Here is a 56,099-nt window from a genome sequence, read left to right on the forward strand (position 1 = left end):
CCTGAGATTTACCATCCCAACTTGCGGACTACTAACTCTGTCGAACGTTTGAACCGTGAAATCAGACGACGAGATAAGGTCATTGGCGTCTACCCTAATGTCGCTTCTGCTGAGCGACTGATTGGCGCCATCCTCATTGATTTAAACGATGCTTGGCAGGCTAACGCACGCCCCTTCCTTGTCAACTTCACCAAACGCAAATAAGCTATAGGACAGCCTACAGATTTTTACACAGGATTTTGGACTTGACTTAAACCGGGTCAAAAGCTAGGAGCCAGTGGTCCACTCGGCAGAGTGGACCACTAGCTCGGGTCGGAATCCCGGAAAAAGGCGCAAATCAGGTCAAAAGTCGTGAGCCAGTGGCCCACTCCGTCGAGTGGACCACTAGCTCGTTGAGAAGGCCTGGAAAAAGGCGCCAACCGGACCACTAGCTCGGGGCAGAAACCCAGAATAGGGCACAAACCGAGTCAAAAGCCAGCAACCAAGCAGCAACCACACAAAAAAGCGAGGCAGCACTGGGCTGGCTCGCTTTTACTTTGTCTACTATGAGATTATTCAGCTTCAGCGTCTGAGGCTGGAATAATAGAGGTTGGGATTTCGTCGATGGTGCCGAAGTACCAATCAACAGAGTCGCCGGCTTTGAGGACTTGAGTTTTAGCCCCGTGATCAGCCACTTGGCCGTTTAAGAGGTAAACCCAGGTGTTTTCGCCGTCGTTAACGTTGTCGAAGAAGTTGTCGATGACTTGTTCTTCTTCATTGTATTTGAAGCGGATTTCCTTGTTGGATTCCATTGCTTCGAAGACGGTCTTACCAGCGGCATTTGGTACATCAAAGCTACCGATAACTTCGCCATGTACATAGAACTTGAAGGTAACGGTGGTAGATTTTTCTTCGCCAGAAGTTTTGGATTCGCTACTTTGGCTTTCGCTAGAAGTGCTAGCAGAAGAGCTGCTAGAAGAAGAAGAATGTGATTCTGAAGAAGAGACAACTTGGGCAATGTTAGAGCCGGATACTTGAGGACTTGGTTGGTTGCCCTTCAATACCCCTGATAAAATAGCCCACAAGGCAATAATAATCGCAATTAAGAAGACAATCGCCGCAAGTACAAGTGCTAATCGTTTGTTTTTCATACGATCCCTCCTGATTAAGTGTAGTTACCTATACGTTACCAAGAATCAGGCGGAAAGTCAAATCTTTCGCAATTGTAACCGGATTAGCTAGCATATTATTTCCGTCTTGACGGGCTTTTGGTTATAATATAATGAAGGAAATATATCATGTCAAAAGGAGTGCCGTCATGAGAGTAGAGACCCATTCAGCCCAAGACACCCAAGCCTTGGCAGCCAGCCTGGCTCCCGTCTTACCTGCAGGAACCTGGATTCGCTTGGAAGGGGATCTGGGGGCTGGCAAGACCACCTTTACCCAAGGACTGGGCAAGGCGCTAGGGATTGCGCGGGCGATTAAGAGTCCCACCTATACCATTGTGAAAGAATATGACTTGGAAGGCCAGGCGGCGCCTCGTCTCATTCATATTGACGCCTACCGCCTGGAAGAAGGGGGCGCCGATACGGTGGACTTGGCTTCCTATCGCCAACAGGGCGACTTGGTCCTAGTGGAGTGGGCTCAATTTATCGAAACGGAACTCCCGACGGCCTATCTTGACCTGGCACTCTCATACGGTCAAGAGGTCGACGACCGGGTCTTGACCATCCAATGGGTGGGGGGCCAGGAGCCAGAATGGTTGAGCCAATGGAGCAAGGAGGTAAGCGACCATGCCAGATAAGCAGGATGTAGAAGTCATTATTCGCCAGGCAGAAGTCGGCGATGCTCGTGCTATTTTGGGTATGTTGAGCCAGATTCGCCAGGAATCACCCTATGTGGTCCTAGCCGATAATGCCGATGATGTGGAGGCGCAAGTGACCATCATCGAGCAATATGACCAGCATCCCCATGCCCTTATGTTAGTCAGCGAAGTGGATGGTCAGCTGGTAGGCTTTGCGACGGTTCAGCCCCAAAATCTGCCGGCGCTCGCTCATGTGGCCGAAATCGGGGTCTGCCTGATTGCCGAGTATTGGGGCTATGGCATTGGCTCCCTCTTGATGGAGACCATGTTGGATTTTGCCCAGGAAGTGGGACTGCGCGTCCTGCATCTGGAAGTCATTGCGGACAACCTGCCAGCTATCGGCCTCTATAAGAAGTTCGACTTCCAGGAGCGAGGTCGACTGACGCAACGCGTGGCTCGTGGCGGCCGCTATTACGATACCATCCTGATGGAACATGTCCTGCGGGATGCAGACCAGTAAAATATGTGAAAAGAGGTTAATTTATGGTGGATTTAGCCAAATTACAAGATGTCTTAGGGACTTTGACCATCAAAGCCAATGAACCCTTATCCAATTATACCTACACCAAGACCGGGGGGCCGGCAGATCTCTTAGTCTTCCCGCGTTCGGTGGAGGAAGTCCAAAGGGTCCTAGCTGCAGTCAAGCAAGAGAACCTGCCTCTAACCGTTCTGGGCAATGCCAGCAACCTCATCGTCAAAGATGGCGGTATTCGAGGCCTGGTCATGATTCTAACGGACATGCAGGAACTGGTCCTAGAAGGTAATCAGTTGAAGGCAGCCAGTGGGGCGGCCTTGATTGAGGCTAGCCGTCAGGCGGCGGCGGCCGGGCTGACTGGCTTGGAATTTGCCTGCGGCATTCCGGGTTCCATTGGTGGGGCCATCTATATGAATGCCGGCGCCTATGGGGGCGAGGTCAAGGATGTCATTAGCCAGGTGCAAACCATGACGCGTGACGGCCAGCTCAAGACCTACGCGGGAGCAGATTGCGACTTCAGCTATCGCCACAGTCGTTTCCAAGAAGGGGACGAGGTCATTTTAGGCGTCACCTTCGATTTAGCGCCAGGAGATCAGAGCACCATTGATAGCAAGGTGGCCGAGTTGACTCACCTGCGTCAAAGCAAGCAACCGCTAGAGTATCCCTCTTGCGGCTCAGTCTTCAAGCGGCCTGAGGGTTACTTTGCCGGCAAGCTCATTCAAGATGCTGGCCTGCAGGGCTATCAAGTGGGCGGAGCGCAAGTCTCAACCAAGCACGCGGGCTTCATTGTCAATGTAGACCATGCGACAGCTACCGACTACTTGGAAGTCATTGAACATATTCGTCTGGTGGTCTGGGCCCGGACTGGGGTCTTCATGGAGCCAGAAGTACGAATTATTGGCGAAGATTAAGAATTTGGGACAGGTTATTCGACCTGTCCTTTTTGCTTGGCGTTATGCAAACTTAATCTAAAAAATTCGCAAATATCGTTGACTATTGGGCGGAGATGGTTCACACTAGAACAGTGAGATGAATTTATGGACAAAGGAGTGGGAGACTATGACCTGCAGCGTCATCAAACTGGCCGTGTTTGCCCCCCCATTAAGTGGGCATCTCTATCCCGTTCTGGGCTTGATGCAACCCTTATTAGATAACCCTAACTATGATATTACCGTCTATACAGGCCTGACCAAGGTGCCGGTAGTCCAGGCTTTGGGCTTTAAGTGCCAGGCCCTCCTGCCTGATCAACCAGATGTCTTCGACAACATTGCCTCGACCGATACCAAACTCAATGCCTCCACCCTCTACGGGCAGATTCAGGCTGCTATCACCATGTGTCAGGACCTCATGACCCAGGTGGAAGCCATTCTGAGAGAGACTCAACCAGATGTGGCGACCGTAGACTTTGTCTTCGCGCCCCTCGGCATGGTCTGTGATAAGCTAGGCCTGCCATGGTTGACTACCAACCCGACACCTTTTTCAATCGAAAGTAAGACTGACGCACCAGCCTTCTTAGGGGGGCTTAAGCCACCTCTTAACTGGCGCCAAGCTTTGCGCAACCGTCTAGGGCGGGGCGCCGTCCATGGCTTCAAGCGCCTAGTCTATGGTCTCTTCGTTAAGAAGGCCCTTAAGCGCTTCGACCCTGTCATCTATCAGCAGTTTAAGCTCTATCGTGAAAATGGCGAAGAGGGCTTCTATTCGCCTTACTGTATTCTGGCTCTAGGTATGGAAGAATTGGAGTTCCGCAAGGATTTTCCAGCTCATCTGACTTGGTTAGGTCCGACCTATCCTAAGAAGCCAGTAGCCGACTTCCACTTACCAACCGACCTGCCAACGGTCTTGGTGACCAATGGGACTCTGCTACCTTGGGGCAAGGAATCCCTGCTGACCATCGTCAAGCGTCTGGCTCAGGCTCATCCGGATATTTGCTTTTTGGTGACGGCCGGCAGTGAAGCCCGCCAAGATCAGCCAGTAGAAGCCATTATGGACAATGTCTACCGCTATCAGTACATTGATTACGAGGCGGTTCTACCTCATGTCGATTACGTCATCCACCACGGTGGGGCCGGCATCCTCTATGCCAGCATCCGCCATGGCAAGCCGGCCTTGGTCATTCCCCATGACTATGACCAGTTTGACTATGCGGCGCGATTAGAATGGGCTGATGCCGCCTTGGTAGCTAGCCTCAAGCGGCCAGACTCCATTGAAGCTGGCTTTAAGCAGCTGCTAAGCCGGACAGACTGGACTGCTATGAAGACCTTGCAAGGCCAGCTCCTGGCCTATCCGACCCAGGACCGCTTAGAAGCGGCCATTGCCTGCGTCCTCAAATAAATTAGACTCAAAAGGTTGAAGCAGTAAAAGCTTCAACCTTTTTGATTTTGCCTACAAAAAAAAGCCTGGGCTAAAGCCCAGACTTGGTTTGCATGATTAAACTTGCTCTTGGTAGTTGGTCTTGGTTTGGTTAAGCCAAGTGTAGACAACCCCAATTAAGAGGCCACCACCTACTAGGTTACCAAGGTAAGAAACACCCCAGTGGCGTAGGACATTGACTAATTCAAAACCTTTAGCTCCTTTGAAAGGTGAGAAGAGCAAGATAGACATAGAAGCGAAGTTAGCTACCACGTGCTCGTTGGTCATGTAGACAAACATGAAGATTGCAGACAGCACTAAGCTTAATCGTGCTGCTTGATCCTTAACTAAGACGAAGCAGAGAATGGCAATGTTAACTAAGACGTTAGCCACAATCCCTTCAAGGAAGACTTGGCCGTTGCCACGCGCCAGTTTCGTTTGGATAATGCCGACAATGGCTGAGTTCTCATTGAGGTTAGCGAAGGCTGCGGTGTTACCTAAGAGGTAGCCAGCGAACAAGGTCCCAACTAAGTTGAAGATGGAACAGATTAAGAGAACTTTGAGTGCTTTTTTCCAATCAATGGCCTTGCTGAAGGTCCCTGCTGTGAGGAACATCATGTTGGAAGTAGCTAGTTCCCCGTTGAGGAAGACAACGTAAGCCAAACCAAAGGCGAAGATGAAGGCGAAGAAGAAGCGGCCCAAGCTTGGGTGTAGGGTGTTGATTTGATCAGCAGCAACAGCCCCAGCTGCGGTTGACAAGGTCAAGAAGGCGCCGGCATAGATAGAGCGTGCTGCATAGCGACCTAGGCTTTCTTCCAGAAGCGCCGCTTTTTTGGTACAGGCTTTCTTAATAAAATCTACGAATGGTGATAATGACATATCTGACATGGTTTTCCCTCCAATAAAAGATAGTTTCATTATAGCGCATTTTTGGGGGCTTGATAAGTAGCTGAGGCAATAAAATAACAAATTTTCGACAGCCTTTTCATTTGGCTGAGCTTGTGCTAGAATAGGCCAGTAAATAAATTAAGCAAAGGAGTCTCTTATCTTGAGCCAACGCCGTCTCATCCTACCTAGCCTCATTGTCCTAACAGAGCTTGTAGGCCTCACCTTCAATCTCTATCCTAATAAATGGCACCAGTTAACCTACTATACCTTGTTATCCAATATTTTGGTCTTAGCCTTCTTCGCTTGGCTAGTGCTGGCTCGCCCGACGCCATCTGCTAGCCTGACCCGTATCAAGGGGGCGGTGACAACGGCCATTCTCCTGACCTTCTTCGTCTACCTGGTCTTGTTGATGCCGACGGCGACACACGAGCAGTTCTGGCGGGTCCAGAACTTTGCCCTGCATTTTATTGCGCCTATTCTGGTCATCCTGGACTGGCTCCTCTATGATGCCAAGGGCCACTATCGTTGGTTTGAGCCCCTGACCTGGACGGTGCTGCCTCTTATTTATATGACCTTCGCCCTGATACGGGGTGCTGTCTTCCATCTACCCATTCCTAACGAGAAGGCCTCGCCTTATCCATACTTCTTCCTCAATATTGACCGCATTGGCTGGTGGGGCCTCAGTAAATATTTTGTCGCCATTTTGGCGGTCTTCCTCTTGCTGGCCTATGGTATGCTAGCCCTGAAACGAGCGCCAAAAGTAGGGCGTTTTCATGAAAAACACTAGTACAGATTAATTCTCATATAAAACAGACTAAAGGCGGAATCTAAAAGATTTGCGCCTTTTTTGTTTTTTTTAGACTGAACACTTTTTTTTTAGGCCTAAAGGGTGTAAACTAGGAGGTAGAGTTTTATCACTAGAAAAAGGAAGTGGCCAAATTTTATGGTAATGTTCAAACGCTTAGCTAACAACATCAAGGGTAAACACCTCAAGATTGTTTTCCCAGAAGCTAACGACAAACGTGTATTAGGGGCAGCTGTTCGTCTACGTGTAGATGACTTAGTAGAGCCAATCCTCTTGGGGAATGTAGAAGAAGTCAAGGCCTTGGCAGCACAAAACAGCTGGAATATCGACGCCTTTACCATTATCGATCCAGAAACTTATGCAGAATACGATGCCATGGTAGCAGCTTTCGTAGAACGCCGTAAGGGCAAAGCGACTGAAGAACAAGCGCGCGAATTGCTCAAGGACGTGTCCTACTTCGGGACTATGTTGGTCTACATGGGCTTAGCGGATGGTTTAGTCAGCGGGGCTGTTCACTCAACTGGTGACACCGTTCGTCCAGCCTTACAAATCATCAAGACCAAGCCAGGCATTAGCCGTACATCTGGGGCCTTCATCATGGTGCCAGCTGAGAGCGACGGTCAAAAATTAGTCTTCGCCGACTGCGCGATCAACATCAACCCTTCAGCGCAAGAATTAGCTGAAATCGCAGTAGAATCTGCGCACACTGCTAAAATCTTCGACATCGAACCACGCGTAGCTATGCTCAGCTTCTCAACCAAGGGCTCAGCTAAGGCACCCGAAGTGGACAAGGTGGTAGAAGCAACTAAGTTGGCGCAAGAATTAGCGCCAGAAGTGCTCATCGATGGGGAACTCCAATTTGACGCTTCTTACTCGGAAATCGTGGCTGACCAAAAGGCACCTGGTTCTGAAGTAGCCGGTCATGCAACGGTCTACATCTTCCCTGACCTCCAATCTGGTAACATCGGCTACAAGATTGCCCAACGTTTGGGTCGCTATGAAGCCGTAGGTCCAATCTTACAAGGTTTGAACGCGCCAATCTCTGACTTATCTCGTGGTTGCGTGGAAGAAGATGTCTACAAGGTAGCCATTATCACCGCTAACCAAGCTTTAGCAAACTAAGCCATGAAGAAGAGGCTGGGCAACCAGTCTCTTTTTCTTAGCCATGAGCCTGCAAGACTCGTCGGATAGGCCTTCATGTGCTATAATAAATCATGTGCTAAGAGCACCTAGTCCCCGTACCTCAGTAGGATAGAGGATTCGCCTCCTAAGCGGAATGCCGCAGGTTCAATTCCTGCCGGGGACGTCATTATGTAAGAGAGTCTGACCATTCGCCCGAGCGAGTGGTCAGGCTTATTTTTGTGGGCAAAATTACTTGGCCTGCTAGCAAGATAGTGTTAGCTTGTCGCCGGCTTGGCCCTAGCTATTGGTAGGGCTTCATTTGGCTAGAGAATAGGACTTTAATGACCTCTTGAGGAGGGCTAGATTTCTAATTTATGAATTTATGATGAAGATTATTGATTTAATCTAGACTTCTTATTGACATGGCCCACAGGGTCGATTGAATGTGGTAATATATGGGTAAAGGAGGCGAGAGTATGAATCGCTTAAGAAAAATTGGCGCTGCCCTTGCAGTTGCCGGAATGTTAGCGACCTATGTACCTTCTGGACTGGTCCTAGCGCAAGTGAATCCTAACTCACCGATTGAAGTATCGGTGGATATTCTGTTACAAGTTGATGCCAATCCGCCAAAACGTCAGGAAAATGCGACCTACGAAATTGTGGACGAGGCAGGTAATGTGGTTTATCGTCATGAATCTGACGCCCAAGCGAGCGAAGTACCTAAGTTAACCGCTGGTAAGTATCGTTTACGCTTGTATGATGGCCAAGGCTTCAAACGTGCGGACAAGGTTCTCAAGGCACAAAAAGTTGAAACCTCTATTCCTAAGCGGTCAGAACAAGATATCGCCGCCAACAAGCAATTACAGGAACAGTCTGACAAGGGCAGTCTCAAGACAGACGACCAAGGTCAGGCATACTATGAAGTGGCCTTCGAAGTCAAGGCAGGTCCTGACTTAGAAAGTGCTGACCATCAGAAAATGGTCTCTAAATTAGCCGTTACCCTATCTGACCAAGAGGGGGCAGGCAGTGCGCCACAAGCACCAGCCCAATCCTCTAGCCAGGCGCCAGAGGTGAAGCGCAACTTGACGGTCAAGGTCTTAGACCAAGCGCAAGAAATTGTGCCGGGTGCCACGGTTACGGTGGAAGGTCAAACAGCTGTGACGGATGAAAACGGGGATGCCCACTTCAAGGGCTTGACGCCAGGGACGGTTCACTATGCTGTGACTCAGTTGCCAGAAGGCTATGAAGGGACACCAAGCGGTGAAGCCCAACTCCCAAGCGACACCGACCATTCCATTACCTTGCAGGTAGCCAAGAAGGCTGAGCCTCAAGTGACTAAGCGCGATTTAACCGTTAAGGTTCTGGACCAAGAACAAAAGACAGTAGCCGGCGTAACGGTAACAGTAGAAGACCAAAGTGCCGTAACGGATGAAAATGGGGATGCCCACTTCAAGGGCTTGACGCCAGGGACGGTTCATTATGCGGTGACTCAATTGCCAGAAGGCTATGAGGGGACACCAAGTGGCGAAGCCCAACTGCCAAGTGACACTGATCATTCCATTACTTTACAAGTAGCCAAGAAGGCTGAGCCTCAAGTGACTAAGCGCGACCTAACCGTTAAAGTTCTAGACCAAGAACAAAAGACGGTAGCCGGCGTAACGGTCACTGTGGCAGACCAAACAGCCGTGACGGATGAAAATGGGGATGCCCACTTCAAAGGCTTAACGCCAGGCAAAGTGCACTATGCGGTGACTCAATTGCCAGAAGGCTATGAAGGCACGCCAAATGGGGATGCCGAACTGCCAGTTGACACTGATCACTCCATTACCTTGCAGGTAGCTAAGAAGGCTGAATCTTCTAGCCAAGCGCCAGCAACTAAACGCGACTTGACCGTTAAAGTCCTAGACCAAGAACAAAAGATTGTGTCCGGCGTAACGGTCACTGTAGAAGGCCAAAGTGCTGAGACGGATGAAAATGGGGATGCCCACTTCAAGGGTCTAACGCCAGGGACGGTTCACTATGCCGTAACGGATTTACCAGACGGCTACGAAGGCACACCAAGTGGTGACGCTGAATTACCAAGCGACACCGATCATTCCATTACCTTACAAGTGACTAAGAAGCCAGCGCAACCAGCGGTTGAAGCTGTCAAACGCGACTTGACCATCAAGATTTTAGACCAAGATCAGAAGATTGTAGCCGGCGTAACCGTGACGGTTGGCGACCAAACGGCTGTTACCGACGAAAATGGGGATGCTCACTTCAAGGGCTTAACGCCTGGTAAGATTCACTATGCGGTAACCCAATTGCCAGAAGGCTATGAAGGCACGCCTAGTGGTGACGCTGAATTGCCAAGTGACACCGACCACTCTATTACCTTACAAGTAAGCCGCAAGGACCAAGCGTCTTCTTCAAGCTCATCCTCTTCATCTCAAGCTGAGAAGCGTGACTTGACCGTCAAAGTCTTGGATAATGCCGGCAAGGAAGTACCAGGCGTTAGTGTCAAGATTGGCGACCAAGTACAAGTCACCAATGAATACGGCCAAGCTGTCTTCAAAGGCTTGACCCCAGGGACCTTCCACTATGAGATTGTCAACTTGCCAGAGAATTACACCGGCGCCCAAGCAGGAGACGCTGAATTACCTTCTGACACTGACCACTCCATCACTTTTACCGTTCAACGTCAACAAGCAGTTGCTAATGTGACGGTGAAAGTCATGGATGACAATAACCAAAGTGTCCCAGGTGTGACAGTTTACTTAGGTGAATTGGAAGGCCAAACGGACGACCAAGGTAATATCCGCTTCGAAGCCTTGGAAGCAGGTAAGTACACTTACGGCATTAAGGAAGTGCCAGAAGCTTATCAAGCTGCAACAGGTGCTCAAACCTTAGATGTGGCCCCAGGTGCCGACTTGCATCCAATCCTCAAGGTCAGCCGTAAAGCCCAAGTAGCCAGCTTGGAACTCAACGTGGTCAACGTTGCCGGCCAAGCAGTGGCAGACGTAACCCTAGCCGTAGGCAACCAACAATTGAAGACGGATGCCCAAGGGAAAGTCACCTTTACCGATCTTAAGGCAGGGGACTACGACTACTATGTAGTGGCCGCTCCAGAACCTTACCAATTGGATCAAACTAAGATTAAATTAACGCTAGCCAACGGGCAGACGGCTAAGCGAACCATTCAATTAGCTGAGAAACCAGCGGCTTCCTCAAGTTCGAGTGCTTCATCTGACAAGGTGACAGCGACTAAGACTTCTGGTGTAGAACGCAAGGACGGCAATTTGCCATCAACCGGTGAACAAGTCATGGCTTGGTTAACACCACTGGCGCTTGCTCTCCTAGCTCTCGGCGGCGCTATTCTCTTCTTCCGTCGTCGCAAGAATCAAGCGTCTACTGATGCCTCACAAGATGAGGATCATGAAGCATAATCAAGACTAGCTGGTCACCTCGCTTTAGAAAGTATTCTAGGCGAGGTGACTTTTTTGCTAGTTTAGAAAAAATAATGGCTCCCAGGCTAATAAAGTGTCGCATTTTTTTGGACAGTGGAGTATAATAGGATTGTAGTCAAGGATATAAATATAGCGAGGGCGATAGCATGCGGTCAAAGGACAAGAAGAATCTACTTTATAATAGCTTATTGGCACTTATTTTGTGCCTGGTCTGTATTGTCTGCATCTTATCCGTCATGCTCTTCCTACAGACCCTTGAAGGGCAGGACTCTTCCCAGCAGACTAGCTCGAGTCAGCTAGCCTTAACAGGGCAGTCTCAATCTTCAGCCAGTCAAGAGTCCAGTAAGAAGGAAGCAGAAAGCAAGCCCCAAGAACTGGTCAAGGGTTCTAACCATAACCAGGCGGCCAGCGCCTATGCCTATAAGGCTCAGGATGTGCGCAAGCTCCTCTACGATCCTAAAGCCTCAGATAAAAAAATAGTATTTTTAACCTTCGATGACGGGGTTAACTTTGAAGTGACGCCTAAGATCTTAGATGTTCTCAAGGCCAAGCAGGTGCCAGCCACCTTCTTCGTGATTGGCAAGACAGTGGGAGACAAGACCCGGCCCTTGTTAGAACGGCAAATTCGCGAGGGGCACGCCATCGGGATTCACTCCTACAGTCATGATTACAACCGTCTCTTTCCAGGCGGGGTAGTCGATGTCAATCAAGTAGTCAAGGAAGTCAAGGAAACCCAAGCTTCTATGCAGGAAGTGCTAGGTCGGGATTTCCATACGGCTGTCTGGCGTTACCCAGGTGGCCATATGTCCTGGAAGGGGACCGAAGAACTGGATGCCTCCCTTAAGAAACTAGATGTTGACTGGATGGACTGGAATGGTATGTCCGGCGATGCGGAAACACCGTCTGCCCGGCCAACCACGCCGAGTGACATGCTAGCCTATATGGAAAAATCCTTCTATGTGGCGCCTGACGCCAAGGTGCGGGTCATCCTCATGCACGATGCTTCCGATAAGCAATTGACCATTGAGGCCCTGCCTCACATTATTGATTACTTCAAGTCTCAAGGCTATGAATTTGGGGTGTTAACATGAGTTCACTTACTTGGTTAGGCCTAGGTTTGGGCATGACTGCCTATGCCTTGGCCACCTTTTGGGGCTGGCACTTAGGCCCTAGGTTACAGCAACGGCCTTGGGTTCGCAGCCAACTACTCTTGTTGACCTGTGGCATCTGGCTAGAATTAGTCTTCTTCGATTTATTGCCTTCTACCCAGCCCACTCTTATGGGGATTTTGGGTTTCCGCATGGCGACTCTGTTTAGCCTCATTCTCTTCTTTACCCCGGTCATCCTCATGTCAGGCCTGCATTCCTTTGTTGGCTGGGCACCGAGCGGGCGCTTGCGCCTAGGGGCCTTCACCCTCCAAAATATGTTGGAAGGGGTGCTGATTTATAGTCTCTGCCGGGTTAACCCCTGGTTGGGGACAGCCTATCTCTTCCTGACAGCGCCGCACGCCTTAGTAGAGGCCATGACTATTCGGGAATTAAGCCGTCCTGCCAAAGCAGGTACCTGGCTCTGGTTGGTGTTTGGTAACTTGGCCGGGCTAGGCCTAGGCTTTGTCCTAATCGAGGGCATGGGATCTCTAATCAGCCTAGCCGTCTTCAATCAACTCATGGCCGGCTATCTCTTCTATGTGGCCTTTGTGGACCTCTATCAGGAGGTGGTCCGCCAGGCTAAGCGCCCAATCATTCCCTATGCCGTCTTCCTAGGTATGGGCCTCATGGGTCTCTTGAATGTGCTGGTTTAATTGAATATAAAAATAACGAGCTAGGATCTTTCCTAGCTCGTTTTTCTTATCCTAATAAATGTAAGCCCATCATATAGACGGCAGTCCCTAGCGCGATGCTAAGGAGGAAGTTGCGTTTCCACAGGTGGCAGACAGCCGTAGTAAGGGCCGCGCCAAGCATGAGCAGACTGTCTTGGGGCAGACTAGGGCTGAGATGGCGGAAGGCATAGACGACTAGGAGTCCCATGACGGCAGTGGGTAGCATTTGGCCTAAGTAGCTAACGAAGGCTGGTGGCCGCTTGTGAGCTGGGAAGATCCAGAAGGCTAGAAAACGTGTCAGCACCGTTCCTAAGACGACGAGGGCGATGGTAATGGCTTGCTGCCAAGGGGTCATGCGCTCACCTCCTGGTCTGGCTGCTGCTTCTGCTGCCAGTAGCGGTAGCCAAAGAGGACTAGCATGAGAATCATGGCCGGAATCATAAAGTTTTCTGGGCCAAAGAGGACCAAACAGAGGACGGATGAGCCTAAACCGATAAAGGCAGCAGAGTGTTGACGGTGGGAACGCCATTGTTCAATCAGCAAGACAATGAAGAGGGCATTGAGGACGAAGTCCATGCCCTTGACATTAATGGGCAGGTAGGGACCAATAAAAGCCCCCATGGCCGTCGCACAGACCCAGTAGAACTGGTTGAGCCAGGTCACATGGAAGTAGGCCCAGCCTCGGTCAAGGTCTTGCGGTAGGTCTAGCGTCACATTAATAGAGAAGGACTCATCGCACATGCCGAAGATCAGATAGGGTTGCTGCCAGCCCAGATGGTGGTATTTGTCCAACATGGCTAGGCCATAGAAGAGATGGCGGGCATTGACCATGAGGGTCAAGAGCAGGGCCTGGAGCGGGTTGAAGGCAGCAAGCAAGAGCTGCAAGGTCACAAACTCCATGGAACCAGCGAAAATAAAGAGGGACATTAAGACCGGCAAGTAGGGGGGAAATCCCTTGCTGACGGCTAACATGCCTAGGGAGAATCCTAGGAAGAGAAAGCCCGTCATAATAGGAATGGTCTTAGGGAAGACATGGGAGAGAGCACGTTTCATTGATTCACCTCGACGTCGTTAATAGTCCCATTCTAATTGCCTTCCTTGGCCCTGTCAAGTCCACCTGACTTATGGTATAATGTCCAAGTGAAGATTTAAAGTGAAAAGAGGGAAGTCACCATGACCTTATATTACCAAAGTACTCGTAACCCAGAAAACCGTGTCACCGCTTCTCAAGCCATCCTCAAGGGCATTGCGGAAGACGGAGGCCTCTATGTGCCGGAGGCCCATCCTAAGTTGCCAGTCCCTCTGGCTGACCTAGTGGGTAAGTCCTATCAGGAGGTTGCCTTTACCGTCATGAAGGCTTATTTTGATGACTTCAGCCAGGAAGAATTACAGGCCTGCATTGATGGAGCCTATAACAGCGACAAGTTCGACACGCCAGAATTGACCCCAGTTAAGAAGGTAGGGGATGCCTACTATCTGGAGCTCTTCCATGGCCAGACCATCGCCTTCAAGGATATGGCCCTGTCCATCCTGCCTTATCTCATGACCACTTCGGCTAAGAAACAAGGGTCTGACAAGGAAATCGTCATCCTGACTGCCACCTCTGGCGATACCGGTAAGGCGGCCATGGCCGGCTTTGCGGATGTGCCCGGCACTAAGATTGTGGTCTTCTATCCTAAGGGCGGTGTCAGCCATATCCAAGAACTGCAAATGTTGACTCAGAAGGGTGACAACACCTATGTAGTAGGCATTACCAGCAACTTCGATGATGCCCAAAGCCAAGTCAAGGCCCTCTTTGGGGACCAAGCTCTCAACGAGCAAATTGACGCGGCTGGCTACCAATTTTCAAGTGCCAACTCTATTAACATTGGGCGTCTCATTCCCCAAGTGGCTTACTATGTCTTTGCCTATTTGCAACTGGTGAGTCAAGGTATCATTGCTTTAGGCGATGCCATCAATGTGGATGTGCCAACCGGTAACTTCGGTAACATTTTGGCGGCCTACTATGCTCGTCAAATGGGTTTGCCAATCAAGACCTTCATCTGTGCCTCTAACAAGAACAATGTCTTAACTGACTTCTTCAAGACCGGCGTCTACGACCGCCAACGTCCTTTCTATGTGACTAATTCGCCATCCATGGATATCCTCATCTCTAGCAACCTAGAGCGTTTAATTTACCATGCGACTGGGAATGATGCGGCTCAAACGGCTGCTTATATGAAACAATTAGTAGACCAAGGTCACTACCAAGTGACGCCTCAAATGCAGGCAACTTATGCTGATTTCTATGGGGGTTACGCTGATGAGGCTCAAATCGAAGACAGCATTAAGGCCGTCTATGAAGCGACCGGCTATGTCTTAGACCCTCATACGGCAGTAGCCACTTCGGTTTACTGCGACTACCGTCAGGAGACAGGCGACACCACGCCTACCTTAATCGCTTCGACCGCCAGCCCTTACAAGTTCCCACGCTCTGTCATGCAGTCCTTCCAGGACTTAGATCCTGAAGTGGATGACCTGACCCTGGTGGACCAATTGGAAGCTATCTCTGGCGTGCCACAACCTGCGGCCGTTCTCGAAGTCAAAGAAGCCCAAATCCGTCATAATGAAGTGGTAGATGTGGCCGGCATGAAGGCCAGCATCTTGGCTAAGTTGGGGCTCTAATCGTCAAATTCCTAAGAAAGAGGGTGCTCAAGATGATTGAATATTGTCATGATAAGGAGATTTCTGATGCTCAGTTGCGGACGCTCTATCAGGCAGTCGGTTGGACAGCCTACCTAGACCAGGTATCTGACCTGGGTCAGATGCTGGCGGCTTCTCAAGATGTCATCAGCGCCTGGGACCAAGACCAGCTAGTGGGGCTGGTGCGTACAGTGGGAGATGGCCACTATGTGGCCTTGATCCAAGACATCTTAGTTCTGCCAGCCTATCAGAAGCAGGGCATAGGCCGACAATTGCTGAATCGAATTCAGGAAGCTAGCCAGACCTATCGTCAGGTCTTCCTGGTGACGGACACCACGCCTTGGAACCAGTCTGTCCGGGAATGGTATGACCGCCGCGGCCTAGTGGGCTTTGCCCAGGCGGAGCTAACTGGATTTTTAGCCAATCAAGGAGATTAGGACGCTGTCCTAGTCTCTTTTTATTTGCTATGGCTAGGCAAATAATTCGTACTGGGGACCTTAACGTGGTAGACTAAAGTCATCATAGTAGAAAGGAGGGGACTGAGATGTTGGAAGATAAACTCGACCAAGCTGCTGGCAAAGCCAAGGAAGTGGCAGGTAAAGTAACTGGCGACAAAGGCCTTGAAACTGAAGGCGTCGTAGAAGGCGTAGTTAGTAAAGCCAAAGAAGTGGCTCATGACGTGGCTGAAGCTGCCAAAGGTGCAGTGGAAGGCATCAAAAATTCCTTGGGCAAATAATCCAAGTAAAACAAGCTTAGCATCACCAGTACCCCTCATAACTAGGGGTGCTTTTTTGTGCTTGGATGAAGAGAGGCTAGGTTAATAAATGACTTGCATTCCCCGCCAAGTAAGCGTATACTAAAGGTAATTCACCAAGGAGGTACTTGTGCCGATGAAAGTTAACTAAAATTGTCAATTACTAAATAAAGGATCAAGATGGCTTTATTTAGTGCGGTCAATTTTAGTGAAGAGGTACAAGCAGTTAGGGCAGGCGCAGCTTATATGAGGGCGCAGACTCTTTCTTTGGCTTATTCCATTTGCTTCCAACAGGGACCGACGCTAGATAGGGCATCGGTCCCTTTTTATATAGGAGGTAGCAGATGTTACACGTTGAAAATTTTACCATGACCCATCAACAAGACCTCAAGGTCTTAATTCCTTCCCTGTCCTTTGACTTGAAGCCAGGCGACAAGCTAGCCCTGATTGGCGAGGAAGGCTGCGGCAAGTCCTCGCTCTTGAACTGGCTCAGGCAGCCGGATGCGCCCCTGCCTTATGTCGAGGTGACCGGCACTTGTTCTAATTCCTTTGGCCGGACGGTCTGGATTGGCCAGACTTTCCCAGCCCAGGATGAAGGTTTGACCATCGAGGCTTATTGCTTTGATCCGGTCTTGGCTGAGCAAATAGACTATGGTTACTTCTATCAGCTAGTCAGCCAATTAGGCTTTGACCCCGATCGGCTCACCAGCCAGCAGCTCATGGGGACTCTGTCAGGGGGAGAGAAGCTCAAGTTGCAGTTGGCCCGGACCCTGGCCTTGGAGCCGGACTGTCTGCTCTTGGATGAGCCTTCCAATGACTTGGACTTGGCCACACTGGACTGGCTCAGTCGGACCCTGGCTAGTTTGCCGGTAGCGGTCCTCTTTATTTCCCATGATGAGGCCTTCCTGTCTCAAGTGGCCAATCGCATTCTGCATATTGAGACGATCAATAATCACAAGGCCAGCCGGGTTCATCTGGTCAATCTGGACTATGAGACCTATCGCAATCAACGAGATGCCCAGTTCCAGCGTCAGGGTCAGCTGGCCCGCAAGCAGCAGGAGGAGCAGGCCAAGCAGGAAGCCCGACATCGGCAAATGCATGACAAGGTCCAGCATCAATTGCGTCAGGCCCATGATTCTAGCCTGGGTCGTCTCTTGGCTAAAAAAATGCGCAACGTTAAGTCTGTTGGCCGGCGCTTGGAGCGTCAGGCTGAGGACATGCTGGAGATTCCCATTCAAGAGGATGCCATCCTGGTCAAATTGCCTTGTCCCCATCCCTTGCCCGCCAGCAAATGGCTGATTAACCAGCCGGACTATGTGGTCCGCCTAGAAGGGCGCGCCCTGACTCAACCCCTGACCCTGGAGTGGCGAGGCCAGGAGAAAATTGGACTGGTGGGCCCCAATGGGGTGGGTAAATCTACCCTACTCAAGCAAGTCCGTGACTGGCTGACAGACCGGCCAGGCCTTCGTCTGGGCTATATGCCCCAAGATTATCGCCAGGTTCTGCCTCAGGATCAGACGCCCTTGGACTTTCTTCAGGAGTCCGGCAGTCAGGAGGAGAAGACTAAGCTTATGACCTATCTGGGCAGTCTACGCTTCGACCCTGAAGAGATGCGTCATCCCATTAGCCAACTGTCTGGGGGCCAGCAGGCCAAGTTGCTCCTGCTTAAGTTGAATCTAATGGAAGTCAATGTCTTGTTACTGGATGAGCCTAGCCGCAATTTCTCGCCCTTGTCTCAAGCTGAAGTAAGGCAAATTTTTCGCGACTTCCCCGGGGCTATTCTGGCAGTTTCCCATGACCAACTCTTCCTGGACCAAGTCTGCGACCGGCGTCTAATTTTAGAACCGACTGAGAATCAATAGCGGGCTTGCCTTGTTGAGGGTTAGGTCTTTGTGATAGAATGAATAGGCATTGAACTTGAGAGGAGTAAAGCAATGAAAGAGCCTAAAGGAATCCTGCTAGCCATTTGGATTGGCTTACTCAGTAGCCTGGCGGGGGCGGTCAACGTGACGACGCTGTGGCTGGTGGCTACGCCATCGACCCATATGACGGGCAATCTGACCCAACTTGTACTGGCCTTAGCACGGGGGGATGGGGAAGCGACCAGCCGTCTGGCCTTGACCTTGCTGGCCTTTATAGCTGGGAGCATTTTAAGCGGCCTCTTATTCTCTGATAAAGCCTTCCGCCTAGGCAACCGTTACGGTGTTTTGTTGATTAGCTTTGGCCTCTTATTGGGTTTAAGCTATGCCCTCAACTGGCAGGCTAGCTGGCTCTATCTCTTGGCCTTCGGTATGGGGACCCAAAATGGTATGTTTATCTACTATCGTGGCATGATTGTCCGCAGTTCGCATTTTACGGGTTACCTGACTGATACGGGCTTTGCGCTAGGACGTTACTTGCGGGGCTATAAGGAAGACGGCCACAAGATCATCTTCTACATGGCAAGCATTGCCTGCTTCCTAGTAGGAGGGCTCCTAACCTATATCTGGCTTAATCATTCTGCTATCAGCATGATTTTGGTCTTGGCTCTGGCCTATCTGGTGACGGGGACCTATTACTTTATCCTCCGCCACTGTCATCAAGCAGCCTAAGCAAAATCCCCTTATAGTATATAGGCTGTAAGGGGATTTTAGTTTGGTAAAAAAGAAGCTGAGACTTAGTCTCAGCTTTTTGCTTCTAGTTGAACTTTTTTCTGTGCCTTGGCCTTGACTAGGTAGATTAGGATTAGAATGGCCAGAACTTCGATGATCAGACAGTAGAGACCACCTTCTAGTCCAAAGTCGCCACCAGTCCAGAGCTTAGGGCTTTCTAGGCGGGTGCGCCAGATAGGAAAAGGCAGGCTCATGCCTGATACTTGGATACCCAGAACAGGCCCTTGCACAAAGTTCCAAGCTGAATGGGCCGCCCCCACAAACCAGATATTTTCCGTATAGGCGAAGAGGAGGGAGAAGGTCAGGCCGGCCAGGGTCAGGTTGACCAGAGCCAGGGATGAGACATTGGGATTACCCAAATGCATTGCGGCAAAAATCAGGGAGTTGGCCAGGACCGCTAGCCAGGTTGGAAAGCGTAGGGCCAGGCCATTCATGAGATAGCCCCGGCAGATGACTTCTTCGCTCAGCCCCTGAACCAGGAAGCCGGCTAGATAGAGTAGGGTCACTAAGACGGGCGTCTGACTAATGCGCTCTAGCGATAAGTGGCCTAGCAAGGCGGGGATGATGAGGCAGGCCAGCAGTTGTAGCCCACCCAGGATAAAGCCCAATAGATAGGGGCCAATCAAGGGACGCTTGAAGCCCATAGACTCCCAGGACCGTCTGCCCAGGGTCCAACCGTAGAGGGCGAATCCCAAGAGGGGAATCAAGGTCGAAAAGAGGGCCAAGACGTTTAAGAGTGGGGCCACCAAGTCGGGGTGGGTCCAATTGAGGATTTGGAAGCGGGGGTGTGTGATGCCCCATAGGGTGGCCTTGGTCTGCCAGTCCTGAAGGTAGTGAAACAAGAGGGGGAAGGCCAGCATGGAAAGCATCCAGCCCCAACCGGATGCTTGGCTTGATTTAGCTTTGATAAATGGCATTAAGCCACCTCCTTTTCTTCTAGTATAAGGCTCTTGGCAGGTCAAGGCAAATGTAAAAAATCAGCCAATCTCGGAATCAGTTCCATACTTTTCTTGATTTTTCGCCCATTTCCTAGGCTTAGGAAATAACTTTAGCGATTAGATGGCACATAAAATGTTATAATAGAATTGAGAGAAAGCGATGTCACAGCCTAGGAGGAGGGCGCTTATGCAGACACGACAGGAACAGCTCATGGTCATCCTGGCCCAGTCACAAGGCTGGCTCAAGGGACGGGACCTGGCGGCTTTGTTGGGCGTCTCCGACCGGACCATTCGCTCTGATATGAACAAGTTAAAGCAAGACTATCCCGGGGCCATCCAGACCCATCACCACAAGGGTTATCGGCTAGTGGCCCAAGCCCTGGAAGATTCCAATCAGCCCAGTCCTCTGGGCCTGCCACAGAGTCAGGAAGAAAGGCTACATTATATACTCAAACTCCTATTGGCTGACAGTCAGCCTCAGACCCTCAAGGATCTGAGCCAAGACCTCTATGTCAGTCCCCAAACCCTAACCATGGACTTGCATCAAGTCGGTCAGTTGGTGGGGGCCTACCCGGATTTAGACCTAGAACATGATGTCAAGGGCTGGCAGCTTAAGGGCCCTGAATTCCAGAAACGTCGACTCTATCGGGAGCTCTTGACCTCGGAACTTCAGGGTGATTTCTTGAATCTGGATAAGGTCTTAGCCATATACGAAGAGTTTGACATGGTCTGGGTGGCCCACTATTTCCAAGGCCTACTCAAGCAGGCAGACTATCAGCTTCGGCCTGCCAGTTTACCCATCTTACTCCTGCACGTCGGGATTGCGGTTCAGCGTATGTTGGCCGGGCAATTTCTCTATCATCGTCAGGACCTACCGCCTCTGGTGCCTAAGGAAGAAGCCCTAGCTCGCAAGTTTTTGCAGGGGGTGGGTAAGCAATATAAGTGTCGGATTCCAGCCTCTGAAGCCTATAGTATTGGCCGTCTGCTGGAAGCTTATCAGGCCATGCATGATCTGGCCTCACAGGTCATCTATCAGGGCCGGCCCCTGGATTTGACCCGTTTGGTCCAAGACTTGGGCCAGCACCTACAAGACTTGGTGGGCTTGGATTTTCTTAGTGATGCCGACTTTAAGGATCGCTTCCATCTCCACCTTCAAGGGCTAATCGAACGCCTCCATTATCAGGTGGAGCTGCCCAATCTCTTCCTACAAGATATGAAACGCCAGTATCCCCTGGTCTTCGACCTGGCGGTAACGGTCAGTACCTGGTTGGGTGCCCGTCTAGGCGTGGTCTTATCCGAAGCCGAAATCGGGCTGATTGCCGTCCATATTGGTAGCTCCTATTCTCGCCTGGAGCGACCATGGAAGGCGCGAGCTATTTTGTTGGCGCCCCAACACTATCCCCTTATGCAATCTTCAATCGACCGGCTCAAGGCTAGCTTCGGCCACCGGCTGGAAATTCTAGCCCAATATGATTATGTCAGTGAAGCCCAGCTCCTGCATCAGCCGGTTGACTTAGTCATTAGTTTTATGCCGCTAGCTCAGAGTTTTGGGCTCCCGACCTTGCAGGTCTCTACCTTCTTCAATGAGGAAGATGAGCTAGCCTTGGTCAGTTTGCTTAACCAAGTAGAACAGCGTCAGATAGCCATCCAGCTGGCCCTACAATTGGGGGACTTTCTGGAGTCACGCTTCTTCTATCAAGACCTGCAGGCCAGCAGTCCCGAGCAAGTCCTGACCCTCATGGCCCAGGATTTGGCCCAAGCCGGTTATGTGACGCCGGACTTTCTGCCTTCGGTCTTGGAGCGCGAAGCCCTATCGTCGACGGACTTTGACTATGCCTTGGCCATCCCCCATCCCTTGCAAGCTCACAGTCACCAGTCTGTGTTAGCCATTGCCAACCTAGCCAGTCCCATTGAGTGGGGCCGCTACCCTGTTAAACTAGTCATTTTATTGGCGCTTAAGGACAGTGACTGGGCCTTCACCCAGGTCTTCTTCAAATGGCTAGGCCAGTGCCTAGCCCATCCGCGTCAGCTCAAGTCCCTCTTAGCCGCTAGCAGTCGCGACGACTTCTTGGCCGCTATCGTGGGCGAATTTCCCCATCCATCTCGTTAGCAAGTTTATTTTATAGGAAAGGAGGTAATGGTATGGATGACTTAGAGTTGGTATTCTTCAAGATGATTTCTTCCTTGGGATCCGCCCGATCTTCCTTCATGGAAGCCATGGCGCTAGCCCGGACAGGCGACTTCGCCCAAGCCCAGGCGGCCATTGAACAAGGGGAGAGCCAACGGATTGCCGGTCATGATCAGCATTTCGACCTCTTGCAGGCGGATGCGGCAGGGGACCATCCACCTTTCTCGCTCTTGTTAGTTCATGCCGAAGATCAACTCATGAGTGCTGAACTGCTCAAGGTGACAGCCGAAGAAGTTCTGGCCCTCTATCAACGTTTGGACCAGCTCACCACCTAGATTAGGAGGAAATACCATGAAACGTGTCTATTTATTCTGTAGTGCCGGCATGTCGACCAGCCTGGTTGCCAGCCGTATGCAGGCCGTGGCAGACGACCACAACCTGCCCATTGAAGTCAAGGCCTTCTCAGATTCTAAGCTAGATATCATCGTGGAACAATATCATCCCGATGTTATCCTGTTAGGGCCTCAAGTCAAATACAAATTCAATGCCACCCGGGACAAATACGAGCCTCAAGGCATTCCCGTTGAAGTTATGAACCTAGACGATTATGGTAACGTCAATGGCGAACGCATTCTCAAGCGCGCCATTCAATTACTCAAGCAGAACAAGCAAGGCTAAGTACAGATCTCATTATAAGAAAAGAGGTAAGTCACATGTTTGCAAATCTTGAAAAAGTCATGGGCGGAACAGCCGAGAAACTCAGCAATAATAAGGTATTAATTGCCATTCGTGATGGTTTCTTGGTGACCACGCCACTCATTATTGTCGCTTCCTTCTTCATTTTAGCTGGTAACTTCCCAATTGAAGGGTATACCGATTTTATGGCCCAATTCTTCGGCCAAGGTTGGGAAAACCACATGGATGCTGTGATTGATTCCACCTTCAGTGTCATCGCCCTCTTAGGTTCTATCGGGATTGGTTATGCCTATGCCCGTCAGCTGGAATCTGACCCTATTGCAGGGGCAGCCATTTCCGTTGTCTGCTTCTTGATTCTGACACCTAAATCCCATCCTGCCTTCACTAACGAAGCCGGCAAGGTCTTCAATGGCTTGGCTAACACTAATATGGGGTCCGCCGGCATGTTCGTAGCTATGATTACGGCCATTATCTCGGTCCGCATCTTTGTAGCCATTGAGCGTAAGGGTTGGGTCATCAAGATGCCTGACGGGGTGCCACCAGCAGTTTCTCAATCCTTCGCGGCTTTGATTCCTTCGCTCTTTGCCATGTTAACCTTCTTCTTGGTTTACCTGGGCTTCTCACTCACAGATTATCACTATGCCCACACCTTTATCTATACCAACCTGCAAGCACCACTCTTAGGGATTGGACGCAGCGTCTTCCTAGAACCACTGACCCAGTTCCTGTCCACCTTCTTCTGGTTCTTCGGGATTAATGGGCCAGCCGTTACCAATACGGTCTTCGCGCCAATTGGTCTGGCCTTGACGACTGAAAACTTGGAAGCCTTCAAGAATGGCTTGCCATTGCCTAACATCTTCACCAACGGTTTCAGTAACTTCTTCACTAACTTCGGGGGTGGGGGTTCTACCTTGGCTTTGGTCTTCCTCATGGTGGGGATTGCCAAGTCCAAACGTATGAAGACCTTGGGTCGTTTGGCCATTGTACCTGGGATTTTCGGGATTAACGAAATGATTATCTTCGGGCTACCAGTCGTACTCAACCCAATTATGTTGGTGCCATTCCTTGCAACACCACTGGTTAACACCATTTTATCCATTATCGCAACAGTTATCGGTATTCTGCCACGAACTACCGGGGTCAGCATCCCATGGACAACCCCATTCTTCTTCTCTGGTTGGTTGGCTACTGGGCACCTGATTGCCGGCTTCTGGCAAATTATCTTAATTGTCATCGACTGCCTGATCTACTATCCATTCTTCAAGGTAATGGACCGTCAATTCTTGGCTGAAGAAGAGAAACCAGTTCAAGACCTTAAAGACGATTTAGATGATATTTCCTTGGACGACTTGTCCTTCGATGATTTATAGACAACTGAAGAGTTCAGCCCTATCCTGCTGAACTCTTTTTGCTGAGGAGGGAATAAGGATGAAAGTAATCCTATTATTCGACCAAATTCAGGCCGGTTATGGGGGCAAGGAACGCCCCAACACGCCACTGGGATTGGAAAAGGGCGGGATTGGTTCTTATCTCATGTTTAAGGACGTCTTCGCGGCTCACGATCTCAAGGTCCTGGCGACCGTCTACTGCGGGCCTGATTATTTTCAGGCTAATAAGGAAGAAGTCTTACACAAGATTGCCAATCTCATGAAAAAGGCGCAACCTGATGTCCTCTTGTGTGGCCCTTGCTTCAACTACGACACCTACGCCCAGATGGCGGCCGAAGTCGCGGCCTATATTCAAGACCAGACGCCGGTCCGCACCTATGTGGCCTGCTCCGCCGAAAATGAGGCCGTGGTCGACCGCTACAAGGACCAGGTTAAAATAATCCAGATGCCTAAGAAGGGCGGGGTAGGGCTGACGGATGCCCTGCACCATATTGCTGAAATTCTCAGTGGCCCAGCAGAGGCCGATTGGCCTCACTTCTTCCACTAGGAGGTGCCTTATGGATTGGACAGCCTTCTATGATTTACCCGCCTTGTCGGGAGATGAATTCGACCTGCATCAAGCCCTGGCCCAAGCCCTGACCGACCAAGGGCTCAGTCTCTATCGGGATCAACTGGGCTCCGTCTTGGGCCTCAAGCCAAGGGAGCAGGCGCCCTTTCGGGTCATGCTGACCACTAACCTGGATGAAAATGGCGGTCTGATTCAAGCCATTCGTCCGGATGGCCTCTTGGACTTTGTGGCCCTAGGCCGCTATCAGAAGACCGATTATGTCAACCAAGTGGTCCGCCTCTTAACCCGGGACCATGTGCCTCATCTGGGCTATGGGGTCCTGGTAGAGGGACAGCCCTATCTAGCGCTAGGTGCGGCCTCAGCCCAGCAAGTGGCTGACTTGGGCATCCAAGTAGGGGACAGCTTTGTCTTAGACTTTTCCCGCCGGCAAATAGCTGGGGGCGCCTGGCTAGGTCGTAACTTGGCCAATCGGGCCAGCCTAGAGCTGATACTGGATATGAGTCGCCAACTTCAAGACAAGATTGCCTATGAGTTGGCTGTGGGTGGCATTAGCCAGTCCCTAGTGGGGACTCGGGGGGCCATTACCGCCACCAATCTTATTCAACCAGACTTGGCCCTGGTGCTAGATGCTAGTCCGGTTCCTGCTTCTGACTATGACCCTAAGTGTCTCTATTTGCGTTATTTTGATAAGACCCTCTTACCTAACACGGCCTTGTTGGAAGCCATTCGCAAAGTGGCCCAGGAGCTGGGTTACCAAGTCAAGGGCCAGGTTCAAGAGGCCGGGACCGATGGGGCCTTTATCCATAAGACAGGGGTGGGGGCACCGACCTTGGTTATTGCCTTGCCGCTCCTCCAGTCGCCAGGCCTTTATCAGTGTCTGGATCCAGCTAGTTTCGAGCCCGTGCGAGACACCCTGGTGGCCTTCTTGAGCCAACTGACCCCAGCCCAAGTCCAAGACTTTGGCTTTGGCAGTCGGGGAGGTGGCCCTCATGACCACTAAAGCTCAAGGTCAGGTGGACTGGCAAGTCCTGTCGGATTTATGTTGCTTACCCGGAGTGTCAGGCCATGAGGCAGGCATTCGGGCCTACCTGGACCGGCAGCTGACCATGTGCCAGCAAGGCACCGACCCCTTGGGGTCTGGCCTCTACAGTCTAGCAGGTCAGTCCCGGTCACCCTTGTCCTTGCTCTTTTCCACCCACATGGATGAAATCGGTTGGGTGGTGCGGGCCATTGATGAGGCCGGCTATGTCTTCATTCAGGAAGTGGGGCGCTCCTGGTCCCATACCCTCTTGCAACAAGAAGCCCAGGTCTTCACCCAAGATGGCCGAGTCTACACGGGGATTCTGGCCGGCCCGCAAGTGCACAGTCTCAGCCCTGAACAGCGCCAGCAAGTGGTGCCCATGGACCGGGTCTATTTGGATCTGGGGGTGCACAACCGCGACCAGGTCCGAGCTCTGGGTATTGAGGTGGGGGACTGGGTTTGCCCGGTGACCACTTTCCAGGCTTTGGCCAATCCTGACTATCTGGCTGCCAAGGCCTTCGATAATCGGGTCAGTGTGGCTTTGGGAGTCTGGACCATGCAGGACCTGGCTCAGGGTTCTTGTCCCAACAAGGTGACCCTGGGGGCAACCGTTCAAGAAGAAGTGGGCTTGCGGGGGGCGCGGACCGTGGCCCAAGCCGTCAAGCCCCACATTGCCCTGGCCGTCGATACCTGCTTGGCAGGCGATACGCCAGCCGACCACAATCCTATTAAGCTAGGCAAAGGCGTCTCCCTGACGGTGGCCGATAATATGACCGTAACCCACCGGGGCCTCTTGCGTTATCTAGAGGGAATCTGCCAGCGAGAGGGCATTCCTTATCAATTAGGTTGCTTCCTAGATGGGGGGACGGATGCGGGTAATATCCATAAGTCCCAGACCGGGATTCTGGCGACGACCCTGTCCCTTCCCATGCGCTATATGCATACCCATCGGGGCATTTTGCATCGGGCTGATGTCCTAGCGGCCTATCGCCTCATGGTGGCCGTGGCGCGGGACTTGACGCCGGCTATCTACCAGCAGCTGCTGGACCAAAATTATCATTATCAAGTATAGAATCAATGACAGAAAGAAGGTGATAGCCATGTGGGGAATCATTGCAACCTGGCGGATGGCCCTAGAAGGAGTCCAGGAAACCCTGCCTAGTCTGGCAGTCGGTGGCTCTGCGGGTGACGCCATTGAGCAAGCCATCAAGGCCGTCGAAGACTTTCCTTATTATAAATCCGTCGGTTATGGCGGTCTGCCTAATCGCCAAGGCCAGGTAGAATTAGATGCCGCCTATATGGACGGCAGTCGCCTGGACTTTGGGGCTGTTTGCGGGCTTCAGGATATTGCTAATCCCATTGGGGTGGCGCGCCGCCTCAGCCAGGAGCCGGTCAATAATGTCTTGGTCGCCCAAGGTGCCCGCCAATATGCCCTAGACCATGGCTTTGAAGCCAAAGAAATGCTGACAGACCGGGCTCAAATTCACTATCACAATCGCCAGGTGGAGTTGGCTCAAGAACAAGGCCTAGCTGCCTACGACGGCCATGACACGGTGGGCATGGTGGCCCTGGATGGCCATGATCACATGGTAGCGGGTACTTCGACTAGTGGCCTCTTCATGAAGCATCCCGGCCGGGTAGGCGACTCGCCTATGATTGGCTCGGGTCTCTATGTGGACTCCCAGATTGGAGGAGCCACCGCTACTGGCCTAGGGGAAGATTTGATGAAAGGGGTCCTGTCCTACGCCATCGTTCAGCTGATGGCTGCGGGCTACCCTCCCCAAGAGGCCTGCGAAAAGGCCGTTTATGACTTAGACAGACGTCTGAGAGCACAACGCGGCCAAGCCGGCGATTTGTCGGTGGTGGCCATGAACGCCAAGGGTCAGTGGGGGTCTGCGACCAATATTGACAACTTCTCCTTCGTGGTGGCCAGCAAGACCACGCCTTTGACCGTCTACCGCCTGCATCCGCTGGCTTCTGGCCAGATGGAATTGGAGCGGGCGAGTCAGGAATGGCTAGACGACTATGTGCGTCAACGCATGCGGCCCCTGGAGGTGAAGTAGGCATGACCCTCAAGCAAATTCAAGCACTCTATGACTTGTTGGAAGACTTGCTGCCCCAATACTGGCAGGACCTAGCCCAACTGGTAGCCATTCCCAGTGTGCAGGGACCGGCGGAGCCAGACGCTCCCTATGGTCCTGGACCTAAGGCTGCCCTGGACTGGGTGCTAGACCGGGCCAAAGCCATGGGCTTTGAGACGGTCAATTTAGACCATAAGGTTGGCTATGCCCAGTGGTCGCCTGACCCTAACCAGGCGACCTCAGGTGCTGGCTATTATGGTATTTTCGGGCATGTGGATGTGGTGCCGGCCGGCCAAGGCTGGCGGCAGGATCCCTGGACCCTAAGAAAGAATCAAGCACAAGGTCGCTACGAGGGGCGTGGTGTCCTAGATAATAAGGGGCCGATTCTGGCTAATCTCTATGCCCTTTATGCCCTCAAATGCCTAGGCTATCACTTCCGCCATCCCATTCGAGTGGTTTTTGGGACCAATGAGGAGACTGGTTTTGGCTGCATCCAGCATTATCTGGCCCAGGAAGCAGCGCCACTCTTCGGTTGGACGCCAGATTGCAAATGGCCGGTCGTCTATGGTGAGCGAGGGCGTTTGCGGCTAGCCCTTAGCGTGGATTCGGATCAAGTGGCCAGCCTCTTTGACTTTGTCAATGCCTATCTGCTGACCGGCACCAAGGATGGTCGGGAGCTGGGCATCGCCTATGAAGACCAGGACTTTGGCCGCATGATGCTAAGGGGCTACCAGCTGGGCCTGACGCAGGGACGGCCTTGGGTGGCCTGGTCCATGGCCTATCCGGGGGCCTGCAGTCAGGAAGAGATTCTGGCCCAAATCAGGACGCATCTACCTGAGGGGGCCCTGCTAGAAGTCCTCAGCCATTGGGCGCCCGTCCTCAAGGACAAGCAGTCGCCTTATATTGAAGCTTTGCAGCAGGTCTACAATCAGGTGACCGGCCAAGCCCTTGAGCCCGTCACAACCACAGGGGGCACCTATGCCAAGTTTGTACCTAACATCGTGGCCTATGGGCCTTCCTTCCCGGGCCAACGGGACATTGCCCATTTGCCACATGAGTGGCTAGGCATTGAGGATTTAGAGACTGATTTAAAAATTTATAGCCAGGCCTTACTGGCCTTGTGGCAGCTAGAACAAGAAGTGGAGGAGGCAAGTCCATGACCCTAATCGAGTTGTGTGCCGGCAGTGTCAGAGATTGTCTGATTGCTCAAGAAGCTGGCCTGGACCGGATTGAGCTCAACAGCGCCCTGGCCCTGGGAGGGCTGACGCCAACGGTGGCCTGTCTGGAATTAGCCAAGGCCAATGGCGTGACCCTGCCAATCATCTGCATGGTCCGCCCACGTGGCGGTGGCTTCGCCTATGATAAGCTGGAAATCAGGCAAATGCTAGCAGAAGGCCAAGCCTTGTTGAGAGCCGGTGCTCGTGGCCTAGCCTTTGGCTGTCTAACTGAGACGGGTCAGCTTAATTGGGATGCCAACCAAGCCCTGATTGAGCTCTGTCAGACCCATGGCGCCCAGTCGGTCTTCCACCGGGCCATTGATGTGGTGGCCCAGCCTGACCAAGCCATTGAAGGCTTGATTAAGCTAGGTTGCCAGCGAATTTTGACCAGTGGTGGAGCGCGAAGCATTGAGGAAGGGCGAGACCGACTGGCCCATTATCAAGCCCAATATGGCGCTGACATTGAATTTGTCATGGGAGCCGGCCTGAATTTGGCTAATGCGGCGGACTTGGTGGCCTATACGGGCATTCAACAAGTCCACGGTAGCTTCAAGACCTGGTACCAAGACCCTACGACCCAGCAAGGCTCCGTTTCATTTGCCTACGATTCTCGAGGCGCCTATGAAGGGGCAGACCCGGACCTAGCCCGTGCGCTAGGCCAAGCACTAGGAAAGAAGGAGTAATATGGTAAGACGTGTATTAGAATGCCTACCCAGCGACTATGCTGGCTACAGTGCAGAAGAACTCAAGCAAGCCATCTGGGCCGCTGAAGGCCGAACCGTTTGTTGTGAAATGGTGGCGCCAGTGCCTGCCTATATCAGCAACTTGACCAATGCGGAAATCGCTAAAGCCTTCGGGGCAGACCTCATGCTCTTGAATGGCCTAGATGTCCTTAATCCTGTCATTTGTGGCCTGGATCAGGGGGCAGAAGATCCCATTCGCCGACTCAAAGCACTGTCGGGTCGCCCTATTGGGGCCAACCTAGAGCCAGTCGATGCCGACGCCATTATGGTGGAGGCGCGTAATGTTCTGCCTAAAGGCCGGACCTGCTCAGTTGAGACCCTAGAAGCGGCCGACCGCCTAGGTTTAGACTTCATTTGCCTGACGGGTAACCCTGGAACGGGGGTAACTAATAAGGAGATTGCCCACTATGTCAAGGTGGCCAAGCAACATTTCTCAGGTCTGGTCATTGCCGGGAAAATGCATGGGGCAGGGTCCAAGGAGCCAGTGGCCAGCATTGAAACGGCTAAGGACTTCATCGAGGCCGGGACCGACATTCTGCTGGTGCCGGCCGTGGGAACAGTGCCGGGCTTTACCGATGATGAGCTGGTGGCTATCGTCAAATACGCCCACGCTCACGATGTCCTAGTCCTATCCGCTATCGGGACCAGCCAGGAATCTAGCAGCCCGCGGGTGGTGGAAGACATTGCCATTCGCAATAAGGTGGCTGGCGTGGATATTCAACATATTGGCGACGCAGGCTTTGGCGGCTTGGCCAATGTGGAAAATATCTTCGCCTTATCAGTGGCCATAAGGGGCATGCGGCATACGGTGAGCCGTGTGGCCGGCTCCGCCATTCGTTAAGAAAGCAAAAGTAAACAAAGAAAGCCAGGTAGTTGAGCTACCTGGCTTGTTTTAGTCTGGGCTGACCACTGATTGGATAATGGTAAGGACCACTTGGCTGGCCTTTTCCATGCTTTCTAAGCTGACAAATTCATACTGGCCATGAAGGTTTTCAGCGCCCGTGAAGAGGTTGGGCGTCGGGATGCCCTTATAGGTGATGATGCAGCCGTCTGTCCCACCCCGGAAAGGCTTGATAAGAGGCTCAATGCCACAGGCCTTGTAGGCCGCAATAGCCACTTCAACCGGCGTCATGTCTTGCTTGAGGATATCGTACATATTGTAGTATTCGTCGTAAATTTGACATTGGATGCGGGGCCGGTCGTAGCCTGCGTTCTGTTGGGCCACAATCTGACGGAAGAAGTCCTTGCGGGCTTGGAAACTTTCCTTGTCATGGTCACGAATAATGTAGGTGGCTTGAACTTGGCCAATGTTGCCGCTTTGACTGGACAGCATATAGTAGCCCTCGTGGCCCTCGGTTAATTCTGGCACCTGGTCTTGGGGCAGGCGGGCGAAGAGTTTAGCGGCTTCGGCCAGAGCATTGACCATGAGGCCTTTGGCGGTCCCGGGATGGACACTGGTCCCGTCGATGGTCAGCATGACCCGGGCAGCATTGAAGGTCTCGTATTCCAACTTGCCCACCTCGCCACTATCTAAGGTATAGGCAAAGTCAGCTGGGAAGTCTTGGGCTTGGAAACGGTGGGCGCCTTTGCCGATTTCTTCATCAGGTCCGAAGGCTAGCCAAATATCGCCGTGAGGCAGGTCAGGATGGGCTAGCAGGTGGATGACTGCCTCCAGGATGCTGACCAGACCTGCCTTGTCGTCGGCCCCTAGCAGGGTGGTACCATCGGTGGTAATCAGGGTCTGTCCCACATAGTGCTTCAAGTTAGGAAATTCGGACACTCGCATGACAATGTCCAGGTCAGGGTTCAAGACAATATCCTGTCCGTCATAGTCCGCATGGACCTGGGGCTGGATATTTTCAGCATTAAAGTCGGCTGTATCCACATGGGCGATAAAGCCAATGGCTGGCGCCTTTTGATGGGCTGGTAGGTTGCTTGGCAAGAGGGCGGTGACAAAGGCGTCCACTGGATTGAAGCGCACTTGGCTGAGACCCAGGTCCTTGAGTTCGCCCTCCAACATGCGGAGGAAGTCCAGTTGACCGGGTGTGGTCGGCACGGCATCCGAGTGCAGGTCGGACCGGGTGTTGATTTTAGCATAGCGGATAAAGCGTTGGAGCATAGATTCCATGGCGGAGCCTTCTTTCTCTTAATCAGTTAAGTCTAGTATAGCACTATGACGGGCCAGACCCAAGTTAGACCTTGTTGGCAAGGACGGGGATTTGTGATAGACTGGGGGCACAGTAAGGCGTGGTACAGAGGAGGAAGCCGTATGCAGATTAGACAGACAGAGAATGGGGACTTGCCGGCTTTGATGGCCTTATACCAACAAGCCCGGGCCTTTATGCGGGCCAAGGGTAATCCCAATCAGTGGCCAGACGGCTATCCGCCCCTAAGTCTCCTAGAAGCCGATATTGCTCAAGGCCATTCCTATGTCCTAGAGGACGAAACTAGCCAGCTAGTGGGCACCTTCGCTCTGATTGGCGGCCAAGATCCGACCTATGGCCAGATTGATGGTCTGGGCTGGCGCAGTACTAGTCCCTATGTGACCATTCACCGCCTGGCAGCCAATGGCAAGGCCCGGGGTGTGGCGCGGGCAGCTTTCGACTTCGCTAAGTCCTTCTGCCCCCACATCCGGATTGACACCCACGCCCAAAACCTGCCCATGCAGCAGGCCATCCTGGCCTACGGTTTCCAGGAGCGAGGTACTATCTATCTCCAAGACGGCTCACCCCGGCAGGCCTATGACTATCTAAGTGAATAAATGTGTGAGGGCTGGCACTGGGGTGCCGGCTCTTTTCTGATAGCTTGGGTCAGTTCATTGGTCCCGGCTTCTTTTTTGTTGTATAATAGCAAGGTTACGAAAGGAGAATGCGACATGTCACTCATTCGCAAATTAGGCTGGTTCTTCAAGTTGGAAGCCCGCCGTTATATGATTGGGATTCTGGCCTTATCCTTGGTCAGCGTCTTCAACCTGATTCCGCCGCGTATTATTGGGCAAGTCATTGATGCCATTGCAGGCGGCAATCTGACCCCTAGCGAGCTTGCCCTCAATCTGACCTGGCTAGTGGGAGCCTCTCTCATTATGTATGCCCTCCGCTATGTTTGGCGGCTCTTTATTTTAGGGACAGCCAATAGCCTGGGCCGGATTCTGCGGACTCGCTTGTTTGAGCACTTTACCCGCATGGCGCCGTCCTTCTATACCCGTTATCGGACCGGGGACCTGATGGCCCACGCCACCAACGATGTCCAAACCCTGGTCATGACGGCAGGGGGCGGGGTCATGTCGGCCGTGGATGCTTCGATTACTGCCCTCGTTACCCTGGCTACCATGTTCTGGATTCTGGATTGGCGCCTGACCCTGGTGGCGATTTTGCCTCTGCCAGTACTGGCCTGGGGGACCAGTCGCCTGGGGCGCATCAACCATGAAGGCTTTAAGCAGGCCCAGGAGGCCTTCTCTGAGCTTAACAACTCAGTTCAGGAATCGGTCTCCGGTATTAAGGTGACCAAGTCCTTTGGTTATGGGGCCCAGGAGACGGCTAAGTTCCAGGCCACCAACCAGATGGTCTGGGCAAAGAACCTGCGAGCTGCCAAGTACAATGAGCTCTTCCAACCCATGGTCTTGATTTTCGTGGGGGCCTCCTATCTGATTAGCTTGCTCTACGGGGGCTATCTGATTAGTCAGGGCCAGTTCACCGTCGGGGAAATGGTTACCTTCATGACCTATCTGGATATGCTGGTCTGGCCACTGCAAGCCATCGGCTGGCTATTCAACATTATGCAAAGGGGCTCGGTCTCCCTGGATCGGATTGATAAACTGCTGCATGAGGAAAGCCCAGTCCGTGAGACGGAACATCCTCTGCCTAGCATTCAAAATGGTCGCTTGGACTATGACATTGAATCCTTCGCCTACCAAGAATTGACCACCTTAGAGGATGTCCACTTTAGCTTGGAGGCCGGTCAAACCCTGGGCATTGTCGGGACCACGGGGTCTGGTAAGACCAGTCTCTTGCGCCTACTCTTGCGGGAGCAGGATGTCAATGTGGGCAGCATTCAGTTAGATGGCCACGACATCCGCGACTACCGCCTCAGCGATTTGCGGAGCTTGATGGGCTATGTACCTCAAGACCAGCTACTCTTCGCCATGAGCATCCGGGACAATGTCCGCTTCGGTCAAGCTGACTTGGATGATGCGGCCGTTATCAGAGCCACCCAACTCTGTGGTGTCTACCAGGATATCCAGGCCATGCCTGAAGGGTTAGATACCCTGATTGGGGAACGGGGCGTCTCCCTATCTGGTGGTCAGAAGCAACGTCTGGCCATGAGCCGGGCCCTGATTTTGGATCCAGACATTCTGATTCTGGACGATTCGCTATCAGCCGTGGATGCCAAGACTGAGCATTTGATTTTAGAAAATCTTAAGTCGGAACGTCAAGGCAAGACCACCATTATTACGGCCCACCGTCTGTCAGCCGTCGTCCATGCCGACCTGATTCTGGTTATGGAAGAGGGCCGCATTAAGGAGCGGGGTAATCACCAAGAATTGCTGGCGCAAAATGGCTGGTATGCGACCACCTACCGTAGTCAGCAACTGGCTCAGAGTTTGGAAGGAGGGGACTTAGATGCCTAATCGTACTAAAACTTTTGGCCGCCTCATGGCCTATATGTGGCGTTACAAGGGGACTGCCCTGATTGCCCTGGTCTTCATCTTCCTGACATCGGCCGTGACGACCGCCATTCCACTTCTGGCCCGTTACTATATCGACCACTTTATTGGGGGTGGCTTGGTGGCCCAAGGAGGCTTAATCCTCCTAGCCTACTACAGCCTCTTCCTGGTGCGGGTGGCCTTTACCTTCTTAGGTAACTACACCTTCGCCCGCGTGGCCCAAAGCGTGGTCCGTGACTTGCGCCAAGAGTCCTTCGACAAGCTGCAAAGCCTGTCCATGCGTTACTTCGACCAGACGCCAGCCGGGGCCATCGTGTCCCGCCTGACCAATGATACTCAGGCGGTGGCCGATATGTTCAGTGCCATCTTCTCCAGTTTCCTCAGTTCCTTGGTCATTGTGGCAGTTACTATTGGGACCATGCTTAGTCTTAATGTGCCCCTGACCCTGCTCATGTTGGTCTTTATTCCCATTATGTTTGGCTCTATCGCCCTCTACAACAGTAAGTCGCGCGACTTGATTGCCATGACCCGGGCTAAGCTCAGCGACCTGAATGTTAAGCTGTCGGAAAGCATTGAGGGCATGCGGATTGTCCAAGCCTTTGGCCAGGAAGGCCGTCTCTTGGCGGAGTTTGAGGCCATTAATGCAGACCACGTGGCCTATTCCAATAAATCCCTCAATGTCAACAGCCTCTTCCTGCGGCCGGCCATGTCCTTGCTCAAGCTCTTGGCCTATGCTGTTATTCTGGCCTATTTTGGGGTCACCTGGCAGGTGGCTGGCGTGACCGCGGGGCTTATGTATGCCTTCATTCAATACTCCAACCAGCTCTTCAACCCGCTGATTGAAGTCACCCAGAACTTTTCAATTCTGCAAACTTCCATGATTGCGGCCGACCGGGTCTTTGCCTTGATTGACCAAGAAGACTATGAACCGGCCCAAAGCGGTCAAGTCACGGAAATCGGGGCGGGCAGTATCGAGTTCAAGGATGTCAGCTTCTCCTATGACGGCAAGCGGGATGTCCTCAAGCATATTAGTTTCAAGGTGGAAGCCGGCCAGACGGTGGCCTTTGTAGGTGCGACCGGGTCTGGTAAGTCTTCGATTATGAACCTCTTCTTGCGCTTCTATGAATTTGATCGCGGCCAGATTCTGATTGATGGCCAGGATATTAAGTCTTATTCGGCTGAGGCCTTGCGGTCGGCGGTGGGCTTGGTTCTGCAGGATCCTTTCCTCTTCCACGGGACCATTGCCTCCAATATTCGTATGTATCAAGAGGGTTTGACGGATGAAGCCATGCGCGAGGCGGCACGCTTTGTCGATGCGGCTGATTTTATTGAGAGTCTGCCAGCGGACTATGACAGTCCGGTGACGGAGCGGGGGGCTACTTTCTCAAGTGGTCAGCGCCAGTTGCTGGCCTTTGCCCGGACCATGGCCACCCAACCTAAGATTTTGATTCTGGATGAGGCCACGGCCAATATTGATTCGGAGACCGAGGAAGTCATTCAAGCTTCGCTGGCTAAGATGCGAAAGGGGCGGACCACCTTGGCTATTGCCCATCGTCTGTCGACCATTCAGGATGCGGACTGCATCTATGTCCTGGACCAGGGGCAGATTGTCGAGTCGGGCAACCACCAGGAGCTACTGGCTCAAGGTGGGCTCTACTACCGCATGTATCAGCTCCAAGCGGGCATGATGAACTAAATAAGACGAGCTTGAGGCTGGGACGGGTGTCCTAGCCTCATTTTTGTGGTAAAAGCGTGACTAAGGCGCGACACGCTAGTCAAAAGTCAGGCCCGTGAGGTGGGACCGGCTGCAGCCTCCCTACGGGAGTCTTCCGCCTTGCCTAGCTCTGGAAGCTCTAGGTCGCTAGCGCTCCCAGAGCTTCTCATGCGCTTGGCATCCTGAGGCACCACACGGACCCGATTTTGACCGTGTCGCGTCTTAGTCACGGGCTTGAGGTTCTCTAGCAGAAAGGAAAAGGCTGGCAAGTGCCTATCAAAAGTAAAGAATAGGGCCTGCCCTTTTGAAGTCCAAGACAGGCTTTGTTATAATGAGAAAGTAAGCGAAAGGGGGCGACCGTATGACCATTACAGCACAGGAGATTCTGGCCCAAAGGCTCTATCATCAGGCTTTGCTTGAGTCTAAATTGACAGGGACAGAGGTCTTGGCCAAGAGTCTTGGGATTCAGTCCCAGTATGTGACCCATGGCATCTATAATTACTTCAACCGCCTGGCTGATCCCAAGGCGGATAGCTATGCGGACTTAACAGAACAAGGTATTCTGGCTTGGGGCCAGCGGGGGACCTACCACTTCTATGATCGGCCGACTTGGGAGGCCTTGTCACTGCTTCTGTCGGAGACGGTCTCTTGGCCCTGGAGTCATTTGGCTGAGCAAGGGGTGGAGGTGGCGGCCCAATTAGACCGTCTGGCGGGCTATCTGGCTGACGGTCCTCTGACGCGTGAGGCCCTCAAGGATTGCTATGGTCAGGAAGAGTGGCGCCAACTCTTCCGCTGGGGCGGGCTCTTCTTGGCAGCTTCGCGTCAGGGCCAGCTCTATCAGACCCTGAGTCATGGCGACCGACAAGTTCATTGGCAGCCAGCGCCAGAAGGCCAGGACCTGCACCTCCTTAAGCATCAGCTCTTGGCGACTTATTTCTCTTTCTATGGTCCGGCGACTCTGGCGGATGCGGCCCATTTCTTCGGGGTGCCCCAGGCCTTCTTCAGTCAGGTGGACCTGTCTGCCTGGCCAAGTTGTCGCTATGGCAAGCAGACCTTCTACTATGAAAGCTGGCAGGATGCAGCTAAGTTGCCGACTGTCTTAGTCCTGGGCAAATTTGATGCCCTCTTGGTTTCCTACAAATCTAAGGACATCCTGGTCGAGAAGGATCGCCACCAGACCATTTGGCAGAAAGCAGGCCAGATTCCAGCCCTGATTCTGATTCGGGGCCAGGTCAAGGGCCAGTGGAACTTGCGCCAACAAGGCGACCAAATCACTTTCCAAGTGACTAGCGCCCAGCCTTTGGCAAAGGCTCACCAGGCTACTATCCGCGCTCGTTTCAAGGCCTTTGCCCGCTGGTGGGGCAAGCAGGTTAAGGCCATTGACTTTGTGGTGGAATCCTAGACCCTGTTTTCTGCCAGTCAATCTGCTATAATATAGAAGTACAAAGAATTTACACAACGAAGGAAGATAGAATGAAACTCATCTCATGGAACATCGATTCACTCAATGCGGCCCTAACTAGCGACTCGGCCCGGGCCCAACTCTCCAAAGCCGTCTTGGACCAGCTAGCGCAAGCAGGGGCAGACATTATTGCCATTCAAGAAACCAAATTATCGCCGACAGGTCCAACCAAGAAGCATGAAGAAATCTTGGCAGAGTACTTTCCAGGCTATGCCCACACTTGGCGGTCCTCTCAGGAGCCAGCCCGCAAGGGGTATGCTGGGACCCTTTTCCTCTATCGGGAGCACTTGCAGCCTAAGGTGACCTTCCCTGAAATCGGGGCGCCCTCGACCATGGACTTGGAAGGCCGGATTATTACCCTGGAATTTGACGACTGCTATGTGACCCAGGTTTACACGCCTAATGCGGGGGATGGCCTCAAGCGTCTGGCTGAACGTCAAGTTTGGGACGCTAAATACGCTGACTACCTAGTGAGTTTGGATGCTAAGAAGCCAGTCCTAGCAACGGGGGACTTCAACGTTGCCCACCAGGAAATCGACTTGGCTAATCCAGGAGCTAACCGCCAATCCGCGGGCTTTACTGATGAAGAACGGGCAGGCTTTACCCATTTGCTGAGCCGGGGCTTTACCGATAGTTTCCGCCACCTGCATGGGGACGTGCCACATCAATATACCTGGTGGGCGCAGCGTAGCCGGACCAGCAAGATTAACAATACAGGCTGGCGCATTGATTACTGGTTGGTATCTGATCGCATTGCAGACAAGGTAACCAAGTCCGAGATGTTGGATTCAGGGGCGCGCCAAGACCATACGCCTATACTGTTAGAAATTAACTTATAAGAGGAGGCAGTCCTATGACACACTATCCTGTGGAAAGCACAGAGCTCATGCCGGAAGATTTCTATGAGAGAGTCTTTACGCATGGCTATGAGACCTACTTCAATCAGCCTAAGCCTGAAGGCTTGGACCAGTCCTTCATCTGGCAGATGAAAGACGGGGAGCGCTTGGTGGCAGCTATGAATGGTAAAATTCGTCATCAGGCCATGAAAATCGAGAACCTGGCCATCGACCCGGACTATCAGGGTCAGCGCCTAGGCAGCCAGTTTATAGACTATGCCAAGGACTATGCCCGTCAAGTCGGGGTGACCAGCATTATCTTAACCACGCGGACCTATCAGGCCAAGGACTTCTATCTCAAGCACGGCTTTGAGGTCTATGGCTTCTTGGAAGATGTCCCTATGCCAGGGGTCGGGGTCTACTATATGGTTTATCGACTTAAATAAGCAATCTAAGGTCGGGAAGGGATTCCTGGCCTTTTTTGCTATCACCTCTATCTATAATTAATATCATTAAATAATACAATCTTGACGATAAATATTATTGACAATCTAAATTAGAGAAGCTATAATAAGAGTGTAAAGTAAATTGATTATAAATAAGAGGTGAGATTATGAAATGCTTAAAATACAATAAACGAATTATTGAGACCGTGCTCTGCCTAGGCTTTATCCTATTGGGACTGGTCTTTTTAGAAAGTCAACCTGTCTGGGGACAGGCAAGTTTTATTCTAGCTTTCTTGATTGGGGGCTATGAGCCAGCCCTGGAAGGCTGGAAGGAGTTAGTGGAGGAGCATCACCTTAATGTGGATGTCCTCATGGTCTTGGCTGCCTTGGGTGCAGGCATTATTGGTTACTGGCTAGAAGGGGCCTTGCTGATTTTTATCTTTGCCCTGTCTGGGACTCTGGAAGAATTAGCTATGAAGAAGAGCCAGGATGCCATTACAGCCCTCATGGCCCTACGGCCAGACAAGGCTTGGCGCATTCTGTCCGACGGTCAGTTGGAAGAAGTAGAAACCGGCGAGCTCATGATTGGCGACCGTCTACGGGTCAAAAAAGGCCAGGCGGTGCCAATCGATGGTAAGCTAATCAGCGACTGGGCAAGTCTAGATGAAGCTATGGTGACAGGGGAGCCCATTCCAGCGGACAAGGTAGCGGGCGACCTGGTATTGGGCGGGACCCTCAATGTGGGCGCGGAATTGGACATGGTAGTCACCGTAGCCCAAGAAGACACCCTCTTCGCTAAAATCGTAGCCCTAGTCAAACAAGCCCAAGGCCAAAAGAGCCGGGTGTCTAGCCTGATTGAAAACTTAGAAGATGGCTATGTAAAGGCGGTGCTTTTCCTGGTTCCGACCTTTATCGTCGCAGTTCACTTCTTGCTGGGCTGGTCCTGGTTGGATAGCTTCTATCGTGGCATGATTCTCTTGACCGTGGCTTCTCCTTGCGCCTTGGTGGCTAGCTCAACTCCAGCCGTTTTAGCGGCCATTAGCAGGGCTGCCCGTATGGGCGTCATGGTCAAAGGCGGTCAAATCATGGACCAGATTGGCGATGTCAACCTGGTCGTGATGGATAAGACCGGGACCTTGACCCAGGGCCAACCCCAGGTGGAAGAAGCCTGGTTTGCGGAAGAGGCGACTGGCTTGAATGCCTTGGTGGCAACAGCTGAAGCAACCTCTACCCATCCTGTGGCTCAAGCTATCTTGAATTATGTGGGCGACTATCAAGCAGTGAATTTGGATCAGCTTGAGGACGTGACCGGCCGAGGTTTTACCTGTGCCTATCAAGGGCATGACTGGCGGATTGGTAAGGCTGATTTCGTCTTAGAAGTAGTGGGGCAAGTACCTGCTGACTTAGAACAAGTCCTAGCCAAGCAAGAAGCAACCGGCAAGACCCTGGTCTTGGTGTCTCGTGACCAAGCATTAGTGGCCTGGTATGCACTCTTTGACCGAGTGAAGGCAGAGAGTAAGGCCACAGTGGAACTACTGCATCAATTAGGCGTCCAAGTGGTCATGATGACTGGGGACCACCAGGCAGCGGCCCAAACCATCGCTAATGACTTGGGCATTGATCAAGTGCAGGCCAACTGCCTGCCGGATGACAAGGCCCGTTTGGTGGCCGACTACAAGGCTCAAGGCTATTGTGTGGCCATGGTAGGGGACGGTATTAATGATGCGCCTGCCTTGGCTCAGGCTGATGTCAGCTTTGCCATTGGTTCAGGGACGGACATTGCCATGGAAACGGCCGACTGCGTCATTATGGATGACTTGACCCGGGTGCCTCAGGCCATTCGGCTCTCTCGTCGCATGAAGACCATTATTATGCAAAATATTATCTTCGCCTTGGCCGTGATTGTCTGCCTGATTGCAGCCAATGTCTTCCAAGTGGTCAGTCTACCGCTGGGTGTGGTGGGCCATGAAGGTTCTACGATTTTAGTTATTCTCAACGGCTTACGTCTCTTGGGTTTTCGGCATAACCCATCAGACCTTAAGTCAGTCCAAGCGGCACAAGTAGCCCAATAGGTAAGAGGCTGCGCCACTTGGAGGTGCTTTTCAGATGGCTGGCTCACACTGCGTGTGGGGCCAGTCATTTTTTGTAAGCTTTTCCTTAGGCTCAGAATATGCTATAGTAAGGGAAAGCAAGAAGGAGGGCCTTACATGAGATTATGGCATCAAGCCTTGATTGACAAGTTGCCAAGACAACAGCTGCTAGGTCAGCATCGGGAGTGTGCGGCCTTGCGGGGCAAGGGTTGGGGCAAGCCCCACAGTGTGGTTAACTATGTCTTTGAACATTCGCCCTATAAGCTCTATGCCTACCACCGCCTGATTATGGAGGAAATGGTCCGCCGGGGCTACCGGCCGGACGACCAGTGGTGGGAGCCCAGCTACCGTGGCAAAGTTATGCCAGCTTATGAAGTTAGCCAAATCCAAGCTCAGCCGCTGGGGTCTCCTATTTATGCTGAGCATGACCCGGCTTATCTGGCTGAGTGCTTAGCTAACTTGCGAACCAAGGGTATTGAATTAGAACCGGAAAACTAGAAGGGAGATTTAAATGATGAATAAAGGATGGAAGAAACTAGGGCTGTTAAGCCTGACTGCGACTATGTTATGGGGTGTTGGCGCACCGAGTGTACAGGCTCAAGACCTGACCACTGATGAGCTGGTAAACCGGGTCATTAAGACTAGCCTCCAAAGCAAAAGCGTCCACACTAAGGTCAAATTTTCCATGACCCACAGTGATCTTGAAGAGAATCATACACAGACCGTGCTAGATGGCGAGTTAGATGCTAGCCTTGACTTAGATAAAATGGCGGGCAAGGCTGAGTTTGGCCTGGCTAAGTTTCCCGGGGCAAGCAAAGTCAAGTTAGCCTTAGTAGATGGCTACTTGTATGGTAAGGCGGACGGTAAGGATTTGGAGCCAATTGACCTCAAGTCTCAAGTGCCAAGTTGGAAGTCAGACTTGGAGAACTTGCGTCAGGTGGAGAGTTGGAATAGTCCTCAATACAAGGGGGAGCTAGCGAAGTATTTCAAGAGTGTCCAAGAAGATCAGGGTTACCTCTTGCAATTATCAGAAACCATTGACGGTAAGCAGCTCTATCGTGACTATCAGCAGTTATGGGACCAGGTCAAGCAAGAGGCCTTGCACCAATTGCTGCTAGAGACTAGCAACCCTACCATCTATGGCGATTTTGCGAGCTTTATTGACTATGTCTTAAATGAAGAGGCCTTTGGTGCTTTCGTTGCTCGTAAGCCAAAGATTCTGGTGCAGACGGACAAGGATTTCCGTGTAACCCATGTCACGGTTGATTTTCAGTTTAGTATTGACCAGGGGATGGAACTATTCTCTGGCTTAACAGGAATCTTCCATGTCAAGTTGGAAGCGGACTTGGACCAATATGACCAAGCTGTGTCAGTAGAAAAGCCTTAGGGCATTTGAGGAGGAAAGTAGATGAAATGGTTTAAAAAATTAAGCCTGCTGGCCATGGCTGGCGGCCTTTTGGCTGGGGCTGGTGGGGTGGCGCCAGCCAGCGTTAGTGCGCAAGCTCCGTCCCTGGATCAATTATTGAACGGGACCATGAAGAAAATGGTCAACACCCAGACGGTGCACACTAAGGGTGAGTGGAAGATAAGCAATACTCTCCCAAGCCAGGAGGAAGGTATCCTCATAGGCGGCCATTTTGAAGCAAATGTAGATTTGGACCAAGCGTCCGGATTCGGCTCCTTTGATTTGGGCAGTTTCTTGGGCGACTACCACTTAATTGCCTCTGTCAAAGACGGGCAGCTTCATGGCAAGGAGAACCATGAAGAAGAGGTCAGAAGTCTAGATATCAAGACCGAAGTTCAAGAATTTCAAGACTCACTTAAGCAGTTACGTAGCTTGGATCAATTCTATACGCCTGAAGAAATCGCCTTATATTCAGAGATTTACGAGGTTAAGGAGCTAGAGAATGGCTACGAGTTGCGTCTGAGAGAGGATGTAGATGGTAAGAAGGTTTACCGCGACCACGAAGCTGCGTGGAATCTATTAAGTGCAGCTGCGGTTTATGGGGCTTATCAATCGGACCACCCAACCGACTCCAAAGAGATTAGCACGGAACTCATTCGCTACATCTTTAACGAGGATGCTTTCGAAGCTTTCTTTGCCAGCAAGCCTAAGTTTAATTACCAAGTAGATAAGGACTTCCGACTTCAGAGCCTTGAAGTGGACATGGTCTTTACTGTTGAAGAGGGCAAAACGCGTCACTTGAACTATTTAGCAGGCACCTACCGTATTCAAGGTAAAATCACCTTTGACCAATACAACGAACCGGTTCAAAGTCCAAGACCTTAAACCATCTAGCCCCCTGCATGAATCTGTAAGAATTTTTCATATTGAAAATAATCAAAAATGTGGAAATATAAGTGATTTCTAGAAGATGCTTGGAGCGTTATTAAATATAATTATTTCAAAATGGGCCAAAAGTAGGGCAAAGAACCATACAGATTCTATACTGTATGGTTCTTCTTTTTTATCTAACCAAGAAAGGTTAAAACCCATTAAAATAAATCCCAGTCAGGTGTTGAATATTTTCTAGTCTGGGTCATGTAAAAATGAACAAAAATGAATTTCTATGATTAAGGCTAAGAGGATTATTTGCTAGAACAGCAGCCTGAAAGAGTCCAATTCTGATATAGAAGAAGCATGTCACGCATTACGCTGTTGCTCGTAGTGTCAATAAAATAAATAGACAATTTGGAAGTTTCAGTCTGGTTCGCAAAAAGAAAAGGAGTTTTCACTCCTTTTCACGCGTTATATTTCGCTTTGCTTTTCTTTCTTTTGCAATCATATAGGTGCCAAGAATGACGAGTACGCCGAAAATGATACTTCCCAAAGTGATGTTCATAAAAGCAATTTTTTGAGGACTATCGGCTGTTCCGTACTCTTTCATCATCATACCAGACAACGGTATGATGGAATCCTTCTTTGGTATTCTTAAGTCTGAGATGTTTTATGGTTATGAGAAAACATTTAAATCACTTAACCAATTGGAACAAGCTATTGTTGACTACAATGAGTACTACAACAACAAACGAATTAAGGTAAAACTAAAAAGGGCTTAGTCCTGTGCAATACAGAACTAAATCCTTCACTTAAATTATTTGTCTAACTTTTTGGGGTCAGTACAAACAGTGCTTTTTTTGTTGAAATCGCAAAAAATCCAAGCTTTCTTTTTGCAGATAACATTCGCTCTTTTATTTTCGGTATGATTGAGTCGATGCCCCGTTCTCGACCGGTTATTATTGCAGATTATCGAATGCCAGAGCGCTATGCCATCACTTTTTGGAAGAATACTTGGAGCAATTCTACGCAGAATGGGATGCGAAAAAGTGATAGTTAAAGAGACGAAAAAGCTGAGAATATGATTTCCCAGCTTTTTTGAATGCGATAGAAATAGCAACTAGACTATTTACGAAAGGCCTCAATAATGTAGGTGAAGCCAGTAACTAAAAATGCAAAAGCAATGACATAAACGACAAAGACACTTGTAGCCACTGGATTGAACAGAATAACTAGACCTAGTAAAAATGCAAGCAAGGCTACCCACGTGATATTGCTACCAATAATAGGGAAAATCAATCCTAGACGATTGCCTTTAAAGAAGGCAATAATGGCTTCTACAATTAACCAAATTCCTACAATGGTCGGAATGACGACCGGCAGGGTCACAAAGCCATAAGCAACGAGGTAAAGAGCTAAGAGAAGACTAACAAACCCTTGGAAAAGATAAACAGGTGAGCGAAGCTCTTTTGGTGCAGAGAAATAGCCTAAAATATCTGCTATAGAAGCAACCAGTAAACCAAATGCAATCCACCAGCTGTAAGCAACAAGATTAGCTACTGGGTTTGTAAATAGGAAAAGTCCTAAAAGGGCAAAAACAACTCCTGCAAGGAATAGCAGTAAACGATTAGAAAATTTCATTTCAATACCTCCGATATAGTATAGTTTGATATTAAAGTTATTGTACCTCTTTTTATAGAAAAATGTCAATAAAATAAATAGACAACTTGGAAGTTTCAGTCTGGATCGCAAAAAGAAAAGGTGTTTTCGCTCCTTTTCACACTTTATATATTTCGCTTTGCTTTTCACGCTTTTGAAATCATATAGGTACCAAGGATGACAAGTACGCCGAAAATAACACTTCCCAAAGTGATGTTCATAAAAGCAATTTTTTGGGGACTATCAGCTGTTCCATACTCTTTCATCATCATGATTTGCAAGAATCGGTAGTAAAGCAGCTGTTGCAAAAAATATTCCACCTTATGCTATCGCAGTCGGAAATCCAGTGCGTGTTATCAAGTACCGCTTTGACGAAGAGACGATTGCTTTTTTGGAAAAACTTAAATGGTGGGATTTTTCAGAAGAACAGCTCGACGCTGCTATTCCGTACTTGACGAGTGTGCATTTAGAAGAGGCAAAGGAAGAGTTGATGAGAATTAAGCAAGAAATGAAATGATACGAAGATAGTGTATTATCAGAAAGGATTCGTTAAAAATGCGATAAACTCGCAACAAATTTACTTTGGAAAAGTAAAAAAGCCTTTAAATAAAGGCTTTCAGAGTGAGGACAAAGTCCTTATAAAAGTGTCTTCTAAAGATTTTAACTCCAATCTGAAGCGAGGTTATCCTCGCTTTTTCTATTTATCAAACAATTCCTTATTTTCAATCAAGAGTTCTAGTGGAGATTTTTCTCTTGCTACAATAAAATCGGGTTCATATTGGGTATGAAATGTTCTGTTCTGAGAAGTTGGATCAATATACAACTCTTCTCCATCTTCTGTGTATAGTTGGTTGCCCCGTGTTAGATAGAGTAAATCTTCTAAGTGCTGTCCATCAGTTGGAGGAGCGCCATGTCGTGTTGGGGCTCCAACGCGACGTGGTGGAGGCGATGAACTTGGTTTTTGAGCGAAAAAGGAGCCAAAAGGTGCAGCCACGTCGCATTGGAGGAGGGCGATGTCGTGTTGGGGCTCCAACGCGACGTGGCTGCGGCCACCCGCCCCATTTCCACACAAAAAGATAGGGCGCCTTTCCAAACTTGTGTTATAATGAAGGGGTAAACAAATTTCAAGGGGGCATTAGGATGAATCCAACCTTAAGTTATCTGCAAGAACTTCTAGCTATCGCGTCGCCAACGGGCTACACGCGTGGCGTTCAGGACTATTTGGTATCGACTCTGGAAAAAATGGGCTACCAACCGGTGCGCACTTCCAAAGGACTCGTACATGTGACGGTGCCGGGCCAGGACGATGACCACCACCGCATTGTGACGGCTCACGTTGACACCTTGGGGGCCATGGTGCGCGCGGTCAAGGGCGACGGCCGGCTCAAGCTGGACAAGGTGGGTGGCTTTCCTTGGAACATGATCGAAGGGGAGAACTGTACCGTCCATGTGGCGGCCACCGGCAAGACGGTGTCCGGGACCATTCTCATTCACCAGACTTCGACCCACGTCTACCGCGATGCGGGGACGGCTGAGCGGACTCAAGACAACATGGAAGTTCGCTTAGACGCCAAGGTTACCAATGAGAAAGAAACCCGCGCCTTAGGCATTGAAGTGGGTGACTTTGTCTCCTTCGACCCACGCACCACCATCACCGACACCGGCTTCATCAAGTCTCGCTTCCTCGATGACAAGGTGTCCGCCGCTATCCTGCTTAACTTGTTGCGCCGTTACAAGGAAGAGGGCATCACCCTGCCGGTGACGACCCAATTTGCCTTCTCGGTCTTCGAGGAAGTAGGGCACGGGGCTAACTCTAGCCTGTCGGACAAAGCGGTGGAGTATCTGGCGGTTGACATGGGCGCCATGGGTGACGACCAGCAGACCGACGAATATACCGTCTCTATCTGTGTCAAGGATGCCAGTGGCCCTTATCACTATGAATTCCGCCAACACCTGGTGGAACTGGCTAAGGCCAAGAATATCCCTTACAAATTAGACATCTATCCATTCTACGGCTCCGACGCTTCGGCCGCTATGTCAGCGGGTGCCGAAGTCAAGCACGCCCTCTGTGGGGCCGGCATCGAGTCCAGCCATTCCTATGAGCGGACCCATGTGGACTCTGTGGCGGCGACCGAGCGCTTGGTGTATGCTTATCTCTTGAGTGACTTAGTTAAGTAAGATGACAGGGAAGTGACGAGTGTGACCATTACCTTTAGAGAGATAACAAGCGACAACTACTCCCAAGTCTTAAATCTCAAGATTACTCCAGAGCAAGAGGCAGCCAAATTTGTGTCTCCTGTCGTCCGATCCTTGGCAGATGCTTGGTTTTACCGTGAAGAAGGGATTACCTATCCCAAAGCTATTTATTCAGATGAGGATTTAGTTGGCTTCATTATGTATGAATTGGATCCAGAGGAGCAGCATGTCTTTGTTTGGCGCTTCCTAATTGACCAAGCCTTCCAAGGCAGAGGCTACGGCCGACAAACCATTGAAGCAGTAGTTGAAATGGCCAAGCAGCAAACCCAGATGACCAAGGTAGTGGCCGATTACGTGGACGGTAACGAGCCTATGAAGAAGATTTTGCTAGGTCTAGGCTTTGAAGAGACCGGCTTTGACCAAGCTATAAATGAACATATTATGGTCTATCAGTTATAAGAAGAAAAGGTCCCCTTATGATGAGATGAGGGGGCCTTTTGCTATAAATGACTATATATGTGTCTAAATTTATGGTATAATATAGCCATCAAAGGGGGTGGCGTTGATGAAAATTATTCCCATGCGCGATTTAAAAAATACAGTGGCGGTTGAAGCTTATTGCCAAGAGGAACAAGGCCCAGTCTTCGTCACTAAGAATGGCTACGGACGACTAGTCGTCATGGACATTGAATACTATGAGAAGACCCTCCGTCAAATGGAAGAAGCAAAATTTCTTTATCAAGGGCTTGAAGATATTCGAGAGCAACGCCTAAGAGACGGTGAATCCCTTATCGCCGATATGAGGGAACGTTATGACCTATAGTTATGAGTTCACTCAGAAGGCAGAAGAAGATTTAGAAGTGATTCTGGACTATCTGACCAAGGAACTTAAGAATCAGCAAGCTGCCAAAAAGTTTCTTGATGCACTCCATGAGTGTTTGAAAAACTTGCTAGTTTTCCCAGAAAGCGGGGAGCGGGTGCGCAATCCCTATTTGCCAGCTTTAGGCATTCGACGGAAAATCATTGGTCACTATATTATCTACTATGCGCCATATCCCAAAGAACGAAAGCTGCGGATTATCCGCCTAGGACATGGTCTTCAGGATCAAGCCCATTTGTTTATGGACCTTAAGTCGCATTAAACCAAGCAAACGCCATGGCTAGGTAATCATACCGAGCCATGGCGTTCTGTTTATTCTTAATCCTCCATATCAAACAGCAACTTATACTTATCCAAGATAAGCTTCAATTCTTCTTGGGATAGTCTTTCCTCTACCTTAGTAACACCTCGTGCCGCCAAGTCTAGGGCGATGGTCTGGTCTAGCATGACCTTGCCTTGGATGGTACGAGTGCTAGTCAGCTCATGATAGGTGGGAAAGTTGCGACTGGTGGTGGTGATGGGGGCCACGATGGTTAAGCCGCTGAACTTAGTCAGGAGGCTATGGCTTAGAGCGAGAGCCGGGCGACGATGCTTCTGCTCGTGGCCCTTGCTGGGATTGAAGTCAACGTAGAAAATATCGCCTTGTTTGATTACCATTCTAGTTCCTGACCTTTCGCCTGACCCCAATCAAGTTCGCCTTCTCCAAGGCCGTCTTGATCCCATTCAGCAAACAACTCATGGATGGTGGAAGCTTGCTTTTGCTCAGGACTTAGGCGAATGCTGTTATCCTCGACAGAGACTAGAAGGGTTTGATTGTCCAATAGATTTAACTTTTTGAGAATGGCAGCAGGTAGGCGCACGGCCTTAGAATTGCCCCATTGGGATAGTGTGGTCCGGTATTGTGCTTGTGACTCCATAAAATCACCCCTCTTAATGTATATACTAAGTATATACCTGTGTGAAGTGCCAGTCAAGTCTCCCCTCCAAGTTGAAATTTCCTTACAATCCGATTATAATTAACTTGTAAAGGGTTACAGATAGCCCTGCGCATTCGCATCGCAACTTATGCAAGATCATGTCAGACCAGGAAAGGAGGTAGCTAGGCCAGGAAGGGCAGTGAGTCCCTTGGAAGAAGGGACCAAAGGAGTGAGTCAGGAGGATTCCGATGCGAGACTTCTGAAGCACCTAACAATCAAAGGAGGTCTTTGTACCATGTTTAAGTTGTTACAAAAAATCGGGAAAGCCTTTATGCTGCCGATCGCCATTCTGCCGGCAGCCGGGCTATTGCTGGGGATTGGGGGCGCCTTGTCCAATCCGACCACGGTGGCGACCTATCCCCTATTGAATAATCCAAGTCTACAAGCTATTTTCCAAGTCATGAGTTCGGCCGGCGAAATTGTTTTCGCCAACCTGTCCCTCCTGCTCTGTGTGGGCCTCTGTATCGGCCTAGCTAAGCGCGACAAGGGGACGGCAGCCCTAGCAGGGGTGACCGGTTACCTGGTCATGAAAGCCACCATCGGCGCCTTAGTTAAACTCTATATGGCAGAGGGTTCTGCCATCGACACCGGGGTCATTGGCGCCATTGCGGTCGGTGCCTGTGCGGTTTGGCTCCATAATCGCTATCATAATATTCAATTGCCGCAGGTCTTGGGCTTCTTCGGGGGCTCCCGCTTTGTGCCTATCGTGACGTCTTTTGCCTCAATCTTCTTAGGGGGCGTCTTCTTCCTAATCTGGCCACCATTCCAACAATGGCTGGTATCAACTGGGGACTACATTTCCCAAGCGGGTCCGTTTGGGACCTTCCTCTACGGCTTCCTCATGCGTCTCTGCGGGGCAGTCGGCTTACATCACATGATCTACCCAATGTTCTGGTACACGGAGTTAGGTGGGGTGGCCCAAGTTGCGGGTCAAACCGTAGCCGGGGCACAAAAAATCTTCTTCGCCCAATTGGCAGATCCAAACCACACAGGTCTCTTCACCGAAGGAACTCGCTTCTTCGCTGGTCGCTTCTCAACCATGATGTTCGGGTTGCCAGCTGCCTGCTTGGCCATGTACCACTTGGTGCCAAAAGACCGTCGTAAGAAATACGCAGGTCTTTTCTTCGGGGTTGCCTTGACTAGCTTTATCACTGGGATTACGGAACCAATCGAGTATATGTTCCTCTTCGTGAGTCCTTTCCTCTATGTGATTCACTCCTTCTTGGATGGGGTCAGCTTCTTCATCGCCGACATCCTCAACATCTCCATCGGGAACACCTTCTCTGGTGGGGTCATCGACTTCTCCCTCTTCGGGATCCTGCAAGGGAATGACAAGACCAACTGGCTCTTACAAATTCCATTTGGCTTAATCTGGGCAGGCCTCTACTATGTGGTCTTCCGCTGGTTCATCACTAAATTCAACGTGCCAACGCCAGGTCGTCTGGACGAGGACTTGGACGAGGATGCTAAGCCAGTGGTCGATACCAAGGACAGCCTCAAGCAAGACTCAGTCAGAATCATTGAAGCCCTAGGTGGTCCTGAAAATATTGAAGAAGTCGACGCTTGCATCACTCGCTTGCGTGTATCAGTCAAAGATTCAGGCAAGGTCGACAAGCCAACCCTCAAGGCCATCGGCGCCGTCGATGTCTTGGAAGTCCAAGGCGGCATCCAAGCAGTCTATGGGGCTAAGGCTATTCTCTACAAGAACAACATCAACGAGATTCTGGGTGTGGATGACTAGGGAATTTATCAAATTAGTAAGGCCAGCTATTTAGGTAGCTGGCCTTAATCTTCTTCTTCTTATCTATTGACCTAGTCCTGTTCAAGTGGTAGGGTAAGCATGTGAGCATAAGTGGAGGAGGCTAAGTGATGAGATTTTGGCAAGGTCTAAGAAAACTATTAGCCTATGTGCTTTTAGCCATAGTGCTAGTTACATTAGGTGTCTATCTTAATCATCGTCTTGCCCTATCTAGAGAGGCTAATGATTTATCGCCGATTGGTAATCGAGTTGAGGTTGAGGGTAAGCAGTTAAATGTCTATGTGACTGGTTCGGGTAGCAAGACACTGGTTTTGTTAGCTGGAGGGGGCACAACATCGCCTATTTTGGACTTTAAGGCGCTGACGACGCAATTAGCGCCGGATTATCGCATTGTCATAGTCGAGCGGCTCGGTTATGGCTTTAGTGATGATGGGGATAGTCCTAGAGATATAGAAACCGTGAATAGACAGACACGTCAAGCGTTGCAAGCGTCTGGTATTCAAGGCCCTTATGTTCTAGTGGCTCATTCCATGGCTGGCTTAGAGGCTCTCTACTGGGCCCAAGAGCATCCAGAAGAAATTTCTGCTATTGTTGGCCTCGATATGGCCATGCCACAAAGCTATGACAAAGTAAAGGTTCCAACTTTTGTAGTTAAGGTAGGGCAAATGCTACTTGAGTTAGGCTATGGGCGTTTTCTTTATCCTGCAGAGAAGGCAGCTCCTGCCCTTGAATCAGGCCATCTGACGCAAGCAGAAATAGCGAATTACAAGGCACTTTTTTATAAGCAGGCCTTGACGACTGCTATTGGCAATGAACTTGAGATGTCAGCAAGCAATGCTAAGCAAGTTTTAGACAAGCCTCTGCCAAGCGTCCCTATTTTACTCTATGTGTCTAATGCAAGTGGGACCAGCTTCTCTAGTGAGGCTTGGTACCAAATGGCGCAAGATAGCTTTGGGCAAGTGCCTAATGCGACCATTAAACGCTTGGATGTGGGGCATTATGTGCATGATTATGCGCCCGAAGAAATTGCGACAGGGATAGGCGAATTTTTGAAGGCTAACAACTAAGTTGTCACTAGCAAAACATGGTTCTATTGATTAGGAGGTTGTCATGAGCAATAAAAACCACTACCATAAAGATATACTGGCACCCAACTACAGTCATTCAGACCAGCTAAATCAGCAAGCACCTCAGGATTTAAGAGTACAAGATAAGTCACTAACTGCCCAAGCAATCAACAAAAGCAGACGCATTGCGCATGATCCATCGGAACCAAGCTACTCTACAATCGATTCTTTGCGGGAAGCCTTAGACCAATAAAATGTTCATTCAGCTACTTAAACCCAAGACACCCACCCGGGTGTCTTTCTTTATGCCGGCTTGAGATTTTGTTATAATAAGGAAGCAAAATAGGCTGGCTGACGCCTAGTTTAACACCCCAACATCCCCAGCCAGCAGACAAGGAGGTCCGGCTTATGCAATGGACAGATCTTTTATCTACTGCCCGTCTATCGGGTAGCGTGACCCAGCATCGTAACGAATTTGATGATGACTACAAACGAATTGTGACCAGTCCGTCTTTCCGACGGCTGCAGGACAAGACCCAGGTCTTTCCCTTGGAGCGGATGGATTTTATTCATACGCGTCTGACTCATTCCCTGGAGGTGGCCATGATTGGCCGGACCCTGGTCTCGGAGATTGCCCTCAGTCTGGCGGATCAACTGGAAGGAGTGGCCGATTCAGAGCTGGCAGTCAGCCAGCAGGAATTCATTGTCCGTCAGGCCGACATTGCCCGTATTGTCGAGTGTGCGAGTCTCTTGCACGATATTGGCAATCCGCCTTATGGTCACTTTGGCGAGGATATTATCCGTCAGTGGTTCAAGAAGCGTCTGCCAGCTATTCTGAGTGAGCAGTTGGATCCCCAACTGGCCCAGGACTTTCTGGCCAGTGACTATGTTCATGACCTCTATCATTTTGAGGGTAATGCCCAGGCCTTGCGGATTGCGGCCAAGCTCCACGACTTCAAGGGTAGCTTTGTTGGCTTGGATTTAACCGTGGCCACCCTCAATACCATTCTCAAATACACGCGGGCTTCCCACCAGCCTAAAACCGGCGCCATCACCCATAAGAAGGTGGGCTACTTCCATGCTGAGGTCGAACTATTCCAAGCCATTACTAGCCAAACGGGGGCGGGCAGCCAACGCCATCCGCTGACCTTTATCCTAGAAGCGGCTGATGATATTGCCTATCTGGTGGCCGATATGGAAGACGCCCTAGGCAAGGGGGTGCTGACCTTCGCCATGGTCAAGGCGGACTTGCTAGCCAGCCTTAAGCAGTCAGCCCAGGACAGCCAGGCTTCGCGTCAGGTGGTTCACATTCTGGAAACTATTGATGAAGAAATCTTCAGCATTAACCGTTTCTTCGAGCACCTGCGCAATGTCCTGATTGCCGGTGCCACCCAGTCCTTCGTGAGCCATTATGCTGATTTGATGGCCGGGACCTACGACTTTGACCTTTTCAAAGACTCGGATGTGGCGCCGCTCTATGCCCAGTTGCGGTCTATTTCTGAAGAACGGATTTACGACCACAAGTCTATTCTGCGTCTAGAAATTGCGGGTTATTCGACCCTGACCTATCTGCTGGATAGCTTCGTGCCGCCCCTGGTGGCCTACGATACAGCGCGCCGACTAGACTATGTGGACCTTAAGAAGATTGGCATTATTTCCGAGAGCCAGAAGCGGTCCTACCATTACTTTGCGCAAGGTAAGTCGGAACTGGAGAAGCTCTACCTGCGCCTGCTCTTGGCCACGGACTTCATCTCAGGTATGACCGACAGCTATGCCCACCAACTCTACTTAGATATGGTAGGAATTTCCTAATCTTATCACCCAGCTCCCTCATAGCAGGGGGCTTTTTTGATGCTATCAGACTTTTTAGCAAGTAGTGCAATATTTTTTCATTATACTATTGACAATCATTACGATTGGGTGTAAGATGCTAAACGTAAGAATTACCATTATATATAAAGGAGTCATCATTCATGACTAAAAAACGCATCCTCTTATGGGGGATTAATGGCGCCATTCTTCTGAGCGCCGGGGCCGGTTTGTGGGGCCTTAACCAAGATCTCAGTCAATCTCAAGCCCGTTTGCAAGAGGCCCAAACGGCCATGTCCCAAGCAGAAAGCGACAAGGGCCAATTATCTAGCGATTTGGCCGCAGCCCAAGCTGAAAAAGAATCCTTAGCCTTGGATAAGCTGGAGCTAGAATTCAAGGAAAAAATGGGTAAACAAAAGGTCATCGTGGGTAAGGTCTTTTCCAACGGTTACCTTAAGAAACACGGCAACCACTATCACTTTGTCTATGGTAAGCCACCAGTGGATGCCATCTATGAAGACCAGGACCAAGCAGGGGCTAGCAGCTCAAGAAGGGGTGGGGACGATCACTATGTCTTTAACCCAGCCGATATTGTCGAAGAGAATGCGGATGGTTATGTAGTCCGTCACGGCGACCATTTCCACTTTATCTCCAAACGGGACTTGGCCAATGCGCCAACTGTGCCTAATGCCCACACACCAGGGGGCTGCCGCCTAGTGCGGATTCCTCACGGCGACCATTTCCACGATGTGCTGGATTGTGGTCAAGGCCTGGGTAATCTGTCCTTCGATGATGAGCCAGTCAGCCCAAGACCAAATGGCCCAGTCGCTAGTCGGCCAGCCAGCACAAGCCAACCTGTAGCGCCAAGTCATCCAGCCGATCAATTGACCCGACCAAGTCAACCAGCGACGCCAAGTCTGCCAGTGGATCAGCCAGCTAGTCCAAGTCCGGCTCCGAGTCAACCAGAACAACCAAGCACGCCAAAAGGTCCGACTTCCCTCTTGACCTTAGATTCTCCTGAGATTCAAGGGCATCTGGATTACATCAGCTATGCCTATGGGGTAGAGCGGGATACTATCAAGTTGCAGGCCGTCTATGATGATGCAGGCAACTACCGGGGTCAAGTCTTTGCCTTCCAAAATATGGAACAAGGTCAAGACAAGTCTCACATCCATCCTTGGGTAGTGCCACTCTGGACCTTGGAAGTCCCTAGTCAGGATCCAAGCATTGACCCTGAGTTACGCTTTGCCCGCGAATTAGCAGGCCTTGCGAAACGCATGGGTATTCCTCAGCGCATTATTCGCATTCGCGATGGCTACTTCGAGGTACCACATGGTGACCACAGCCACAATATCCGCATCCGCAATGTAGACGGGGCCAAGGCTTATGTAGCCAACAAATTGGCCAGCCTGCCAAGCATCCATGTGCCAGGGGATTTGGATGAGGCGACAGTCAAAGCCTACATCGCCACCCTGCGCCAAGTCGCTAGCCAACGTTTAGCTGGCCAAGAAGTAGCCCTAGCCCGGATTGAAGCTGGCTTGCAAGACATTGAAGAAAGCCTCAAGGACAAGGGCAATTCGACCCAAGGCTTCCTCCAACTCTTAGATCGCTTTGCGGCCCGCTACATCTTCCAAATTGAAGACAATAGTGACAAACTGTCCGAACGTCTGGCCAAATTGAATGCCCAACATGAGAGCATCCTCAAGGCCATTAGCGAGCTTAACTTGACCAACTATGGGGTGACCGCTGACCAATTGCGGGAACAAGCCAATAAGGCCATCGAAGCACAAGACGCGGTGGGCTTAAGCCGCTTAGCAGCCTATGTGGCGGCCCTCAAGGACGCCAACGACCGTCCTGGGGTTGAAGCCATGAAGCATCTCTACTTCTTGACCCAACACGTCCAAGACAAGCCATTGTCTTATGACTTGCGGGAACAAGTGTCAGATATCATTGCCCGCCTATCCAAGACCAATGCCGTCTTCGGTGGGGATGACCCGGCAGAACCGCTTTTCGCACCGGCTATCTTGGCTAAACAAGCCATCGAGCTAGCACACGCCCAGTTCAATGGCAAGGTTGACACCCGCGTAGGCGACAAGTATAAGGCCATTACCCAAGCCGGGGAAGATGGCGGTCCAAGCATCTTGGAGAGCAACAAGTCCTTCACCTCCGAAGTCTTAGAAGACGCCGACAAGGATAAGAGCCTGCCAGTGACTAACTTTGAAGAGGACAAGGCAAGCGAGGCCTCCTCATCTTCAGACCAAAGCTCATCCCAGTCTTCGTCCAGCTCAAAAGCTGATGCAGCAAGCGATCAGAAAGACGAAACGACTTCAAGCAACTAAGTCTAACCCTCTATTAAAAACCACCCCCCATCAGCGGCCGAACTGATGGCAGGGTGGTTTTTAGCTTGGCTGGCTAAGTGATAGAAAGATATAAAATAGTTATTTTCCATCGGTTAACCTCTCAAAATCCCAGCCCTTATCCTGTTCTCAAGCCAGGTCAGGGGCTGGATTTTTTCATTTATTGAAGAAGACAAAAATTTATTTCACAATTTCATATCAACTTCACACAGGGGTTGCATACTATAGTTAGTTCTTAATCAGCAGAAAGGAAGTGACTCGTATGAAATGGTATCAGCGTGCTTGGGCC

General features: G+C 50.8%; 56 protein-coding genes, 1 tRNA gene and 2 pseudogenes (1 of these 59 only partly in view). 49 read left to right on the forward strand and 10 right to left on the reverse strand.

Annotation, left to right across the window (positions count from 1 at the left end; all coding sequences use genetic code 11):
* Positions 1-204 (forward strand): IS256 family transposase (locus tag GCWU000182_RS10255; RefSeq protein ID WP_023391632.1); only part of this gene is annotated, 204 nt, incomplete at its 5' end.
* Between the two features lie 347 nt (positions 205-551).
* Here the strand turns inward: GCWU000182_RS10255 and GCWU000182_RS04720 are convergent.
* Entirely contained in the window at positions 552-1,130 is a 579-nt protein-coding gene (locus tag GCWU000182_RS04720) for a DUF4430 domain-containing protein (protein WP_023391633.1), read from the reverse strand.
* Positions 1,131-1,297: 167 nt separating this feature from the next.
* Here GCWU000182_RS04720 and tsaE point away from each other — a divergent pair, with 167 nt between their 5' ends.
* The 4 genes from tsaE (at position 1,298) to GCWU000182_RS04740 (ending at position 4,649) form a co-directional block, all read left to right on the forward strand.
* Positions 1,298-1,783: a tRNA (adenosine(37)-N6)-threonylcarbamoyltransferase complex ATPase subunit type 1 TsaE gene (gene tsaE, locus GCWU000182_RS04725; protein WP_035364114.1), complete on the forward strand. Its 486-nt coding sequence runs from the start codon at positions 1,298-1,300 to the stop codon at positions 1,781-1,783.
* Positions 1,773-2,303: a GNAT family N-acetyltransferase gene (locus GCWU000182_RS04730; protein WP_023391635.1), complete on the forward strand. Its 531-nt coding sequence runs from the start codon at positions 1,773-1,775 to the stop codon at positions 2,301-2,303. Before tsaE ends, GCWU000182_RS04730 begins: the two co-directional genes overlap by 11 nt.
* 23 nt (positions 2,304-2,326) lie before the next feature.
* The gene (murB, locus tag GCWU000182_RS04735) at positions 2,327-3,229 is read left to right on the forward strand and encodes a UDP-N-acetylmuramate dehydrogenase (protein ID WP_023391636.1); all 903 of its coding nucleotides are present in this window, start codon (positions 2,327-2,329) and stop codon (positions 3,227-3,229) included.
* Between the two features lie 148 nt (positions 3,230-3,377).
* Positions 3,378-4,649 carry a nucleotide disphospho-sugar-binding domain-containing protein gene (locus GCWU000182_RS04740; protein WP_035364116.1) on the forward strand — a complete coding sequence of 424 codons (1,272 nt, stop codon included), beginning with the start codon at positions 3,378-3,380 and terminating at the stop codon, positions 4,647-4,649.
* Between the two features lie 96 nt (positions 4,650-4,745).
* Here GCWU000182_RS04740 and GCWU000182_RS04745 read toward each other — a convergent pair whose 3' ends face one another.
* Positions 4,746-5,546, reverse strand: coding sequence for a formate/nitrite transporter family protein (locus GCWU000182_RS04745; RefSeq protein ID WP_035364578.1), 801 nt, complete (start codon positions 5,544-5,546; stop codon positions 4,746-4,748).
* A gap of 169 nt (positions 5,547-5,715) precedes the next feature.
* Here GCWU000182_RS04745 and GCWU000182_RS04750 point away from each other — a divergent pair, with 169 nt between their 5' ends.
* The 6 genes from GCWU000182_RS04750 to GCWU000182_RS04775 all read left to right on the forward strand — a co-directional run bounded on the left by GCWU000182_RS04750 (position 5,716) and on the right by GCWU000182_RS04775 (position 12,732).
* Positions 5,716-6,342, forward strand: coding sequence for a Pr6Pr family membrane protein (locus GCWU000182_RS04750; protein ID WP_023391639.1), 627 nt, complete (start codon positions 5,716-5,718; stop codon positions 6,340-6,342).
* 156 nt (positions 6,343-6,498) lie between these two features.
* Complete coding sequence (pta, locus tag GCWU000182_RS04755) at positions 6,499-7,482, forward strand: phosphate acetyltransferase (protein WP_023391640.1); 984 nt, start codon at positions 6,499-6,501, stop codon at positions 7,480-7,482.
* A gap of 110 nt (positions 7,483-7,592) precedes the next feature.
* Positions 7,593-7,666: transfer RNA gene (locus GCWU000182_RS04760), tRNA-Arg, on the forward strand.
* Positions 7,667-7,958: 292 nt separating this feature from the next.
* Positions 7,959-10,910 carry a SpaA isopeptide-forming pilin-related protein gene (locus GCWU000182_RS04765; RefSeq protein ID WP_035364120.1) on the forward strand — a complete coding sequence of 984 codons (2,952 nt, stop codon included), beginning with the start codon at positions 7,959-7,961 and terminating at the stop codon, positions 10,908-10,910.
* Between the two features lie 167 nt (positions 10,911-11,077).
* Positions 11,078-12,022, forward strand: coding sequence for a polysaccharide deacetylase family protein (locus tag GCWU000182_RS04770; protein ID WP_023391642.1), 945 nt, complete (start codon positions 11,078-11,080; stop codon positions 12,020-12,022).
* Entirely contained in the window at positions 12,019-12,732 is a 714-nt protein-coding gene (locus GCWU000182_RS04775; RefSeq protein ID WP_023391643.1) for a ZIP family metal transporter, read from the forward strand. The genes GCWU000182_RS04770 and GCWU000182_RS04775 overlap by 4 nt, the downstream gene beginning before the upstream one ends.
* A 46-nt stretch (positions 12,733-12,778) precedes the next feature.
* On the opposite strand, the gene GCWU000182_RS04780 is transcribed toward GCWU000182_RS04775, so the two are convergent.
* Both GCWU000182_RS04780 and GCWU000182_RS04785 read right to left on the reverse strand, forming a co-directional pair.
* A complete protein-coding gene (locus tag GCWU000182_RS04780) occupies positions 12,779-13,105 on the reverse strand; it encodes a branched-chain amino acid transporter permease (protein ID WP_023391644.1) in 327 nt (108 codons plus the stop codon).
* Positions 13,102-13,803, reverse strand: a complete 702-nt coding sequence (locus tag GCWU000182_RS04785; RefSeq protein ID WP_023391645.1) for an AzlC family ABC transporter permease — start codon at positions 13,801-13,803, stop codon at positions 13,102-13,104. Before GCWU000182_RS04785 ends, GCWU000182_RS04780 begins: the two co-directional genes overlap by 4 nt.
* A gap of 120 nt (positions 13,804-13,923) precedes the next feature.
* Between GCWU000182_RS04785 and thrC the strand changes: the two genes are divergently transcribed.
* From thrC to GCWU000182_RS04810, 5 genes are all read left to right on the forward strand, one after another.
* Entirely contained in the window at positions 13,924-15,414 is a 1,491-nt protein-coding gene (thrC, locus tag GCWU000182_RS04790) for a threonine synthase (protein WP_023391646.1), read from the forward strand.
* Positions 15,415-15,446: 32 nt separating this feature from the next.
* A complete protein-coding gene (locus GCWU000182_RS04795; RefSeq protein ID WP_023391647.1) occupies positions 15,447-15,869 on the forward strand; it encodes a GNAT family N-acetyltransferase in 423 nt (140 codons plus the stop codon).
* Positions 15,870-15,976: 107 nt separating this feature from the next.
* Positions 15,977-16,168, forward strand: coding sequence for a CsbD family protein (locus GCWU000182_RS04800; protein ID WP_023391648.1), 192 nt, complete (start codon positions 15,977-15,979; stop codon positions 16,166-16,168).
* A 362-nt stretch (positions 16,169-16,530) separates the two neighbouring features.
* Entirely contained in the window at positions 16,531-18,048 is a 1,518-nt protein-coding gene (locus GCWU000182_RS04805; RefSeq protein ID WP_023391649.1) for an ATP-binding cassette domain-containing protein, read from the forward strand.
* 72 nt (positions 18,049-18,120) lie between these two features.
* Positions 18,121-18,777 carry a YoaK family protein gene (locus tag GCWU000182_RS04810; RefSeq protein WP_023391650.1) on the forward strand — a complete coding sequence of 219 codons (657 nt, stop codon included), beginning with the start codon at positions 18,121-18,123 and terminating at the stop codon, positions 18,775-18,777.
* A 71-nt stretch (positions 18,778-18,848) separates the two neighbouring features.
* Here the strand turns inward: GCWU000182_RS04810 and GCWU000182_RS09595 are convergent, their stop codons facing one another.
* A complete protein-coding gene (locus GCWU000182_RS09595; protein ID WP_023391651.1) occupies positions 18,849-19,754 on the reverse strand; it encodes a CPBP family intramembrane glutamic endopeptidase in 906 nt (301 codons plus the stop codon).
* A gap of 208 nt (positions 19,755-19,962) precedes the next feature.
* On the opposite strand from GCWU000182_RS09595, the gene GCWU000182_RS04820 reads away from it, so the two are divergent.
* Genes GCWU000182_RS04820 through GCWU000182_RS04870 form a run of 11 tightly spaced genes read left to right on the forward strand, consistent with a single transcriptional unit; the run spans position 19,963 to position 30,458 of the window.
* Positions 19,963-21,885 carry a BglG family transcription antiterminator gene (locus tag GCWU000182_RS04820; protein WP_035364122.1) on the forward strand — a complete coding sequence of 641 codons (1,923 nt, stop codon included), beginning with the start codon at positions 19,963-19,965 and terminating at the stop codon, positions 21,883-21,885.
* A gap of 32 nt (positions 21,886-21,917) precedes the next feature.
* Positions 21,918-22,238, forward strand: a complete 321-nt coding sequence (locus GCWU000182_RS04825; protein WP_023391653.1) for a PTS lactose/cellobiose transporter subunit IIA — start codon at positions 21,918-21,920, stop codon at positions 22,236-22,238.
* Between the two features lie 16 nt (positions 22,239-22,254).
* Positions 22,255-22,581: a PTS sugar transporter subunit IIB gene (locus GCWU000182_RS04830; RefSeq protein WP_023391654.1), complete on the forward strand. Its 327-nt coding sequence runs from the start codon at positions 22,255-22,257 to the stop codon at positions 22,579-22,581.
* Between the two features lie 35 nt (positions 22,582-22,616).
* Positions 22,617-23,969 carry a PTS sugar transporter subunit IIC gene (locus GCWU000182_RS04835; RefSeq protein ID WP_023391655.1) on the forward strand — a complete coding sequence of 451 codons (1,353 nt, stop codon included), beginning with the start codon at positions 22,617-22,619 and terminating at the stop codon, positions 23,967-23,969.
* A gap of 58 nt (positions 23,970-24,027) precedes the next feature.
* Entirely contained in the window at positions 24,028-24,534 is a 507-nt protein-coding gene (locus GCWU000182_RS04840) for a GrdB-related putative oxidoreductase (RefSeq protein WP_023391656.1), read from the forward strand.
* 10 nt (positions 24,535-24,544) lie between these two features.
* Entirely contained in the window at positions 24,545-25,555 is a 1,011-nt protein-coding gene (locus GCWU000182_RS04845) for a M42 glutamyl aminopeptidase (protein ID WP_023391657.1), read from the forward strand.
* Positions 25,545-26,648: a M42 family metallopeptidase gene (locus GCWU000182_RS04850; protein ID WP_023391658.1), complete on the forward strand. Its 1,104-nt coding sequence runs from the start codon at positions 25,545-25,547 to the stop codon at positions 26,646-26,648. Before GCWU000182_RS04845 ends, GCWU000182_RS04850 begins: the two co-directional genes overlap by 11 nt.
* A 28-nt stretch (positions 26,649-26,676) precedes the next feature.
* Positions 26,677-27,639, forward strand: coding sequence for a N(4)-(beta-N-acetylglucosaminyl)-L-asparaginase (locus GCWU000182_RS04855; protein ID WP_023391659.1), 963 nt, complete (start codon positions 26,677-26,679; stop codon positions 27,637-27,639).
* Positions 27,640-27,641: 2 nt separating this feature from the next.
* Positions 27,642-28,817 carry a M20/M25/M40 family metallo-hydrolase gene (locus GCWU000182_RS04860; protein ID WP_023391660.1) on the forward strand — a complete coding sequence of 392 codons (1,176 nt, stop codon included), beginning with the start codon at positions 27,642-27,644 and terminating at the stop codon, positions 28,815-28,817.
* Positions 28,814-29,557: a copper homeostasis protein CutC gene (locus GCWU000182_RS04865; RefSeq protein ID WP_023391661.1), complete on the forward strand. Its 744-nt coding sequence runs from the start codon at positions 28,814-28,816 to the stop codon at positions 29,555-29,557. Before GCWU000182_RS04860 ends, GCWU000182_RS04865 begins: the two co-directional genes overlap by 4 nt.
* A 1-nt stretch (position 29,558) precedes the next feature.
* Positions 29,559-30,458, forward strand: coding sequence for a DUF7916 family protein (locus GCWU000182_RS04870; protein ID WP_023391662.1), 900 nt, complete (start codon positions 29,559-29,561; stop codon positions 30,456-30,458).
* Between the two features lie 51 nt (positions 30,459-30,509).
* Here the strand turns inward: GCWU000182_RS04870 and pepT are convergent, their stop codons facing one another.
* Complete coding sequence (gene pepT, locus GCWU000182_RS04875; RefSeq protein ID WP_023391663.1) at positions 30,510-31,745, reverse strand: peptidase T; 1,236 nt, start codon at positions 31,743-31,745, stop codon at positions 30,510-30,512.
* A 141-nt stretch (positions 31,746-31,886) separates the two neighbouring features.
* Here pepT and GCWU000182_RS04880 point away from each other — a divergent pair, with 141 nt between their 5' ends.
* The 11 genes and pseudogenes from GCWU000182_RS04880 to GCWU000182_RS09870 all read left to right on the forward strand — a co-directional run.
* Complete coding sequence (locus GCWU000182_RS04880) at positions 31,887-32,378, forward strand: GNAT family N-acetyltransferase (protein WP_035364124.1); 492 nt, start codon at positions 31,887-31,889, stop codon at positions 32,376-32,378.
* Between the two features lie 114 nt (positions 32,379-32,492).
* Entirely contained in the window at positions 32,493-34,244 is a 1,752-nt protein-coding gene (locus GCWU000182_RS04885; protein WP_035364125.1) for an ABC transporter ATP-binding protein, read from the forward strand.
* A complete protein-coding gene (locus tag GCWU000182_RS04890) occupies positions 34,237-35,976 on the forward strand; it encodes an ABC transporter ATP-binding protein (RefSeq protein WP_023391666.1) in 1,740 nt (579 codons plus the stop codon). The genes GCWU000182_RS04885 and GCWU000182_RS04890 overlap by 8 nt, the downstream gene beginning before the upstream one ends.
* A gap of 379 nt (positions 35,977-36,355) precedes the next feature.
* Entirely contained in the window at positions 36,356-37,396 is a 1,041-nt protein-coding gene (locus GCWU000182_RS04895; RefSeq protein ID WP_023391668.1) for a DNA glycosylase AlkZ-like family protein, read from the forward strand.
* A gap of 71 nt (positions 37,397-37,467) precedes the next feature.
* A complete protein-coding gene (locus GCWU000182_RS04900) occupies positions 37,468-38,295 on the forward strand; it encodes an exodeoxyribonuclease III (protein ID WP_023391669.1) in 828 nt (275 codons plus the stop codon).
* A gap of 14 nt (positions 38,296-38,309) precedes the next feature.
* A complete protein-coding gene (locus GCWU000182_RS04905; RefSeq protein WP_023391670.1) occupies positions 38,310-38,738 on the forward strand; it encodes a GNAT family N-acetyltransferase in 429 nt (142 codons plus the stop codon).
* A gap of 167 nt (positions 38,739-38,905) precedes the next feature.
* Positions 38,906-40,810, forward strand: a complete 1,905-nt coding sequence (locus tag GCWU000182_RS04910) for a heavy metal translocating P-type ATPase (RefSeq protein WP_023391671.1) — start codon at positions 38,906-38,908, stop codon at positions 40,808-40,810.
* 135 nt (positions 40,811-40,945) lie between these two features.
* Positions 40,946-41,326, forward strand: coding sequence for a TIGR02328 family protein (locus GCWU000182_RS04915; RefSeq protein WP_035364126.1), 381 nt, complete (start codon positions 40,946-40,948; stop codon positions 41,324-41,326).
* A gap of 13 nt (positions 41,327-41,339) precedes the next feature.
* Positions 41,340-42,215 carry a hypothetical protein gene (locus tag GCWU000182_RS04920; protein WP_023391673.1) on the forward strand — a complete coding sequence of 292 codons (876 nt, stop codon included), beginning with the start codon at positions 41,340-41,342 and terminating at the stop codon, positions 42,213-42,215.
* Positions 42,216-42,236: 21 nt separating this feature from the next.
* Entirely contained in the window at positions 42,237-43,118 is an 882-nt protein-coding gene (locus GCWU000182_RS04925; RefSeq protein WP_023391674.1) for a hypothetical protein, read from the forward strand.
* A 605-nt stretch (positions 43,119-43,723) separates the two neighbouring features.
* A pseudogene (locus GCWU000182_RS09870) lies at positions 43,724-43,922 on the forward strand (IS3 family transposase); the annotation flags it as partial.
* A gap of 309 nt (positions 43,923-44,231) precedes the next feature.
* Here GCWU000182_RS09870 and GCWU000182_RS04930 read toward each other — a convergent pair.
* Positions 44,232-44,747 (reverse strand): DUF308 domain-containing protein, encoded by a 516-nt coding sequence (locus GCWU000182_RS04930; RefSeq protein WP_035364127.1) that lies wholly within the window; start codon positions 44,745-44,747, stop codon positions 44,232-44,234.
* A 364-nt stretch (positions 44,748-45,111) separates the two neighbouring features.
* On the opposite strand from GCWU000182_RS04930, the gene GCWU000182_RS10180 reads away from it, so the two are divergent.
* A complete protein-coding gene (locus tag GCWU000182_RS10180; protein ID WP_023391680.1) occupies positions 45,112-45,282 on the forward strand; it encodes a hypothetical protein in 171 nt (56 codons plus the stop codon).
* Between the two features lie 180 nt (positions 45,283-45,462).
* On the opposite strand, the pseudogene GCWU000182_RS09880 reads toward GCWU000182_RS10180, so the two are convergent.
* Positions 45,463-45,663, reverse strand: a pseudogene (locus GCWU000182_RS09880) (XRE family transcriptional regulator); the annotation flags it as partial.
* 242 nt (positions 45,664-45,905) lie between these two features.
* On the opposite strand from GCWU000182_RS09880, the gene GCWU000182_RS04940 reads away from it, so the two are divergent.
* The 4 genes from GCWU000182_RS04940 (at position 45,906) to GCWU000182_RS04955 (ending at position 48,103) form a co-directional block, all read left to right on the forward strand.
* On the forward strand, positions 45,906-46,943 hold the full coding sequence (locus GCWU000182_RS04940; RefSeq protein ID WP_023391682.1) for a M42 family metallopeptidase: 1,038 nt from the start codon (positions 45,906-45,908) through the stop codon (positions 46,941-46,943).
* Positions 46,944-46,964: 21 nt separating this feature from the next.
* Complete coding sequence (locus GCWU000182_RS04945; protein WP_023391683.1) at positions 46,965-47,420, forward strand: GNAT family N-acetyltransferase; 456 nt, start codon at positions 46,965-46,967, stop codon at positions 47,418-47,420.
* A 106-nt stretch (positions 47,421-47,526) separates the two neighbouring features.
* Positions 47,527-47,784 carry a type II toxin-antitoxin system Phd/YefM family antitoxin gene (locus tag GCWU000182_RS04950; protein ID WP_023391684.1) on the forward strand — a complete coding sequence of 86 codons (258 nt, stop codon included), beginning with the start codon at positions 47,527-47,529 and terminating at the stop codon, positions 47,782-47,784.
* Complete coding sequence (locus GCWU000182_RS04955; protein WP_023391685.1) at positions 47,774-48,103, forward strand: type II toxin-antitoxin system RelE/ParE family toxin; 330 nt, start codon at positions 47,774-47,776, stop codon at positions 48,101-48,103. Before GCWU000182_RS04950 ends, GCWU000182_RS04955 begins: the two co-directional genes overlap by 11 nt.
* A gap of 56 nt (positions 48,104-48,159) precedes the next feature.
* On the opposite strand, the gene GCWU000182_RS04960 is transcribed toward GCWU000182_RS04955, so the two are convergent.
* Positions 48,160-48,498 (reverse strand): type II toxin-antitoxin system PemK/MazF family toxin, encoded by a 339-nt coding sequence (locus tag GCWU000182_RS04960; RefSeq protein WP_023391686.1) that lies wholly within the window; start codon positions 48,496-48,498, stop codon positions 48,160-48,162.
* Complete coding sequence (locus GCWU000182_RS04965) at positions 48,492-48,758, reverse strand: AbrB/MazE/SpoVT family DNA-binding domain-containing protein (RefSeq protein WP_023391687.1); 267 nt, start codon at positions 48,756-48,758, stop codon at positions 48,492-48,494. The genes GCWU000182_RS04960 and GCWU000182_RS04965 overlap by 7 nt, the downstream gene beginning before the upstream one ends.
* Before the next feature lie 295 nt (positions 48,759-49,053).
* Between GCWU000182_RS04965 and GCWU000182_RS04970 the strand changes: the two genes are divergently transcribed.
* The 6 genes from GCWU000182_RS04970 to GCWU000182_RS04995 form a co-directional block, all read left to right on the forward strand.
* Positions 49,054-50,559 carry a PTS transporter subunit EIIC gene (locus GCWU000182_RS04970; protein ID WP_035364129.1) on the forward strand — a complete coding sequence of 502 codons (1,506 nt, stop codon included), beginning with the start codon at positions 49,054-49,056 and terminating at the stop codon, positions 50,557-50,559.
* Between the two features lie 128 nt (positions 50,560-50,687).
* Positions 50,688-51,644 carry an alpha/beta fold hydrolase gene (locus tag GCWU000182_RS04975; RefSeq protein WP_023391689.1) on the forward strand — a complete coding sequence of 319 codons (957 nt, stop codon included), beginning with the start codon at positions 50,688-50,690 and terminating at the stop codon, positions 51,642-51,644.
* A gap of 43 nt (positions 51,645-51,687) precedes the next feature.
* Positions 51,688-51,897 carry a hypothetical protein gene (locus GCWU000182_RS04980; RefSeq protein ID WP_023391690.1) on the forward strand — a complete coding sequence of 70 codons (210 nt, stop codon included), beginning with the start codon at positions 51,688-51,690 and terminating at the stop codon, positions 51,895-51,897.
* Between the two features lie 155 nt (positions 51,898-52,052).
* Entirely contained in the window at positions 52,053-53,456 is a 1,404-nt protein-coding gene (dgt, locus tag GCWU000182_RS04985; RefSeq protein WP_023391691.1) for a dGTP triphosphohydrolase, read from the forward strand.
* 161 nt (positions 53,457-53,617) lie between these two features.
* Entirely contained in the window at positions 53,618-55,792 is a 2,175-nt protein-coding gene (locus tag GCWU000182_RS04990; protein ID WP_023391692.1) for a pneumococcal-type histidine triad protein, read from the forward strand.
* A gap of 280 nt (positions 55,793-56,072) precedes the next feature.
* On the forward strand, positions 56,073-56,099 hold the 5' portion of the coding sequence (locus GCWU000182_RS04995; RefSeq protein WP_023391693.1) for an ABC transporter permease. The gene runs 1,269 nt beyond the window's last position; the window shows 27 of its 1,296 coding nt (coding positions 1-27); it begins with the start codon at positions 56,073-56,075; its stop codon lies off the right edge, out of view.

This window comes from Abiotrophia defectiva ATCC 49176, assembly GCF_000160075.2.
Classification (GTDB): Bacteria; Bacillota; Bacilli; order Lactobacillales; family Aerococcaceae; genus Abiotrophia; species Abiotrophia defectiva.

What these genes read in the sequence shown, in the direction of transcription:
- GCWU000182_RS04940 (WP_023391682.1), top strand. Translation starts at nt 45,906, where the DNA reads ATGAATCCAACCTTAAGTTATCTGCAAGAACTTCTAGCTATCGCGTCG.
- GCWU000182_RS04955 (WP_023391685.1), top strand. Translation starts at nt 47,774, where the DNA reads ATGACCTATAGTTATGAGTTCACTCAGAAGGCAGAAGAAGATTTAGAA.
- GCWU000182_RS04855 (WP_023391659.1), top strand. Translation starts at nt 26,677, where the DNA reads ATGTGGGGAATCATTGCAACCTGGCGGATGGCCCTAGAAGGAGTCCAG.
- GCWU000182_RS04980 (WP_023391690.1), top strand. Translation starts at nt 51,688, where the DNA reads ATGAGCAATAAAAACCACTACCATAAAGATATACTGGCACCCAACTAC.
- GCWU000182_RS04870 (WP_023391662.1), top strand. Translation starts at nt 29,559, where the DNA reads ATGGTAAGACGTGTATTAGAATGCCTACCCAGCGACTATGCTGGCTAC.
- GCWU000182_RS04830 (WP_023391654.1), top strand. Translation starts at nt 22,255, where the DNA reads ATGAAACGTGTCTATTTATTCTGTAGTGCCGGCATGTCGACCAGCCTG.
- thrC (WP_023391646.1), top strand. Translation starts at nt 13,924, where the DNA reads ATGACCTTATATTACCAAAGTACTCGTAACCCAGAAAACCGTGTCACC.
- GCWU000182_RS04785 (WP_023391645.1), bottom strand. Translation starts at nt 13,803, where the DNA reads ATGAAACGTGCTCTCTCCCATGTCTTCCCTAAGACCATTCCTATTATG.
- GCWU000182_RS04860 (WP_023391660.1), top strand. Translation starts at nt 27,642, where the DNA reads ATGACCCTCAAGCAAATTCAAGCACTCTATGACTTGTTGGAAGACTTG.
- GCWU000182_RS04960 (WP_023391686.1), bottom strand. Translation starts at nt 48,498, where the DNA reads ATGGTAATCAAACAAGGCGATATTTTCTACGTTGACTTCAATCCCAGC.
- GCWU000182_RS04850 (WP_023391658.1), top strand. Translation starts at nt 25,545, where the DNA reads ATGACCACTAAAGCTCAAGGTCAGGTGGACTGGCAAGTCCTGTCGGAT.
- GCWU000182_RS04915 (WP_035364126.1), top strand. Translation starts at nt 40,946, where the DNA reads ATGAGATTATGGCATCAAGCCTTGATTGACAAGTTGCCAAGACAACAG.
- murB (WP_023391636.1), top strand. Translation starts at nt 2,327, where the DNA reads ATGGTGGATTTAGCCAAATTACAAGATGTCTTAGGGACTTTGACCATC.
- GCWU000182_RS04910 (WP_023391671.1), top strand. Translation starts at nt 38,906, where the DNA reads ATGAAATGCTTAAAATACAATAAACGAATTATTGAGACCGTGCTCTGC.
- GCWU000182_RS04745 (WP_035364578.1), bottom strand. Translation starts at nt 5,546, where the DNA reads ATGTCATTATCACCATTCGTAGATTTTATTAAGAAAGCCTGTACCAAA.
- GCWU000182_RS04770 (WP_023391642.1), top strand. Translation starts at nt 11,078, where the DNA reads ATGCGGTCAAAGGACAAGAAGAATCTACTTTATAATAGCTTATTGGCA.
- GCWU000182_RS04835 (WP_023391655.1), top strand. Translation starts at nt 22,617, where the DNA reads ATGTTTGCAAATCTTGAAAAAGTCATGGGCGGAACAGCCGAGAAACTC.
- GCWU000182_RS04800 (WP_023391648.1), top strand. Translation starts at nt 15,977, where the DNA reads ATGTTGGAAGATAAACTCGACCAAGCTGCTGGCAAAGCCAAGGAAGTG.
- GCWU000182_RS04865 (WP_023391661.1), top strand. Translation starts at nt 28,814, where the DNA reads ATGACCCTAATCGAGTTGTGTGCCGGCAGTGTCAGAGATTGTCTGATT.
- GCWU000182_RS04900 (WP_023391669.1), top strand. Translation starts at nt 37,468, where the DNA reads ATGAAACTCATCTCATGGAACATCGATTCACTCAATGCGGCCCTAACT.
- GCWU000182_RS04840 (WP_023391656.1), top strand. Translation starts at nt 24,028, where the DNA reads ATGAAAGTAATCCTATTATTCGACCAAATTCAGGCCGGTTATGGGGGC.
- GCWU000182_RS04765 (WP_035364120.1), top strand. Translation starts at nt 7,959, where the DNA reads ATGAATCGCTTAAGAAAAATTGGCGCTGCCCTTGCAGTTGCCGGAATG.
- GCWU000182_RS04845 (WP_023391657.1), top strand. Translation starts at nt 24,545, where the DNA reads ATGGATTGGACAGCCTTCTATGATTTACCCGCCTTGTCGGGAGATGAA.
- GCWU000182_RS04905 (WP_023391670.1), top strand. Translation starts at nt 38,310, where the DNA reads ATGACACACTATCCTGTGGAAAGCACAGAGCTCATGCCGGAAGATTTC.
- pepT (WP_023391663.1), bottom strand. Translation starts at nt 31,745, where the DNA reads ATGGAATCTATGCTCCAACGCTTTATCCGCTATGCTAAAATCAACACC.
- GCWU000182_RS04885 (WP_035364125.1), top strand. Translation starts at nt 32,493, where the DNA reads ATGTCACTCATTCGCAAATTAGGCTGGTTCTTCAAGTTGGAAGCCCGC.
- GCWU000182_RS04730 (WP_023391635.1), top strand. Translation starts at nt 1,773, where the DNA reads ATGCCAGATAAGCAGGATGTAGAAGTCATTATTCGCCAGGCAGAAGTC.
- GCWU000182_RS04975 (WP_023391689.1), top strand. Translation starts at nt 50,688, where the DNA reads ATGAGATTTTGGCAAGGTCTAAGAAAACTATTAGCCTATGTGCTTTTA.
- GCWU000182_RS04810 (WP_023391650.1), top strand. Translation starts at nt 18,121, where the DNA reads ATGAAAGAGCCTAAAGGAATCCTGCTAGCCATTTGGATTGGCTTACTC.
- GCWU000182_RS04805 (WP_023391649.1), top strand. Translation starts at nt 16,531, where the DNA reads ATGTTACACGTTGAAAATTTTACCATGACCCATCAACAAGACCTCAAG.
- GCWU000182_RS04740 (WP_035364116.1), top strand. Translation starts at nt 3,378, where the DNA reads ATGACCTGCAGCGTCATCAAACTGGCCGTGTTTGCCCCCCCATTAAGT.
- GCWU000182_RS04820 (WP_035364122.1), top strand. Translation starts at nt 19,963, where the DNA reads ATGCAGACACGACAGGAACAGCTCATGGTCATCCTGGCCCAGTCACAA.
- GCWU000182_RS04950 (WP_023391684.1), top strand. Translation starts at nt 47,527, where the DNA reads ATGAAAATTATTCCCATGCGCGATTTAAAAAATACAGTGGCGGTTGAA.
- GCWU000182_RS04970 (WP_035364129.1), top strand. Translation starts at nt 49,054, where the DNA reads ATGTTTAAGTTGTTACAAAAAATCGGGAAAGCCTTTATGCTGCCGATC.
- GCWU000182_RS04965 (WP_023391687.1), bottom strand. Translation starts at nt 48,758, where the DNA reads ATGGAGTCACAAGCACAATACCGGACCACACTATCCCAATGGGGCAAT.
- GCWU000182_RS04720 (WP_023391633.1), bottom strand. Translation starts at nt 1,130, where the DNA reads ATGAAAAACAAACGATTAGCACTTGTACTTGCGGCGATTGTCTTCTTA.
- GCWU000182_RS04775 (WP_023391643.1), top strand. Translation starts at nt 12,019, where the DNA reads ATGAGTTCACTTACTTGGTTAGGCCTAGGTTTGGGCATGACTGCCTAT.
- GCWU000182_RS04880 (WP_035364124.1), top strand. Translation starts at nt 31,887, where the DNA reads ATGCAGATTAGACAGACAGAGAATGGGGACTTGCCGGCTTTGATGGCC.
- GCWU000182_RS04895 (WP_023391668.1), top strand. Translation starts at nt 36,356, where the DNA reads ATGACCATTACAGCACAGGAGATTCTGGCCCAAAGGCTCTATCATCAG.
- GCWU000182_RS09595 (WP_023391651.1), bottom strand. Translation starts at nt 19,754, where the DNA reads ATGCCATTTATCAAAGCTAAATCAAGCCAAGCATCCGGTTGGGGCTGG.
- GCWU000182_RS04780 (WP_023391644.1), bottom strand. Translation starts at nt 13,105, where the DNA reads ATGACCCCTTGGCAGCAAGCCATTACCATCGCCCTCGTCGTCTTAGGA.
- GCWU000182_RS04990 (WP_023391692.1), top strand. Translation starts at nt 53,618, where the DNA reads ATGACTAAAAAACGCATCCTCTTATGGGGGATTAATGGCGCCATTCTT.
- GCWU000182_RS04925 (WP_023391674.1), top strand. Translation starts at nt 42,237, where the DNA reads ATGAAATGGTTTAAAAAATTAAGCCTGCTGGCCATGGCTGGCGGCCTT.
- GCWU000182_RS04825 (WP_023391653.1), top strand. Translation starts at nt 21,918, where the DNA reads ATGGATGACTTAGAGTTGGTATTCTTCAAGATGATTTCTTCCTTGGGA.
- pta (WP_023391640.1), top strand. Translation starts at nt 6,499, where the DNA reads ATGGTAATGTTCAAACGCTTAGCTAACAACATCAAGGGTAAACACCTC.
- GCWU000182_RS04920 (WP_023391673.1), top strand. Translation starts at nt 41,340, where the DNA reads ATGATGAATAAAGGATGGAAGAAACTAGGGCTGTTAAGCCTGACTGCG.
- dgt (WP_023391691.1), top strand. Translation starts at nt 52,053, where the DNA reads ATGCAATGGACAGATCTTTTATCTACTGCCCGTCTATCGGGTAGCGTG.
- GCWU000182_RS04890 (WP_023391666.1), top strand. Translation starts at nt 34,237, where the DNA reads ATGCCTAATCGTACTAAAACTTTTGGCCGCCTCATGGCCTATATGTGG.
- GCWU000182_RS04795 (WP_023391647.1), top strand. Translation starts at nt 15,447, where the DNA reads ATGATTGAATATTGTCATGATAAGGAGATTTCTGATGCTCAGTTGCGG.
- tsaE (WP_035364114.1), top strand. Translation starts at nt 1,298, where the DNA reads ATGAGAGTAGAGACCCATTCAGCCCAAGACACCCAAGCCTTGGCAGCC.
- GCWU000182_RS04930 (WP_035364127.1), bottom strand. Translation starts at nt 44,747, where the DNA reads ATGAAATTTTCTAATCGTTTACTGCTATTCCTTGCAGGAGTTGTTTTT.